The organism is Glycomyces tenuis DSM 44171 (genome assembly GCF_000427885.1).
Lineage (GTDB): Bacteria > Actinomycetota > Actinomycetes > Mycobacteriales > Micromonosporaceae > Glycomyces > Glycomyces tenuis.
Window position 1 is genome coordinate 232205 of record NZ_KE386602.1, and the last position, 55699, is coordinate 287903.

Below are 55699 nucleotides of genomic sequence, written 5' to 3' on the forward strand. Positions count from 1 at the left end.
ATGAGCCTCTACACGCTGCCCGAACTGCCGTACGACTACGGGGCGCTCGAGCCGCACATCAACGGTCACATCCTCGAACTCCACCACGACAAGCACCACGCCGCCTACGTCAAGGGCGCCAACGACACCACCGAGCGCATCGCCGAGGCCCGCGACAAGGGCGACTTCAGCCAGATCGTGGGCCTGGAGAAGACCCTCGCGTTCAACCTCTCCGGCCACGTCCTGCACTCGCTGTACTGGCAGAACATGAGCCCCGACGGCGGCGACCGCCCCGAGGGCGAGCTCGCCGAGGCCCTCGACGAGCACTTCGGCTCGTTCGAGGCCTTCCACGGCCAGCTCTCCTCGGCCACCACGCTCGTGCAGGGCTCGGGCTGGGGCGTGCTGTCGTGGGAGCCGGTGTCGCGGCGCCTCATCGTCGAGCAGGTCTACGACCACCACGGCAACGTCGCCGCAGGATCGGTGCCGCTGCTGGCGTTCGACGCCTGGGAGCACGCGTACTACCTCCAGTACAAGAACGTGCGGCCCGACTTCGTCAAGGCCATGTGGGACGTCGTCAACTGGGAAGACGTCGCGGCGCGCTACGCGGCCGCGAAGGCCGGGAACGCAGGGGTGTGATTCCGGCGGGGGGCGCCGCCCGCCGGCGGCGTCCCCGCTCTTCGGCATATATATCTATCAATTGACATTTGTGGATTCATTGTCGAGAATGTGTGAAACCGTTCGACGACGTGGAGTGTCCACATGCAGTCTTCCTCCCTCAGCCGCCGCCGGCTGCTCCAGGCCGCCGGGGCGGCGGCCCTCGCGGGCGCCGCCGTCGGCCTCGACGCCGCCCCGGCATCGGCGTCCCCGGCCGTCCAGTTCGCCAACCCGCTCATCCGGCAGCGAGCCGACCCGTTCATCACGCGCCACACCGACGAGTACTACTACTTCACCGCGAGCGTCCCCGCCTACGACCGCATCGTCATGCGGCGCTCGACGAGCCTCCAGGGCCTGGCCTCGGCGAGCGAGGCCACCGTGTGGAGCAAGCACTCCAGCGGGCCGATGAGCCACCACATCTGGGCGCCGGAGCTCCACCGCGTCGACGGCAGGTGGTACCTCTACTTCGCCGCGGGCCGCGCCGAGGACGTCTGGCGCATCCGCATGTACGTCCTGGAGAACTCCAGCGCGAACCCGATGAGCGGCACGTGGGTCGAACGGGGGCAGATCAGCACCCCGCGCGACTCCTTCTCCCTGGACGCGACCACGTTCACGCAGGGGTCCACGCGCTATCTGTGCTGGGCGCAGAGCGACCCCGAGCTCGGCAGCGGCACGAGCCTGTACCTCGCGGCGATGTCGAGCCCGTGGGCGATCACCGGGGAGCCGGTGCGGATCAGCATGCCCACCCATGCCTGGGAGCGCATCGGGCACAACGTGAACGAGGGCGCGGCCGTCATCCAGCGGAACGGCCGGTTCTTCATGACGTTCTCGGCCAGCGCCACCGACGCGAACTACGCGATGGGGCTGCTCACGGCCTCGCAGGACGCGGACCTGCTCGACCCGTCGTCGTGGACGAAGAACCCGCAGCCGGTGCTGCGCAGCGACGACCGGACGGGCCAGTACGGTCCTGGGCACAACTCCTTCACCGTCTCCGAGGACGGGCAGAGCGACATCCTCGTCTACCACGCCAGGCCCTACCGGGACATCGACGGCGATCCGCTGTACGACCCGAACCGGCACACCAGGCTCCAGAAGTTCTACTGGAGGGCCGACGGCACGCCGGACTTCGGGATCCCGGTGGCCGACGGGGCGAGCCCGCACCGCTTCGCCGCCTACGGCCGGCCGGGAGTGTTCCTGCACCACTACGACTTCCGGGTCCGGGCGGACGCGAGCCCGGCGATGCTGGCCGACTCGCAGTTCCGGATCGCGGCGGGCCTGGCCGGCTCGGGGACGGTCTCGCTGGAGTCGGCGAACTACCCCGGACACTACCTGCGACACAGGGATTACGAGTGCTGGGTGGAGAGCGACGACGGCTCGGCTCTGTTCGGACAGGACGCGAGCTTCCACCGGCGCGGCGGTCTGGCCGGGACGGGGGCGGAGTCGTTCGAGTCGGTCAACTTCCCGGGCCGGTACCTGCGCTGCCAGAACGGACTGGCGTACCTCCACGAGCCGGGCACGGCGCAGGACCGCGCCGACGCCACGTTCGTCCTGGAATAAGCCGCCGCGCCGGATCCCGCGGGATCCGGCGCGCGTCCGCGGCCGCGGCCCGCGCTCGACGCGACCCGCCGCGGCGGCTTCCGCGGAGCGAACGCGGCGAAGGCGAGACCGAGGTCTTCGCCAAGGCCCCGAGCGCCTGACGGGAGACGGCCCGCCGCCGCTCGGCGGCGGGCCCTCAGTCCATGTCGACGTGGTCGAGCAGCGCCACCATGCGGGAGAGCACGCGGATGCACGCGTCCACGTCGGCGTCGTCCAGCTCTCGGGCGATCTGCACGAAGATCGCGCGCTCGCGGTCCCTCACCGCGCCGATGACGCTCCGGCCCTCATCGGTGAGCCTGACGAGCGCCGAGCGCTTGTGCGCGGGGTTGGGGACGGTCTCCACGAGGCCGCCGGCGCCCGCCTCGTTGACCATGCGCTGCACGAACTGGCGGCTCAGCGACTGCGCGCGCCCCATCTGCGGCACGGTCATGGGCCCGTCGCCGTACAGCATGACGAGGACGGCCCGGACGCCCACCGAGAGCCCTTCCTGGGACGAGTCCTGCTCCACTTTGCGGTACGTCCGCCGGTAGAGGGGTCCGACCAGGTCGAACACTTCGGTGATGCGGTCGGCCTGAGCGGCGGGGTCACGATCGTTCATGCCCCAATGATGACACTTCAGTTGTCAATTCGCGTCGAGTATGACACCCTGGTTGTCATGGATGATCAGTTCTGGATTGACACCGGCGCCGGGCGGCCGCTCGTGTTCCTGCACGGCGGCATCCTCGACCACCGGATGTGGGACGACCAGATCCCGGTCTTCGCCGAGGACTACCGCGTCATCGCACCGGACGCCCGCGGCCACGGCCGCACCGCCAACGCGACCGGCCCCTACCGCCGCACCGACGACCTCGCGGCGCTGCTGCGCCATCTCGAGACCGGCCCGGCGATCCTCGTCGGCCTGTCCATGGGCGGGGCCACCGCGGTCGACACCGCCCTGGAGCACCCCGAGCTCGTCGCCGCCGTCGTCGTCAGCGGCGTCGGCACCAGCGAACCGTACTTCGAGGACCCGTGGTCGCGGGAGGCCTTCGCCGAGATGACCGCCGCGATGGCCGCGGGCGACCCGGAGGGCTCGATCGAGGCGCACATGCGGTTCGCCGCCGCCGGGCCGGACCGGACCGTCGACGACCTCGACCCCCAGGTGGTGCGCCGCCTGTACGACATGGCCAGAGGGACCTTCCGCAAGCACACCGCGGGCGAACCGGACTGGACGACGCCGGTGCCCGACACCTGGGCCCGCGCCGCCGGGATCGAGGTCCCGGTGCACGCCGTCAACGGCGGCGCCGACTCCCCCGACCACATCGGCATGGCCGAACGCCTCGTCGGCGTCGTCGGCACCGGCCGCGCGATCACCGTCGACGGCGCCGCCCACTACCCGAACATGGAGCGCCCCGAGGCATTCGACGAAGCGCTCCGGACGATCCTGGCCACGCTCTGAACTCCGGCCGCCGCTCGGTGCCGAGCGGCGGCCGGACGCGGTTCCGTCAGACCTGGGCGGTCGGCATGATCGTGACGCGGCTGAGGTTCACCCGCGGCGGCTGCGCCGCGAGGAACGCCACCGCTTCGGCCACATCGGAGGGCTCGAGCACCTCAATGGAGTTGAACGCGCCGTCGAGCCACTCGTTGGCCCCCGGGTCGGTGACGTGGCTCTTGAGCTCCGTACTGACCAGCCCCGGCTCGATCGCCGAGACGCGCACCCCCTGCGAGCCGAGGTCGGCGCGCAGGTTGTCCGACAGGTGCGTCGCATACGCCTTGGTGGCGCAGTAGACCGCGAACGAGGGGAAGACGCCGGTGGCGCCGATCGAGGAGGTGTTGACCAGGTCGGCGACGCCGCGGTCCTTCGCGGACGCGACGAGCTGCGGAGTGAAGGCGCCGATGGCGTTCATCAGGCCGGTGACGTTGAGGTCGATCATGCGCTGCCACTGCTCGGCGCGCCGCTCGGTGACCGGGGCGGGCAGCATGACGCCCGCGTTGTTGAACAGCAGGTCGGCGGGGCCGAACTCGGCGGCGACGCGCTCGGCGGCGGCCTCGACCGCCGCCGCGTCGGTGACGTCGACGGGCAGGGCGAGGGCGGTGCCGCCGTCCTTGGCGACGCGCGCGACGAGATCGTCGAGGCGGTCGGCGCGGCGCGCGAGCACCGCGACCTTCGCGCCGCGGGCGGCCAGGAGTTCGGCGGCGGCCTCGCCGAGGCCGCTGGAGGCTCCGGTGACGACGGCGATCCGGCCTTCGAGCGGCTTGGCGGTGGTGTCGGAGGACATCGTGTTTCCCTTCGATTCGGATGACTGCATCGATCAAAGCACCGCCGAGAGGCCGAAACCGCCGCTGAAAAGGCCCTGCGCCGACTGGTACCGCCAGGGCCACCCACGGCGCGCCGGGCCCGGCCGGGTGCGGCCACAATTGGGTCATGGACCGAAGTTCCGAGATCGCGGATTTCCTGCGCACCAGGCGCGCGCGAGTTACGCCCGGGCAGGCGGGCCTGGCCGACGATGGCCGGGTCCGGCGCGTGCCGGGCCTGCGCCGCGACGAGGTGGCGCGGCTGGCGAACATGAGCACCGAGTACTACACGCGGCTCGAGCAGGGCCGGGGCGGCAGCCCCTCACCCGAAGTGCTCGACGCCCTGGCCTCGGCCCTGCGGCTCGACGCCTCCGAACGCGCGCACCTGGTGGACCTGTGCGGGCGCAGGCCGGCCAAGCGCTCGCGGCCGGTGGCGCAGCGGGTGCGGCCGGGCCTGCTGCTCACCATCCAGACCCTCGACCACGTCCCGGCCTTCATCATCGGGCGCCGCCTGGACGTGCTGGCCGCCAACCGCCTGGCCCGCGAGGTGATCACCGACTTCGAGGCCGTGCCCGCCGCGGAACGCAACATGGCCCGCTACTACCTGCTGAACCCCGAAGCGCGCGAACGGGTCCTGGACTGGGAGCAGGCGGCGGCCGACACCGTCGCGGTGCTGCGGTTCCAGGCCGGGCGCCACCCCGGCGACCGCCAGCTCGCCGACCTGATCGGCGAGCTGACCGTCCACTGCCCGGAGTTCAGCGGCTGGTGGAACGACCACCAGGTGCTGCGCCGCACCCACGGCGTCAAGCGCTACCGCCATCCGGTCGTGGGGGACATGGAGTTCGCCTACGAGTCGTTCGAGGCGCCGGGCGATCCCGACCAGACCGTGTGCGTCTACAACGTCGAGCCCGGCTCGGCCAGCGCCGAGGCGCTGCGGCTGCTCGACAGCTGGACGAACCCGCGCGGCGCCGTCGAGGAGGAGCTGCGGCGCCCTTAGAGTGTCGGCCCCGGCCGGTACCTTGGCGGCCATGACCGAGCGGTACACGGTGAAGCAGTTCGGCGAGTCCGAGGGCGCCGAGGACTGGCGGGTGCTCGGCGACGGCGCGTGCGCCCACTTCCGGACCGGGTCCATCGCGGCGGGAGCGCGGCTTCTGGACGCGATCGCGGCGCTGGACGGCACGGGGCCCCGCCGCCCGGACGTCGACGTGCGGTTCGACGGCGTGACCGTCCGAATCATCACGATGACCGACGACCACTACGGCCTGACCGCGGAGGACCTCGACCTCGCCAGGCGGATCTCGGCGGCGGCGCGCGAGCTCGGCTTCGCCGCCGATCCGTCCGCGGTGCAGACCATCCAGGTCTCGATCGACGCCCTCGCCCACGCCGACGTGGTCCCGTTCTGGCGCGCCGTCCTCGGGTACGGCCGGCGCGGCCCGGACGACCTGGTCGATCCGGGCGGGCGCGGCGCGCCGTTCTGGTTCCAGCAGATGGACGAGCCTCGGCCGCAGCGCAACCGCGTCCACATCGACGTATGGGTCCCGCACGACCTGGCCGAGGCGCGCATCGCGGCCGCGATCGCGGCGGGCGGGCGCCTCTTGACCGACGAGCACGCTCCCGAGTGGTGGGTCCTGGCCGATCCGGAGGGCAACGAGGTGTGCGTGGCCACGACGCTGAGCCGCGACTGAACCGATTGCGGTTCAAGCGTGTTCGGCGATGACCGCCTCGATCACGCGGTGGTGGCCGGCGGCCTCCTCGCCTTCGGCGCCGAACCAGGCCAAGCAGATCATGGCCTTCCAGACCGCCCAGCCCCTGGCCCTCGCCCAGGCGGCGTCGTCGGCGCCCACGCCGCGGCGGAACGCCTCGCGGCTGGCGCCCTCGAACATCGTCCAGGCGATCACCAGGTCGCAGGAGGGGTCGCCGACGCCACTGGTGCCGAAGTCGATGACGGCGGAGAGCTTCCCGTCCCTGACCAGGAGGTTGCCGTGGGCGACGTCGCCGTGGAACCAGACCGGCGGCCCGTCCCAGGCGGTGTCGAGGGCGGTCTGCCAGACCGCTCGCGCACCGTCGGTGTCGATGCGGCCCTCGAGATCCAGCAGCGCCTTGCGGGCCTCATGGTCGTAGTGGCTCAGCGAGGCGCCCCGGTAGAAGCTGTGCTCGCCGCCTTCGGGGCCGCCGCTCGGGTCGATGCGCTGCATGGCCGTGACGAAATCGGCCACCTGCGAGGCGAAGGCGGGCAGGTCGTCGATGCGGTCGGCGCGGGCGGTCTCGCCGTCGATCCAGCGCCGGACCGCCCACGGGTGCGGGTATTCATCGCCGGGGGCGCCGAGGCCGAGGGGCACGGGCACCTCGACGGGCAGCTGCGGGGCGAGGACCGGCAGCCACCGGTGCTCCTTCTCCACCGCGAGCGCGTAACTCGCGGCGGTGGGCAGCCGCACCGTCATGCTCTCGCCGAGGCGGTAGGTGCGGTTGTCCCAGCCGTCGATCTCGACCGGCCGCACCGGCTCGCCCCGCCACTGCGGGAACTGCGCGGCGATCAGCCGCTCGACCAGGGCCGCGTCGATCCCGGCCCGGCCGTCGGCGTGCTTGTTGTCGTCCATCGGGACAGTCTGGCGGCGGCGGCGCTGGGAGGCAACGGTTTTTCGCGCGGCTCAGGCGTCGACGGTGCCCTCCCGCACGGTCAGGACGGTCTTGCCGCGGGCGCTGCCCGCGCGCGAGCGGTCCAGCGCGGCGGGGGCCTTCTCCAGCGGCGCCTTGAAGTCGATGCGGACCTTCAGCTCGCCGTCGACCACCGAGGCGGCCAGCGAGCCGAGGGTCTCGGGCGAGGCGTCGGCGTAGAGGTTGGCGCCGCGCAGGCCGCGCGCGGCGAGCGCCTCGACGTCGGCGGCGGTGTTGGAGCTGATGATGACGCCGCCGGGCCGCAGCAGCTCGGCGACGGCGTCTATCTGGGCCGGGCCGGACACGAGGTCGACGACGGCGTCGACGCCGTCGGGGTGGGCCTCGCGCACCTGGTCGACGGTGGGGGCCTCGGTGAAGTCGACGATCTCGGCCGCGCCCAGCTCCAGGAGGTAGGCGGCGGTGGCGGGGTCGGTGGTGGCGATGACGTGCGCGCCCCGCGCGGCGGCGAGCTGCACGGCCGCCTGCCCGACGCCGCCTGAGGCGCCGTTGACGAGGAGGACGTGGCCGTCGGCGGCTCCGCTCGCGGCTACGAAGTCGTGGGCGGCGGCCCCGGCGGTCGGCAGGGCCGCGGCGAGGTCGAACGGCAGCTGCCGCGGCAGGGAGGCGAGTTTGCCCTCGGCGGGGGCGAGCGCGAACTCGGCGTAGGAGCCGCGGCCGCGCTCGACGTCCATGAACTGGCCGAAGACGCGGTCGCCCTCGGCCAGGCCGGTCACGCCGGGGCCGGTCCGCTCGACGACGCCCGCGCCGTCGGAGCCGAGGACCAGCGGGAAGGCGTGCTCGACGGCGCCGCACATGACGCCGTCGACGACCTTCCAGTCGAAGGGGTTGACGCCGGCGGCCTCGATGCGGACGAGGACCTCGCCTGGCCCGGGTTCGGGGTCCGGCAGCTCGGCCAGTCGGGGTTCGGTGTTGAAGTCGTCGGCTATCACGGCTCGCACGGCGTGCTCCTTCGGTCGCGTATCGGGGGCGGTGCGATTGTCTCGCGGTTCCGGCCCGGAGGTGCCGGATTCCCCCGCTTCGGGACGCTACCGCTCCGCGCTCGGGGGGCGTCGGCGTCCTTCGTGGGCTTCGCGGGTCAGGAACGCCAGGCGGGCGCGCTTGTCGGGCAGCTCGATCTCGGGCCCGAAGGCGAAGCCGGTGCGGCGCAGGCGAGCGCGGGCCTGCGCGTTGCGCGCGTCGGGCTCGGCGACGATCCGCCGGTGCGCGGGGTCGGCGAACAGGTAGTCGGCCAGCACCGAGACGAGCCGGGCGGTGAACCCGGCCTGCGCGCCGCCGCGGTCGGGCCGGGCGACCAGGAGGTGCGTGCCGATGTCGCCGGGCCGGACCTCGTAGCACTCCCCCACCGGGTCGGCGGCGGGCTCGTAGGTCTGGAACAGGGCGATCGGCTCGCCGTCGCGCAGCACGAGGAAGGCGTGGTGGGTGGTCAGCGAGTCGAGGTACTCGTAGATCTTCAGGACGCGCTCGCGGCTCGCTTCCCCCATGCCCCAGAACCTGGCGCGCTCCTCGGTGACCCAGCCGTGGATCAGGTCGAGGTCGGCCTTCGGGTCGACCGGGACGATCCGGACGCGGCCGAAGCCGCCGGCGGTCTGCTCGTGGACGGCGGCGCGCCGCGCGGGGCCGGTCGCGTGCTCGGTCATGGGGGACTCCTCGGTCAGGTCGTTCCAGTCGGTGGTCACGGGGATGAGCTCGCCTGAGCGCCACAGCGGCAGCTGGTCGCGGGCGTGCGGGCGGCCGGGCCCGCCGGAGGCCCCGAAGGGGACGATCCAGCGGCTCCGGGAGCGGTCGGCGAGGTCCCAGACCCAGCGGGCGGCCGGTCCGCGCGCGAAGGCGTCGGTGAGGCCGGGGACGCTCGTCGTCGACAGGACGCAGTCGTGGTCGCCGCCGAAGCCCGGCCAGGACTCGCCGGGCGGCGAGAGCCAAGGGGTGAAGCGGTGGCGTTCGCCCCACGGGGCGAGGCCGCTTCCGGGGGCGGTCTCCTCGGCGGCGGCGCGGACCGCGTCGGTCAGGTCTTCGGCGGGGATCGGGCCGTCGTGGGAGAGGAGGTGTTCGAGGGCGAAGGTGATGCGGGGCCGCAGCGCGAGCCAGGGCGCGAACAGCTCGGGGTAGGGGGACGGCTCGGCCAGCGGGGCGAGCGCGGGGTGCTCGGCGAGGCGGCGGACGAGGGCCGCGCGCAGGGCGGCGTAGTCGGCGGCCTCGGCGCTGCCGGGGTCCATGCGGCGGTCCCAGGCCAGGAGCCGTTTGCGCAGGGCGGCGGCCGCCGAGCCGAGGCCGTCGAGTCCGGCGAGGGCGTCCAGGAGCGGCCCGGCGGAGGGCAGGAGCGCGTCGGTGTGGACGGCGCCCACGGTCTCGGCGGTCCAGGCGCGGGAGGCGGTGAGCAGATGGGCGATGCGCCGGGCCCGGTGCGGCGGGGCGAACTCGACGCCGAGCGGTGCGGCGAGGCCGCGCTGGTTGGCCATGACGGTGACGGCGCGGACGGCGCCGCGGGGCGGCTCGCGCCAGCCGCGCCAGGCGTGGCGGGCCTTCCAGGCGGGCACGGGCCGGATCATGTTCGCCTTGTCGCGCAGCGGGACGCGTCCGGCGACGCGGTGGAGGAGCCCGCCGGCGGTGTCGGCGGCGAGGACGACGTTGACCGGGGCGACCCACGCGTCCAGGGCGTCGTCCACGTCGTCGACGGTCCAGGCCCGCAGCAGTTTCGGCAGGGCGCCGAAGCCGAGGTCGCCGCCGGCTCCGGCGGGGCAGCGCAGGCTCAGGGCCCAGCCGTCGTCGAGTCCGCCCGCGACGACAGGTCCGCGCGCCGTCTCGATGACGTCCACGGTGACGGGCCCGTCGCCGTGGACCTCGATCGTCTCGGTCCGGGCCTCGGCCTGCTCCCAGTCGTCGGGGCCGAGCGCCTCGACGCCGCTGCGGCGGCGGCGCAGGCGTTCCCAGTAGAGGTCGGCGGTGTCCGCCATGGCGTTGGTGACGCCCCAGGCCACGCCTCCAGTGTGTCCGAAGTGGGCTATTCCGGGGACGCCGGGCACGGCCAGGCCGAGCACGTCGAACTCGTCGCAGGACAGGCGGATCTGCTGGTAGATGCTCGGTTCTTCGATGTAGCGGTGCGGGTCGCCCGCGATCAGGGGCGCGCCGGAGGCGGTGCGCTCGCCGGTGAGGAGCCAGCCGTTGCTGCCCGAGCGGTCCGGCCCGTCGGTGGCGAACAGCGCGATCGCCTCCTCGCCGAGATGGGTGGCGAGGCGCTCGCGCCACAGCTTCGCGGGGAATCCGGCGCCGAACAGCAGGTGCTCGGACAGCCAGATCGCCAGCGGCGCCCACGGTTCCCATGGCGGGCCTTCGGGAAGGGCGGCGTTGACGCCGTCGACGTAGGCGGCGACCCAGGCCGCGGTGCCCTGGTCGAGGGCGGCGAAGCAGCGCCGGGCGGTGTCGGCGACGCGGGCCTGGCGGGCGAAGCGGTCCCAGGGCAGGGCTTCGGGGCCGAAGGCGGCGGCGACGGTGCCCTCGGCGCGGCGGCGCGCGAGGGCGAGCTGGGAGGGCCGGTCGGCGGCGGCGCCTCGCCCCTGCGCGAACGCCAGGGCGCGGGCGGTCCGGGCCCGCAGGTGCGGGACGCCCCAGGCGTCCCTGTAGCTCGCGAACTCCATGCCCCGCCTTCTCTTAGTTAGGTTAGTCTAAGCTAAGTTGAAATTCTGTCATACGGCTCGTCTCCAGTGGAGGCCGCCGGGAGGAAGGAGACGCCGATGGGGCACGGTTGGGAGGGCGCGGTCCTCAAGCTGTTCCGCGCCAAGGACTTCACGTTCACCGTGACCGGCGCCGAGCGGCTCACCGAGCACTTCGCGCGGGTGCGGTTCACCGACGGCGGCATGCTGAAGGTCACCGGCGTCCACCCGACGATGTGGGTGCGCGTGTGGTTCGCGAACGCGGGCCGCCCGCACCAGCGCGGCTACACCCTCGTCGACCCCGATCCCGAGGCGGGCACCTTCAACCTGGACTTCGCGATGCACGACGGGCCCGCCTGCGAGTGGGCCCTCGCGGCCGAGGCGGGCGAGACGATCGAGGCGACGGTGCAGGGCAGCGCCTTCACCGCCCCCGATCCCCTGCCGCCCAGGATGTTCGTGTTCGGCGACGCCGCCTCCCTGCCCGCGATCAACTCGCTGCTGGCCGCGATGCCGGACGTGCCCGCGACGATCTGGTTCGAGACCGCCCACGACGACGACTCGCGGCTGCTCGTGCTCGACGCCGGGCTGCACCGGCTCAACCTCGTGCCCCGCAAGGAGGCCGGCGGCCACCTGGTCACGGAGGCGCGGACGGCCCTGCCCGGGCTCATCGGGGACCCGCGCGAGGCGTACGCGTGGGTCGCGTGCGACTTCAAGAGCACCCGCGGCCTGACCTCGCTGCTGCGCAAGGACCTCGGCGTGCCCAAGCACCGGGTGAACGCCATGGCCTACTGGCGTTAGCGCCTCCGGACGCGTTCGGCCAGGTCCGCGGCGGCCTCGGGCCAGCGCGGCCGGTCGAAGGCGAAGCCGGCCTCCAGGAGCCTGCCGGGCACCACGCGGCGGCTCTTGAGCAGCAGCTCGGTGTCCGAGCGCATCGCGAAGGCCCCCAGCTCGGCCATCCACTTCGTCGCGGGCAGCCCGAGCGGCACTCCCCAGGCGCGGCGCAGCTCGCGCATGAACTCGCGCTGCGGCAGCGGGTTCGGGGAGGCGAGGTTGACCGGCCCGGCGAGGTCCTCGCGCTCGATGAGGAAGGCGACGGCGCGGGCGAAGTCCTCGTCGTGGATCCACGAGACGTACTGGGCGCCGCCCGCGACCGGGCCGCCGAGGCCGAGCCGGGCCAGGCGCAGCAGCACGTCGAAGACGCCGCCGCGGTCGGGGCTCATCACCATCGCCGTCCGCAGGGCGAGCTTGCGGGTCTCCGGCGTGGCGGCGCGCTCCTGCGCCCGCTCCCAATACCGGGCGATGTGGACGCTGAAGGCCCAGTAGTCCGGCACGCCCGCCTCATTCCCGCCGATGAGGCCTGTGGCCTCGTCGTTCGCTTCGTCGAAGCGGTGCGCGTAGACGGTGGCGGTGCTCATCTGGAGCCACACGCGCGGCGGCTTCGCCGCGGCCGCGATCGCCTCGCCGACGAGGCGGGCCGAGCGGACGCGGGAGGCGAGCATCGCCCGCAGGTTCACGAGGTCGTAGCGGCAGCTGACGCTGCGTCCGGCGAGGTTGACGACGGCGTCGCTGCCGTCGATCGCCTCCGCCCAGGGGCCGAGCGTCTCACCGTCCCAGTGGATCTCGTGGGTTCTGGTGGGGCGGCGGGTCAGGACCGCCACCTCGTGGCCGGCCGCGGTCAGGGCCCGGCGCAGGACCGCGCCGACCTGCCCGGTGCCTCCGGGGATCACGATCCTCATCGGGCCTCCTCGACGTCCGGGCAAGCCTAGCCGCACCTCTGGAGCGGCGGAAGGGTTGTTAAGGTCGGCGGCATGGCCATGCATTCCGACATCCGCGTCCGCTCATGAGCACCGGGCCTTGGGAGGACGGCACGCCCGGCCTCATGCGACTCCCCTCCGGGCGGCTGGTGCGCGGCAGGGGCGTCCACCGCCCCCTCCCCGAGGGGCAGGAGCCGACCTACGGCCTCTACCTGCTCGGCAAGCACCCGCCCGAGGTCGCGTGGGAGTCGAAGTGGCTGCGCTGGCCGGACTTCGCCCTGCCGCGCGACCGGCCCGCCGCCGCCGCGGCGCTCCGCGAGGCGTGGGAGCGGGCGGCGACCGAGCGCGTCGAGATCGCCTGCGGCGGCGGCAACGGCCGCACCGGCACCGCCATGGCCTGCCTCGCCGTCATCGACGGCGTGCCGAACGCCGAGGCCGTGGCCTACGTCAGGGAGCACTACCGCCCGCGGGCGGTCGAGACGCCTTGGCAGCGCCGCTACATCGCCCGGTTCCACTGACCGCCGCCGGTCCCCCGAACGGGTGCCTGGACCACACCTGAGCGTGCCCGCGGCGTAACATCATGTGCATACCGGCTGATCGCGGCGGCGCGCGAACCTGATGGAGGACGGCCATGAACGAGGGACCACTGGAGATCACGCGCTGGTGCGGCACCATGCCGATGCACCACCGCCTGCTCGATGCGCAGCCCGGCTACGCCGAGGCCCGCACCGGCATCGAGAACGAGGCCTTCGCCTGGCGCCGCCCCCGCCGCGAAGCGCCGGTCACCATCCCCGTCGTCGTCCACGTCGTCTGGCACCAGGAGGCCGACAACGTCGCCGACGAGCAGATCCACAGCCAGATCGAGGTGCTGAACGCCGACTTCCGGATGCGGGGCGCGGGCGTCGACACCGTCCCCGAGCCGTTCCAGGCGCTCGTGGCCGACGCCCGGCTCGAATTCGCCCTCGCCGACACCGGCCCCGACGGCGCCCCGACCACCGGCATCACCCGCACGCGGACCGACACGGCCGTGTTCGACGCCGACGACACCGTCAAGCACGCGGCCTCCGGCGGCGCCGACGCCTGGCCCGCCGACCGCTACCTGAACATCTGGGTGTGTCCCCTCGGCGGCGGCCTGCTGGGCTACGCCCAGTTCCCCGGCGGCGCGCCCGAGACCGACGGCGTCGTCGTCAACCACCGCGGCTTCGGCACCACCGGCACCGCCACCGCGCCGTTCGACGGCGGCCGGACCACCGTCCACGAGATCGGCCACTGGCTCAACCTGCGCCACATCTGGGGCGACGACGGCGAGGGCTGCTCGGGCGACGACTTCGTCGCCGACACCCCGAACCAGGGCGGGCCCAACCGCGGCCGGCCCGAATTCCCGAACATCAGCTGCGACAACGCCCCCCACGGGGACCTGTTCATGAACTTCATGGACTACAGCGACGACGCCGTCACCGTCATGTTCACGCAGGGGCAGACCGAGCGGATGGACGCCTGCCTCGCCGGTCCGCGCGGCTCCTTCCTCGCCGCGCCGGACGAACCCGTCGAACCCGATGACGCGGAGCCCGTCGCGGCCTAGTATTCGAGCAGTACACGGATTCGCGGCGGTCGGCGCCGCGGCCGACAGCCGACCATCCGCGAGGCAGTCATGAGCGAGCCACCCGAGGAACTGTTCCGCCGCTGGGTGCACATCGAGGAAGAGGACGCGGGCGAAGTGCGCGTCTACGTGCCCTTCGAGGACCCGGCGGCGCTCGGGCGGGGCCGCGACAGCATCGAGTTCCAGCCGGACGGCTCGGTGACCCGTTACGAGTTCAGCGCCACCGACGCGCCGGTCGCCGTCGAGGGCCGGTGGCGGTGCCCGCGGGCGGGCGAGATCCGCACCTCCGGGCCATCCGGCGAGCTGGAGCTCTCCTACCGCATCGTCTCGGTCGACGCCGAACGACTCCGCATGCGCCCCATGGACGACTGACAGGCGCCGGGCCGCGCGCCACCGGCGGTGGCCTGGGGTGTGCGGTGGACTTGTACGCTGCAACGTGGACGCGAAGCCCCGTATCCGCACCCGAGAGGACCGCGTCCCGACCCCTGTTAGTCCACATTAGAGGAGACGCGATGCGGGCCTGGAAGGACCGGACGCCGCTGCTGCGCGGGCGCCTGCACGGCCGACTGCTCATCGTCCTCGGCGTCGTCGCCGCCCTCGCGGTGGCGGTCGCGGTCTGGCAGTTCTCCACGGCCCTCGGCGGCGGCGAGGGCCAGGGCGCCTCCGACGACTGGGCGGGCCCCGCCGCGGACCACGACGGCGCCTCCGTCGCCCCTCTCGAAGAGGACTCCTCGGCGGCCGCCCCCACCTCGGCGAGCACGAGCCCGACGGTCGAGGCCACCTCCGAGACGCCCGAGGAGACGCCGAGCGAGGAGACCGACGAGGAGCCGAGCGAGGAGGACGACACCGGACCGGCCGGGCCGAGCTGCACCGCCGCGCTCAGGCTCGCGGACGAGTGGTCGGACTCGATCTCGGTCGAGGTCACGGTCGTCAACACCGGCGAGGAGGCCGTCGGCGGCTGGGAGATCGTCCTCGACATCGACGGCGTCGAGGTCACCAGCACGTGGGGCATGAGCCGGATCGAGGGCGACCGCTACGGCAACGGCCTGTTCAACGGCGCGCTCGACCCCGGCGAGGACGCCGGGCCGAGCTTCCGGGCCGACACCGAGGGCGAGCCCGAGCTGCCCGGCACGGTGCCCTGCACGGCCGTCCCTTAAGAGCGCCGCGGTTCGAGGAAGGACAGGTGGTCCTTGGTGATCGTCGTGGTGACCAGCAGCTCGGTGATCAGGTTGTGGTTGAGCGCGTTGCCGACCGGTGGCGGGATCTCCTTCTCGACCAGGCCGCGGACGTGCGGGCTCAGCCGGTGGCGCACCTCGGAGACCCGGCGGGCGGCCTTGCGCCAGTTCCAGCCCGCCGCGGGCTGGAGCTCGTGCAGCTCCTGGGCGACCTCCTCCCACGTCAGCGGCTGCGGGTGGGTCTCCCCGCGCAGGTAGCGCTGGCCGAGAGCGACGAGCACCAGGCGCTCGTCGGGGCTGAGCGGCCACACCGGCCGCCCGAGCGTCTCCAGCTCGCAGACCCTCCCGCCGGAGCCCGGCGGCGGCCCTGCAGCGACGCGCACCTCCAGCAGGTGCTCCTGCCCGGGTGCGACGATGAACAGCGGCGTGTACTTCGAGGCCAGCTCGACGTGGTCGCCGCCGAGCACCAGCCCCGATTCGGGCATCCGGATCGGCAGTCTGCCGACGTTGTGCACCTCCCAGCGCGAGCGGCGGCGCCTGATGTAGCCGTGCCTGCGGCTGACGTGCAGGTCGTCCGGGCCGACGCACACGTGGACCTCGGGGTCGTTGCGCCCGAACACGACCGTGAAGTCGCTGTCGGGCGAGACGCTCATGCCGCCGTTCGCGCCCATGACGAACAGCGTGCCGGGCTGGACCGGCGGCAGCTCGCGGGTGAGACTGCCGGACTCCTTCGGAAGGAGGACGACCTTGTCGGCCCTCCTGGTGCGCAACTGTGGCATGGCTACTCCCAACGTTCTGGCCGGTCCGACGCTAACCCGGCCGGCGCGAGAGGGGTCCCGCCCGGTCAGCCGGAGCCCTCGACCTCGCTGGTGCTGGAGGTGCCGATGGTGAGGAACTCGCCGGTGCCGACCTGGAAGCCGTCGATCGATATGAGCATGTCGATCTCGCCGGGCGGGTACTCGAACTCGAGGTGGTACGTCGACTCCTCGGGCAGCGGCGGGATCTCGACGGTCTCCTCCCATGGCAGCTCCACGTCCTCCAGCGTCGTCGGCTCGCCGTTGACCGTGTAGGTCAGCGAGATGAGCGGGCCGTCCCCGGTGAACTGGAACGTCAGCAGGCGCGACGGCCGCTCCTGGGCGGCGGCGACCGCCGAGCGCTCGAGGGGGAGCGCCCTGCCGTTCGACCGCTCGGCTTCGGAGCCGAGCGGGACGAGGGCGGCGGCCCCGCCGCCGAGCACCGCCGCGGCCCCGAAGCCGAGCAGCACCCGCCGCCGGCTCGCCTTCGGCTCGGCGGGCGGGAGCTCGGCGGAGGCGGCGATCGCCGCCTCCAGCTCATCGCTCGTCCACGGCTCGTCCGCCTCGGCGAGCTGCTCGATCAGCTCCGGCACGGTCGGGCGATCGGACGGGTCGGGGGCCATGCAGCGGGCCGCCAGCTCCCGCAGCCCCTCGTCGGCGAAGTCGTCCGGCCACGACGAGTCCTCGGTCGACGGCTCGCCGGTGCAGGCGAAGGCCAGGGTCGCGCCGAACGCGTAGACGTCGCCCGCGGGCCCGAGCCGCGCGCCCTCGGCCTGCTCGGGCGACATGAACCCCCTGGTCCCGGCGGGGGCCGGAGCGGCGGTGCGCCCATCGTCGCCGAGTTCACGGGCGGTCCCGAAGTCCACGAGGCGGACGCCGTCGTCGGTGAGGAGCACGTTCCCCGGTTTGACGTCGAGGTGGACGATCCCGGCCTCGTGGACCGAGCGGAGCGCGTGCGCGAGGCCGGCGGCGATCGACCGCGCCTGGGCGGCGGGCATGGTCCCGAACCGCCGGACCGCGTCCCTGACCGAGACCGAGGGCAGGAACTCCGTCGCGATCCAGGGCGTCTCGTCCTCGGGGGCCGCCTCGATGAACGGCGCGCCGTAGCCGTCTCCGGCCTTCGCGGCCGCGTCGGCCTCGCGGCGGAGGCGCTCGCGCGCCTGCGGATCCGAGGCGTGCTCGGCGTGCATGACCTTGACGGCCGCCCTGCGTCCGCCCTTGGACAGGCCCAGGTAGACGGTCGCCATGCCGCCCGCGCCGATGCGCGCCTGGAGCCGGAAGGTCCCGATCGAGCGGGGGTCGTCGTGCTGGAGGGGCTGCATGTCTACCTTTCAGTGGCGGGTTCGAGGGCGTGGACGCGGCCGTCGCTCGTGCCGACGAACACCAGGCCGTCGAGCGGCACCGGCGGGGCGGTGAAGGTCTCGCCCGCGTCCCAGGTCCACAGTGTTGACCCGTCGGCGAGGTCGAGCGCGTACGCGGTCCGGTCGGTGCCGCAGACGTAGAGCGCGCCGTCCGCCGGCCGCAGCAGGTTCGTGGTCCCGTACGGATCGCCTTCGCCCCCGCCGCTCTGGACCGCCCAGAGCTCCTCGCCGGTGTCGGCCCGGAGCGCCAGCGTGTCGCCGCCGCCCGCCTGGGCGTAGAGCACCCCGTCGCCGTAGAGGAACCGGTGGCCGAACGAGCCGGTGGGCCTGGTCCAGACCGCGGCGCCGTCCTCGGTGCGGACGGCGTGGACGACGCCTTCGGCGTCGCAGGCGACGACCATGCCGTCGCCAAGCGACGGTGATGACGCGGTGTCCATCTCGTAGGTCCAGGCGGTGTCGCCGGTGCGCGGGTCGAGTCCTTCCAGGACGGCGTGCGCGGCGACGACGATGTCGTCGTTCGCCACGAGCCCGTTCTCGGGGTTCACCTCCGCGTACCAGACCTGCCCGCCGCCGTCGGCCCGCAGCGCCGCGACGGCCTCGCTGCCGACGCACAGGAGCTCGCCGCAGGCGAAGGGGCCCTGCCACGGGAGGAATTCGGTGCTTCGGGACCATTCGACGCCGCCTGAGGCGGCGTCGAGGGCGGTCAGCGCCCAGGGGTAGATCGATTCGTCGACCGTGTACAGGCGCCCGTCGGCCACCGCCGCGCGGACGACGGCCTCGCGTTCCCATGCGACCGCTCCGGTGGCGGGGTCGAGCGCCTGGAGCCGGTCGTCCGCGACGGCGACGATGAGGCCGCCCGCGGCGGTCACGGTGGGTCCGAAGACGCCGACCTGCACGCTCCATCTCGGCACGGCCTCGGGCGGCGGGGCGCTCGGCGAGGGCTCGCCCGTGGCCGCCGGGGAGGCGCTGCCCTCGGGGGGTTCGGCGGTCTGCGGCTCGGCGGCGCCGTCCGGCCACAGCGCCCAGGCGGCGCCCGCGGCGAGGAGTCCCGCCGCGGACAGGCCGCCGGCGACGACGGCGCGGCGGCCGATCCTCCTGGGCGGGGCGGGTGCGGGGCCGAAGTCCGAGGGGGCGTCGAGCGTGCCCATGGCGGCCTTCGGCGACGGCGGGGCGGCCTCGGTCGGCGTCCGCGAGGGGATCGGCTCGGCCTCGCGGCGGGCGATGCCGACCGCGACGGGCTCGGGCAGCCAGTCGGTGCCGTGCAAGGGCACCGGGTCGCCGCCGAGCCGCTCCAGGAGCTTCTCGGCGGTGGGACGGCGGGCCGGGTCCGGTTCGAGGCAGGCGGCCGCGATCCGGGCGAGGGCGCGGTCGGGGAGGGCGCGGGCGGGGTCGGTCCCGGGCTCGGGGCGGCCGGAGTCGAAGCCGGGGCGGCCGGTGGCCGCGTAGTGCAGGACCACGCCGAGCGAGAACAGGTCGCCGGAGGGCCGCACGCGCCGGCCCGCGGCCTGCTCGGGCGACATGTACACGGGGGTGCCGATCGCCGTCCCCGGCTGGGTGATCCCGGTGGCGTCCTCGGGCCGCACGATGCCGAAGTCGATGACCTTCGGGCCTCCGGCGGTCAGCATCACGTTGGCGGGCTTGAGGTCGCGGTGCACCAGTCCGGCGCGGTGGATGGCCGCGAGCGCCTCGGCCAGGCCGGTCGCGAGCGCGCGCAGCGCCTCGGGCGGCAGGGGCCCGCAGGCCTCGACGGCCTCCTTCAGCGTCATGCCGGGCACGTACGCGGCGGCCAGCCACGGTTCGGGGGCGTCGGGTCCGGCGTCGAGCACTGCGGCGGTGAAGGCGCCGCTCACCTCGCGGGCGGCCTCGACTTCGCGCCGGAACCGGTCGCGGAACTCGGCGTCCTTGGCGAGGCCGGCCTTGACGACCTTGACGGCGACCTTCCGTCCGCCGGGGGCGAGGGCGAGGTAGACGGTGCCCATGCCGCCGGCGCCGAGGCGGGCGAGGAGCGCGTAGGGGCCCACGCGCTCGGGGTCGTCGTCGCTCAGCGGCTCCACGGCGTGTCCTTCCCGCGGCTCGGGCGCCGCGGCGGTCGCCGAGCGGTCACCGGTCTCGCGGACCGCTTAGAACGATAACCGTTCCGCACCGGGTCGCCGCCCGAAGGGCGGTGGGCTTCAGGCGATCTCGACGACGGGGTTGTGGTGGACGGGAAAGTTCACCGAGTTGGCGATGAAGCAGGTCTTGTTGGCCTCGAGGTGCAGCTCGACAGCCTGGTCCATACTGGACTCGGCGGTGATGGTCACCTTGGGGTTCAGGACGACCTCGACGAAGCGGCCGCTGCTGCCCGGGGCCATGGCCAGACGGCCGGTCGCCAGGTCCTCGTAGGAGGTCACCACGACGCGGTGGGTGGCGCACAGCGCCAGGTAGGTGAGCATGTGGCATTCGGCGAGGGCGGACACGAGGAGGTCTTCGGGGTTCCACCGCTCGGGGCGGCCGCGGAAGGCCGGGTCGGCGCTGCCCTCCAGCGCGGGCTTGCCCTGGACGAGGACCTCGTGGTCCCGCTCGTAGTCGCGGTAGTTCGACGTGCCAGAGCCGGTGTTCCCGGTCCACCGGACGGTGACTTCGTAGTGGTGCTCGCCGCGCATCGGTCGCTCCTTCGGTCAGCAGAGGGCGTCGACAGCCTAACCGGAGGGGTTCGACGCGGTTGTCACGGTCCGCCGAGACGTGCTTGATCTGCGCTGATGGAGTACCCGGCGCGGCGCCGAGACCAACGTCGACAGTCGATGCGTTCGAGCACAGGGGACACGGCGGGCGCCGCCGGTCACGTACCGTCGGTCCGCGGGCCGGTCGGCTCGGTGCCGCGCCTCTGACGGTACGCGCGCCAGAGCCGCTTCGCCACCGCGATGCCCACGGTGACCGCCACGCTCTTGATCAGCCGTCCCATCATGATTTCCTCCCATGCCCCGCGGGCGTCCCGCGGCGTGCGCTGGGGCATTCCCCGCCCTTCGCGGCGTTAAACCCGCAGGGCAGGCTCTAAGGGCCGCTGAGCGCGTCGAGCTCGTCCCAGGGCACGCGCAGGCGGACGGTGCCGGGGGCGGCGATGTCCAGCTCGGACAGCGGCGCGTAGCGGGTGTCGCGGTGCAGCCAGATCGCGAAGCGTCGCAGCAGCGCCGGGCCGACCTCGTCGCGGCGCTCGTAGCCGAACAGCCGGACGCGGGTGCGGCCCACCACCATCCCTTCGACCACGAGCGCCCGGCGCTCGGGCGCCGGCCTGGCGCGGACGTCGAGCACCATGCCGACGCGCCTCCCGCTCGGGTCGAGGACCTCGGCGTTGAACAGTTCAGCTCCCCGCACGGCCCGCTCCCGGGATCCGTTCGACGAAGGCCCTGAACCGGCGCTCGGTGGGGCTGGCCGCCGCCTCCCCGGCCTCCGCGGTCACCTCGACGTCGGATTTCACGTCCACGACGTCGTCGAGGTCGATGCGGCGCGGGGAGTCGGGGCCGCCGGTCAGGCGCATCCCGAGGCGCAGCAGCCATCGCGTCGGCTGCGGCACCCGCTCGCACAGGGCCGAGGTGCCCACCAGCAGCGCGGTGACCTCCAGGGCGCCATCGGGCCGGCGGGTCAGCTCCACATCGTCGACCTTGCCGACGGGCTCGGCCTCCGGTGCGGTGATCTGCCGGTCGAGCAGCTGCGTGCCCAGGTCGATCCGGTCGCGTCCGTGCCATTCGATCCAGTTCATGCGCCCATCCCCGTCGTGATCATCAGCGGGATCGCCGCGATCGCGGCGACCAGCACCACCACCATCATCACCAGGCCGACGGCGTTGCTGAACCTGCCGTTGACGTGGTCGCCGAGGTACTGCCGGTCGTTGGCGACGATCAGGACCGGCAGGTACGTCAGCGGCAGCGCCACCGCCGCGCCGACCAGCGCGACCTCGGTGACCATGACCGGGTCCACGCCGGTCTGGACGATGAGGAGCGCGATGAGGACCGAGCCGGCCACCACGGCGTGGAACCGCGCCGCGCGCTTGGGAGGAAGCCGTTTGCCCCACGGCCATCCGAAGTACTGCGACAGCATGTAGCCGCAGGACATCGCGGTCTCGAAGGCGGCGCCGACCAGCACGGCGAAGAAACCGAACAGGACCACGATCATGCCCGCCATGCCGAAGGCGAGGCCCACTGGCAGGACGACCTGGCCGAGGCTCTGCGCGTCCATGCCGAGGGGCAGCATGACGACCGCGGCGGCGGCCGCGATGCTCAGCGCGAGCAGGCCGCCCACGGGGAAGCCGATGAGCGCGGTGGCGCGCTGCATGCGCAGGTCCTTCGCGGACCACCGCTCCTCGACGCCGCCCGAGGACAGGAAGAACACCTCGTAGGGCGTCATCGCGGCCGCGAACAGGGTGATGGCGTAGTAGAAGTACGTCGGGACCGGTTCGCCGGCCGGCGGGGTGATGCCGGCGGCCTGCCCGGCCAGGGCCGACCAGTCGGGGTCGAGCCACCAGATGGAGACGGCGAACACCGCGACGGCGAGCCCGGCGAGACCGAGGACCTGTTCGATCTTCTCGAACTTGACGCGCCACATGACGATCCACAGCCCGATCGCGACCGGCGCCACCCAGACCACGTGCGGAACGCCGCTTGCCAGTTCGATGACCACGGCGACGCCGCCGATCTGCGCGGCCAGGGTCAGGATCGTGACCAGGAGCGAGGCGATGAGGTTGAGCAGGGCCGCACGCGGGCCGAGCCGCTCGCGGACCAGGTCGTAGACGGGGCGGCCGGCGACGGCCACGATCCTGCCCGACATCTCGGCGTAGGCGCAGATGCCGATCACGCCGAGGAGGACGACCCACGCCAGGCCGAGGCCGTAGCGGGCGCCGATGGCGGCGTTGGTGACGATGTCGCCCATGTCGAGGAAGCCGCCGACGGCCGCCAGGATGCCGAGGCTGAGCCCGAGGTACTTCTTCACAGCAGCTCGCTCCGCCCTTCGAGCGCGGTGGCGAGCTCTTCGGCGCTCCGCTTCGCGCTGCGCAGGGCGAAGCGGTCGCCGTCCTCCACCGCGCTCTGCGTCAGGCCGATCAGGGTCGTCGCTTCGACGAGCAGCGTCATGAGCCCGCCGTGGTCGCCGGGGAGTCTCGCCAGGTCTTCACGGGCGGTGACCAGTTCCGAGCGGGCCTCGTCGAGGACGACGGTGAGGGTGACGGCGGGGGCGGGAGGGTCCTCGAGTCCGGCCTCGGCGACGAGGAGGGCCGTCTGGACCTGGGTGTGGGCGGTGGCGGTGATCCGGTCTTCGGCGGTGCCGGTGGAGGCGGCCCAGCTGGAGCAGGCCGCCGGGCTCAGGGCCAGGACGGCGGCGAGCGCCGCGGCGAAGCGGCGGATCATCGCCCGCGCCTGGGCCCCCATGCCGCGCACCCCCGTCCGTCCGACCGCTGTCGAAGCCGCGTACCCGGTGGACGGGAACTCAACCATCGAACACCATCAGTAGTCGAACAGTAACAAATGGACACTGCCGGGGGCGGCGGGTCGGAAACGGCGCCGCCTGGATCCGGGCGGTGGGTACCGTGGGCCGATGGACACACTCGATGAGCTGCTGGAGATGGAGCACGCCGGGTGGCGGTCGCTGTGCGAGGGCACCGGTGGGGCGTTCTACGGCTCGGTCATGACCGAGGACGCCGTGATGGTCCTCGCGCACGGTTTCGTCCTGGGCAGGGCCGCGGTGGCGGCCTCTCTGGACGAGGCTCCGCCCTGGAGCGGTTACGAGATCACCGAGGAGCGCGTCGTCGCGGTCGGCGAGGGCGCCACGGCGCTGGTCTACCGGGCCCGGGCGTGGCGGGAGGGCGGCGAGGCGGCGTTCGTCGCGCTGATGTCCTCGGTGTACGTCGAGACGCCGGAGGGCCGGAGGCTCGCGCTCTATCAGCAGACGCCGGTGCCGCACTCGGAGTGAGGGGCCCGCCGTTCAGCCGCGGCGGCCGCTGTCGGGCCAGACGACCGTGACGGGCAGGCCGCGGTCCTTGGCGGCCTCGACGACGTCGGCCGTGCCGCCGGCCACCTGTGCGGGGCCGCCGTCCCAGACGGCGAGGACGTGGTCGGCGGTCTCGAGCATGGCCAGCGCGGCGGCCATGCGGGCCTCCGGAGTGGACTCGCGGTGGTCGAGCTCGCGGACGCCTGAGGCCAGGGCCAGGAGCCGGTCGTATTCGAGGATGTTGCCCTCGTCGAGGCTCTTGCGGTAGTCGGCGGCGGGCACGATGACCTCGATGGCGCCGCCGAGGTCCAGCACCGCTCTGGCGAAGGTCTGGTCGACGCCGTCGTCGAGGCAGGTGATGCCGACCGTCGACTCGCCGTCCTCGAATTCGGCCAGCAGCATGCGCAAGGCGGTGTCGACGTCGACCATGGTGGCGCCGTGGACATCGCGGTGTCCGGTGATGGCGATTCGCATCGGCCGCGCCTCCCTTCGGTTCGGGCGGTCTTCCGCCCCGATCCTCGCAGGTCCTCCGGGGCCCCGGGCCGTTTTCGGCGGATCCGCGCGACGGCGTTTTGAAGTTTCTCTTCAACATATTGATTTCTTATGAAGACTTCTGCCAGGATGATCGAAGGGGTCGTACCCGCCCGACGGGTCCACACTCCACCCACGCTCAACCCCGGCACAGGCGGGAGTCCGCACCATGAAGGCGAACCTCAAGTCGACGTCCAAGCGGCTCCGGGCCATCGGCCTCGCCGCCGCCCTCAGCACCGCGCTCAGCGCGGCCCTCATCGCCGCGACCACCACCCAGGTCGCCGCCCAGCCCGACCACGCCGAGCCCCCGGGCGCGAACCACGCCGGCTGGTGGGAGGACCTCCTCCAGCGCTGGTTCGTGAAGCACCACCTGCGGGGCATGAGCCTCGAGGAGAAGGTCGGCCAGCTCTTCGTCACCTACGCCTACGGCGAGACCGCCGACACGACCGACCCCGACGACGTCGCCGCGAACCAGGAGGCCCACGGCGTCGACAACGCCGACGAGCTGCTCGAGCGGTACCCGCTCGGCGGCGTCATCTACTTCGCGTGGTCGAACAACGTGAACGACCCGCAGCAGATCGCCGGGCTCTCCAACGGGCTCCAGGAGGCCGCCGCCGAGACCGGCACCCCGCTGCTCATCTCCACCGACCAGGAGCACGGCCTCGTCACCCGCATCGGCCCGCCCGCGACCCAGCTGCCGGGCGCGATGGCCCTGGGCGCCACCCACGACGCCGACGACGCCCGCACCGCCGCCGAGATCAGCGGCGCCGAACTCGAGGCCATGGGCATCGACCAGAACTTCGCGCCAGTCGCCGACGTCAACGTCGACCCCGCCAACCCCGTCATCGGGGTCCGCTCCTTCTCCTCCGACCCGCAGCACGCCGCCGACATGGTGGCCGCCCAAGTGGACGGCTACCAGTCCTCGGGCGAGCTGGCCTCGGCCGTCAAGCACTTCCCCGGCCACGGCGACACCAGCGACGACAGCCACGCGGAGCTGCCGCGGATCGACCACACCTACGAGGAATGGACCGAACTGGACGCGCCGCCGTTCCAGGCCGCCATCGACGAGGACGTCGACACCGTCATGACCGCCCACATCCAGTTCCCCGCCCTCGACCCGTCCCTCAAGCCCGCGACGCTGTCCGAGCCGATCCTCACCGGACTGCTGCGCGAGGAGCTCGGCTTCGACGGCGTCGTCATCACCGACTCGCTGTCGATGGACGGCGTCCGCGAAGGCTACGGCGACGACCGCGTCCCGGTCATGGCGCTGCTCGCCGGCGCCGACATGCTGCTCATGCCGCCGGACATCGACCTCGCCTACAACGCGGTCCTGGACGCCGTCGAGTCCGGCGAGCTCTCCGAGCGGCGCATCGACGAGTCCGTCGAGCGCATCCTCGGCCTGAAGTACGAGCTCGGCCTGTTCGAGGACCCCTACGTCGACCCCGAGCGGGTCGACGAACTCGTCGGCACGCCCGAGCACCTCGAGGCCGCGCAGGCCGTCCAGGACCGGACCACCACGCTGATCGCCAACGACGGCGCCCTGCCGCTCGCCGAGCCGAGCGGCGACGCCCTCGTCACCGGCTGGGGCCAGAGCACCACCGCCACCGTCGCCGAGCAGTTCACCGAGCACGGCTGGACCGCCGAGAACGTCACCACCGGCGCCTCGCCGACCGAGGCGGACATCGCCGCCGCCGTCGCGGCGGCCGAGGGCAAGGACCTCGTCGTGGTCACCACCAACGGGGTCGCCACCGCACCGGCCCAGGCGGAGCTCGTCGCGGCCCTGCACGACACCGGCACGCCGGTCGTGACGATCGCGGTCCGCAACCCGTACGACGTCGCCCACTACCTCGACGACACGGCCGCCAACCTGGCGACCTACTCCTACAACGCCGGCGCCCTGCGATCGGCCGTGAGCACGATCTTCGGCGAGGTCCAGCCGCAGGGCAGGCTCCCCGTCGACATCCCGACCGCCGACGACCCCGAGGCGACGCTGTTCGCCTTCGGACACGGCCTGACCTACTGACCCGCCGCCCCGGCCCTCAGCCCGATGCCGCTCTCCGAGGGGGGCCGGGGCGGCTCCTCGACCGCAAGGGGACACCATGAGCACACGCCACATCGACCGACGGACACTGTTCGGCGGCACCGCCGCCGTCGTGGGCGGGGCCGCCCTGCCCGCGCTCGCCGCCTCCGGCGCCCACGCGGGGCGCGGCGGGCGCGTCAAGACCGGGATCGAGGTCCTCGCCGAGGCGGGCTTCGCCGAACTCGCCGGGCAGGCCGTCGGCGTCATCTCCAACCCGACCGGGATCCTGCCCGACCTGAGCCACATGGTCGACCTCATGCACTTCAGCGGCGAGGTCGACATCGTCGCCGTCTTCGGCCCCGAGCACGGCTTCCGCGGCACCTCGCAGGCCGGCGAGGGCGAGGACTACTTCCTCGACCCCAAGACCGGCATCCCGGTCTACAACGCCTACAACGACAAGGACCGCATGGCCGAGCTCCTCGCCGAGGCCGGCGTGGAGACCCTCGTCTTCGACATCCAGGACGTCGGCTCGCGGTTCTACACCTACATCTGGACGATGTACCTGGCCTTGGAGGCCGCCGCCGGGCTCGGCGTCAGGTTCGTCGTCCTCGACCGGCCCAACCCGGTCTCGGGCGCCGAGGCCTCCGGGCCGGTCCTGCACCCCGAGCACGCGACCTTCGTGGGCCTCAAGCCGATCGCGCAGCGCCACGGCATGACCGTCGGGGAGCTGGCGCGGCTGTTCAACGCCGAGTTCGTGCCGGAGGCGGCCGGGGCGGCGGCCGATCTGACCGTCGTCGAGATGGACGGCTGGAACGGCCGCATGCACTTCGAGGACACCGGGCTGCCGTGGGTGGCGCCCTCGCCGAACATGCCGACGCCGGGCACCGCCGCCGTCTACCCGGGCACCTGCCTGTTCGAGGCCACCGCGCTCTCGGAGGGCCGCGGCACCACGCAGCCGTTCCAGCTGCTCGGCGCGCCCGAGATCGACCACGGCTGGGCCGAGGCCCTGAACGGGGCGGAGCTGCCGGGCGCCCGCTTCCGCGAGGCCTACTTCAAGCCGACGTTCTCCAAATGGGCCGGCGAGGTCTGCGGCGGCGTCGAGCTCCAGGTGACCGACCGGAGAGCGTTCGACCCGATCAGGACCGGCCTGGCGATGATCATCGAGCAGCGCCGCCGCTTCGGCCAGTACGGGTGGCGCGAGCAGGACGGCCCCGACTCGTACTGGCTCGACAAGCTCAGCGGCAACCGGGAGGTGCGGCTCGCCGTCGAGGAGGGCGCGGACGTGGACGAGGTGGCCGAGGTCTGGGCCGAGGATCTCGCCGCGTTCGCCGACGTGCGCGAGGAGCACCTGATATACCGGCGAAGGGGCCGGTGAGGAGACGTCATGAACCGTCGAATGATCATCAGCGGCGCGGCCGGCTCGGCGTTCGCCGCGCTCGCGGGAGGCGCGCGGGCGGCGGCCGAGGAGCGGCCGGGCGGCGGCGAGGCCACCGGGCCGCCCGCGGCGGGCCCCGGGGACGTGGACTTCCCTCGGCGGCCGCACCGGCTGCGCACCGGCGATCCGTCCGAAGCGGGCCTGGTCGCCGAGCACGTCGACCGGATCGTCCCCGAGGTCTCGGCGTTCATGGAGGGACCCGAGCCGTCGTTCCCCGGCTTCACCGTGCTGGCGGCCCGCGACGGCGTCGTCGTCGCGCACGCGGCCGCGGGCCACCGGGTGCGCTACGCGAGCTGGGACGAGGAGACCGAGACGGCGGTCGAGCTGCCCGCCGAGCAGTGGGAGCCGGCCACGGTCGACACGATCTACGACATGGCCTCGATCTCGAAGCTGTTCACCGCCACCGTCACCGGCCGCATGATCGACGAGGGGCGGATCGACCCGGCCGCGCCCGTCGTCGAGTACCTCCCGGAGTTCGACGGCCTCGACGCGGCGAAGCGCCCGATCACCGTGGGGCAGCTGCTGTCCCACACCTCCGGGATGATCGCGTTCGTCAACCTGTACGCGCTGCCCGACGACGCCGCCCGGATGGCGAAGATCTACGCCCATCCCTTGCAGCGCGAGCCCGGCAGCGGCTACGAGTACTCCGACCTCAACCTGATCGTCCTGGCCGAGGTCCTCGAGCGCGTCACCGGCGGCGCCCTGGACGAGCTCGTCGCCGAGTTCGTCACCGGGCCGCTGGGCATGGCCGACACCGGCTACAACCCGCCGCCGGAAACCGTCGGCCGCGTCGCGGCCACCGAGTATCAGCCGTGGACCGGCCGGGGCATGATCCGCGGCTCCGTCCACGACGAGAACGCCTGGTCCTTCGGCGGCGTCGCCGGGCACGCCGGCGTCTTCTCCACCGCCTGGGACCTGGCCGTGTTCGGGCAGATGGTCCTGAACGGCGGCAGGTACGGCGAGGCGGCCGTCCTCAGCGAGGAGACGACGCGGCTGATCTTCACGAACATGAACCCGGGGCTCGGCGCGGGCGCCGCGCGGGGCCTGGGCTGGCAGATCGGCCAGCGCTTCTACATGGACGCGATGTCCTCGCCGGTCACGGTGGGCCACACCGGCTACACCGGCACCTCGATCGTGCTCGACCCGCTCACCGGCTCGCTGCTGGTGCTGCTGAGCAACCGCGTCCACCCGACGCGGAACCGGGGCGCCGTCAGCACCTACCGCAGGGCCGCCGCCCGCCCGATGGCCCGGGCCGTGCCCGTCGAGCCGCGCACCGGCCGCGAGGCCTGGTACGCGGGCCAGGCGGACGGGACGACGGCGACGCTCACGGTGCCGCTGCGGAGCCCGATCGACGGCGGCTCGGCGGAGTTCGCGCTCTGGTACGACACCGAGTCGACCGACGTCGGGGCGCTGGAGGCGAGCGGCGACGGCGAGACGTGGGAGCCGGTCGGCCTGGAGCTGTGCGCGGGCGAGCACCGGTGGTCGACCGACGGGGCCTTCTCCGGCTTCTCGGGGCGGCGGTGGATCGACGCGCGGGCCGAGCTGCCCGACGGGACCGCTCAGCTGCGGTGGTCGTACGCCTCCGACCCGTCCTATCAGGGGCGCGGCGTCTACGTCGACAAGATCCGCGTCAAGCGGGGCTGGTCGACCGTGTTCAACGGCTCACGCCCGCACGACAGGGAGCGCATCGACGCGGCAGGATGGAGCCCGAGCCGGAACTGAGCGAGAGGACGGGCCATGATCGGAGTCACCGGCGCCACCGGCGGCGTGGGTTCGGGAGTGGTGCGGCATCTGCTGGCCGCCCCCGAACGCCCCGAGGTGGCGGCGCTCGCCCGCAGGCCCGAAGCGGTCCCGGCCTCGGAGCGCCTGTCGGCGCGCCGGGCCGACTACGACGACGCCGCGTCCTTGCGCGAGGCATTCGAGGGCCTGCGCACGCTCGTGTTCGTCTCCAGCGACGGCACGGCCGAGACGATGACCCGCCACCACCGGAACGTGGTGGCCGCGGCCGCCGAGGCGGGCGTCGAGCACGTGGTCTACAGCGGCATCCTGGACGCCGAGGCGGACTCGCGGTTCTACTACTCCCCCGGCCACCGGGAGACCGAGCGGCTTCTGGCCGCCTCCGGCATCGCGCACTGCCTGGCGCGGACGTCGATCTTCGCCGACTTCTTCACGGAGACGTGGCTGGAAGCGGCGCTGAAGAGCGGCGTGCTGGCCCTGCCGACCGGGGACGGGTCCATGTCGCTGGTCAGCCGCGGCGACGTGTCCCGCGGCCTGGCCGCCGCCGCACTGCGGGGCACCGAGGGCGTCGTGGACTTGACCGGGCCGGAGGCGTTGACGGCGGCCGAGGTCTGCGCGGTCGCCGAGGCGGCGACCGGCAGGCCGGTGCGCCACGACGACCTCGACGAGGACGACCACCGGGAGCGGCTCGCCGCCGAATCCGAACCGGCGTGGCTGATCGAGGCGTACAGCAGCATGTTCCGCTCGGTGCGGGAGGGCCGCTTCGCGGCGGTCTCGCGGGACTGCGCCGACTTGACCGGCGAGCGGGGGCAGACCTTCGCCGAGTTCCTGAGCGGGCGCTGAAGCACGGAGCGGTCCCGGCGGCTCCGCCTCCGGGACCGCTCCGTGCTCCTGTCAGGCGGGCTTGTCGACCTGGCCGATGCGGATGTGGTTGCCGAAGGGGTCGCGCAGCGCGCAGTCGATGCCGTAGGGCTGCTCGGTGGGCTCCTCGGTGAACTCCACGCCCCTGGAGCGGAGTTCCTCGTAGGTGGCCCGGCAGTCGTCGGTGGTGAGGATCGCGGCCACGCCCATGGCGCCCTTGGTGACCAGGTCGCGGATCTGGGCGGCGGTGGCCTCGTCGTGCGAGGGCGGGCCGGGCACCTCGAGGAGGATGCGCCGATCGGGCTGGCCGGGCAGGCTCACGGTGAGCCAGCGCATGAAGCCGAGGTCGGCGTCCTCGACGACCTCGAAGCCGAGCTTGCCGACGTAGAAGTCCAGGGCCTCGTCCTGGTCGAGGACGTACACGTTGTGAATGCTGATTCCTGTGAACATGCGATAAGCCTATGGGGCCGCGGGCGGCCCGGGCTTATCCGAAACTGCTCGGTCTGGTCCAGGTCTTGACGAAGCACACGGGCACGTGGAGCGGCTCGGACTCGGCGCGGAAGCGGGTCGGGGGGCGCCCGATGATCGCCGAGAAGGTGCGGCTGAACGTGCCGAAACTGTCGAAGCCGACGGCGAGCGCTATCTCGGTGACGGTGCGGTCGCTGTTGCGCAGCATCGCGCAGGCGCGCTCGATGCGGCGGCGCTGGAGGTAGCGGTGGGGCGTCTCGCCGAAGGTCTCGCGGAAGGAGCGGCTGAAGTGCGCCGGGGACATGAGCGCGATCCGGGCGAGGCCGGGCACGTTCAAAGGCTCAGCGTAGTCGCGGTCCATCGCGTCCCGCGCCCGCAGCAACCGCCGGTTCTGGTCCTCGGTGGCCGCTCGCCGCTCGATGTCGTTCATCGCCTCCATCTTCCCCCACCGCAGTCCGGCCGGGCGCGGGCCGTCCTGGTGTCGAATTCGGCGAAGCGGCCCCGCCGGGCGCGGGCGCCGGGAGAATCGGCGGCGTCGGGCCGAGGAGGCCGGTCGAACCGAGGAGGATCGATGGAACAGGCATCAGGAGCGGGCCGCTTCGCGGGCAGGACCGTCATCGTCACCGGCGCCGGATCGGGGATCGGCAGGTCCACCGCGCTGCGGCTGATCGCCGAGGGCGCCGGCGTCGTCGCCGCCGACGTCATCCCCGACCGGCTCGACGAGCTGGCCGACCAGGCGGCCCACGAGCTCGGGGACTCGGCGCTGCGCACCGTCGCCGGGGACATCGCCCAGCGGGAGACGGTCGGCAGGATCGTCGACGCCGCCGAGGGCCGGATCGACGGCCTCGCGAACGTCGCGGGCGTCATGGACGGCTTCCTGCCGCCCGCCGAGGTGGACGACGGCACGTGGGATCGCGTCATGGGCATCAACCTGACCGGCCCGATGCGGCTGACCCGCGCCGTCCTGCCGGCCATGCTGGAGGCCGGGGGCGGCGCCATCGTCAACGTCGCCTCGGAGGCCTCGCTGCGGGCCTCCGCCTCCGGAGCGGCCTACACGACCTCCAAGCACGCCATCGTCGGGTACACCAAGAGCGTCGCGTTCTACTACGGGCCGCAGGGCGTCCGCGCCAACGCGGTGGCGCCGGGGCCGGTGGCGACCAACATCGAGGGCGCGATGCGCTCGGAGTTCGCCGCTCAGCGCGCCGGGGCGGTCATGCAGGCGACGATGCCGCCGCCCGCGCCGCCCGAGCGGCTGGCCGCGGCCGTCCTCTGGCTGCTCAGCGACGACTCGCTCAACGTCAACGGGGTCGTGCTCCCCAGCGACGGCGGCTGGTCGGCGGTCTAGGGAGCGCCTTCGCGGTCCGCCCGGGAGCCCGCGGGCGGCATGGAACCGGGCCGGAGCGGGTACAGGCTCGGCAAGCAGACGCAAGAGGCGGTGATGCAGATGCCGACCGGCACTGTCAAATGGTTCGACCCCGACAAGGGATACGGCTTCATCGAGACCGACGCCGAAGGGGGCGACCTGTTCGTGCACTTCAGTCAGATCCTCGACTCCGGCGGCTTCCGCACCCTCGAGGAGGGGCAGCGGGTGCGCTTCGAGGTGACCGACAGCCCGAAGGGGAAGCAGGCGTCCGAGGTCGAACCGGAGTGACCCGCCGCTTCGCGGGGAGCGCTGTTCGCGAAGCGGCGGGCCGGTGACACCGGGCCAGGCCTGTCCTAGGCCGACGAGCAGGCCACTTGGGGCGAGGCTCCGGAGCCGCTGGCGACGAAGCCGAAGACCTCGCGGCTCTGGCCCGCCGCGACGCTGCCGTTCCAGCCGACGTCGGCGGCCGTCACCGTCGATCCCGACTGCGACCAGTCGGCGTTCCACGCCGAGTCGATCGACTGCCCGCCGGGCCAGTCCCAGTTGAGGCTCCAGCCGTCGAGGTCGCTGCCGGCGGTGACGGTGACGTTGCCCTGCCAGCCCGAGCCCCATTCGTTGACCACCTCGATCGAGGCCGTGCACTCGCCCTCGGGCGGGTCGGTGGGGTCGTCCGGCGGATCGGTCGGGTCCCCGCCGGAGTCGCACGCGGGGTTGGTGTGGGTGAGCAGGCCGAGGCGCCAGGGCCACTGGGAGTACTCGCCGGAGGCGTTCGGGTCCATGCCCTGGTAGAGGTACCGCATGTCGCACGGGTCGATGGTCATCGTCTGGTCGACCTGGTCGCGGATGAGTTCGCCGTGGCTGATGTCGCGCGTCCAGGCGCCGCCGGGGAAGGTGACGTTGTTGGAGCGGGCGAACGGGTTCGACTCGGTGTCGGCCAGCGGCGTCCACTCGTTGAAGTTCGCGTCCAGCCGGTCGGAGGTCCACGAGCGGAAGTACCGCTTGCCGTCCGAGCCGATGGCCTCGACGATGAGCAGGTACTGGCCGGTGTCGCCGACCTTGTAGACGTTGGTGGCCTCGAACAGGTCGTTGCTGGAGGACTGCATGAACAGCTCGACGTCGCCGAAACCGTTCGGGAACTCCGCCACGGTCGTCTGGGCGCGGTAGAACTGCTGCTTGTCGTTGTTGAAGAACAGGTAGCAGTTCACCTCGTCGCAGGTGACCCAGTAGTCGACGATGTAGGACGAGTTCGCGTCCGCGGGGCCGTGCGAGTCCATGAAGTTCTGCGGCGCGGTGGCCGACTCGGGCGAACCGGGGTCGTCCAGCAGCGAGAACGAGGGCAGGCCGGTCTGGTAGACCAGGTACCACTCGTCTCGCGGTTCGAAGTAGAACACCTGCGGCGCGGCCCGGTAGCCGCCGCCGACCGCGGTGGTCGTCAGGTGCGTCTGCGGCACCGAGTTCGCCTGCGACCAGTCGGTGAAGCCGCCGAAGTAGGTCAGCGACCAGCCGCCGCCGGTGTCGGCGGTGGTGGCGTACACGTGGTACTCGCCTTCGTACTCGATCACCGACGGGTCCTTGATCGACACCAGGGTCCGGCCCGGCGCCGTCTGCTGCGGCGCGACGAGTTCGCCGGAGGACTCCCAGGTGAAGCTGTCGGGGAGGGCGTCGGCCTGTGCCGGGGAGGCCGACGGGTCCGCCGCGGCGGTGACCGCCGTGGCGGCCAGTGCCGCCACCGCCGCCACCGCGACGGCCAAGGTCTTCGACCTCGCTCGGAGCGTTGTGGACATGACAAGCCTTTCGCTTGGGGGACGCTGCGGTCGCCTTGCCGATCGCAGCCTTGGGGCGCGGCGAAACTTTCGGTGACGACTCCGAAATTTCCAGACCGCATGGACAGCGTAACGCTTTGATTCGATGAATGTAAATGCCTAGATTAAGGAAATGTTCTCGGTAACTGGGCGGAGCACCGGGGAGCCGAAAGGCGCTCGGCGCCCCGGCTCGAGGAACGGGATTCGAGCACGCCGACGGCGCCGAACGGCGCCTTCGGCGTCCGGTCGGCTCTCGGTCGGCGTCGCGGCTCGGGCTCAGCGCCCGGTGAGGACGAGGATCTTGCTCGCGTCGAGCCCTCCGGCGGCGAGCTCGGCGAAGGCCTTCGGGCCCGCGTCGAACGCGACGCGGTCGTCGATGAGGTGCTCCAGGCCCGCGGGCAGGGTGGCGACCCACTCGGCGGTCCGGCGGAACTCCTCGGAGGGGTAGCAGAAGCTGCCGATGACGCTGCGCTCGTCGGTGCTGATCGCGTACGCCGAGAGGGAGACGTCGGGAGCGCCCATGCCGACCAGGACGACGCGGGCGGCGCGCTCGGAGGCGGCGAAGGCCCCGGCGAGGCTGCCGCTGCTGCCGACCGCGTCGATGACCACTGTGGCCGGGCCGCCGAGGGCTTCGCCCACGAGTTCGGCGAGGTCGCCGCGCGAGGGGTCGACGGCGGCGAAGCCGAGGGCCGTCACCAGGTCCCGGCGACCGGCGCTCAGCTCGCTGACCGCGACCCGTGCGGCGCCGAGGCGGCGGGCGGCCAGGGCGCAGGCCTGCCCGATCGGGCCGCCGCCGACGACCAGGACACGGTCCTCGGGGGCCGTGCGGCCGCGCACGGCGGCGTGGTAGCCGACGGCGAGCGGCTCCACCAGGGCGCCGTACTCGATCGGCACCTCGGGCGGCAGCGGGACGACGTTGCGGGCGGGCACGGTCATGTACTCGGCGAACGCGGAGCTCAAAGCGGGGTCGACGCCGATGACGCGGCGGCGCGCGCAGTGCTGTTCGCTGCCCGCCCCGCACTGGGGGCACGCGCCGCAGCCGATGACGGGGTTGACCGTGGCGGGGGCGCCGACGGTCAGGTCCTCGCCGACGGCCTCGCCGAGCGCGGCGATGCGGCCGACGGTCTCGTGGCCCATGATCTGGCCGGGGTGGCGCCTGCCGTTCTCGCCGGTGTAGCCGTGCAGGTCGGAGCCGCAGATGCCGGTCGCGACGATCTCGAGCAGCACTTCGCCCGCGGCCGGGACGGGGTCGGGCGCCTCCTCGACGCGCAGGTCGTCGGGTCCGTGGAAGACGAGGGCTCTCATCGTGTGCTCCATTGCGGTTCGGGTGCCAGGCGAGCGAGTCGAGGCTAGTCAGCTCCGACTCGGGTGTCAAGGCGTCGGGCCGCCCGGGCGCGGGGGCGGACGCGCGATGGGATCGCCCCGTTGGGGATTCGTTTTCGAACACGCTTGCGTTAGGCTGGTCGCAGCTTTCCCGGCACCGCCCTTGACCGCCTTGCAATCGTTTGCGTAATTTTATGGAAGATCATCGATCCAAGCGAACCGACAGAGGACTCCTCCAGTGGCCGTGACCATCAAAGACGTCGCCAAAGAAGCGCGGGTGCACATGTCGACCGTCTCCCGCGCCTTCTCCATGCCGCACCGGCTGCGGCCCGAGACCCGCACGCGGGTCCTGGAGGCGGCGCGCCGCCTGGGCTACCGGCCCAGCCGGGTGGCGCGGGCGCTCACCACCGGCCGCACCCACAACATCGGTTTCATCGTCGCCGACATCGCCAACCCGTTCTTCCCGCCGATGATCAAGGCCGCCGAGCACGCCGCCCGCGCCCGCGACTACCACCTGTTCATCGCCGACGCCTCGGAGGACCCGGCGATCGAGACCGAGCTGGTGGACGCGCTCGCCAAGCAGGTGGACGGGGTGGTCCTGTGCGGGCCGCGCATCGCCAACGCCAAGATCGAGCGGCTCAGCGAGAACATTCCGATCGCGCTGGTCAACCGCAAGATCAGCGGCATCCCCTCGGTCACGATGGACGTCGTCCACGGCGCCGAGACGGCCATCGCCCACCTGCTGGAGCTGGGGCACCGGAAACTGGCCTACGTGTCCGGTCCGCGCCAGTCCTGGACGAACGGCCAGATCAGCCGCACGGTGACCGCCGCGTCCGAGGGCCGGGCGAGCGTCACGGTCCTGGGCCCGAACACGCCGAACGAGAACGCCGGGCTCGCCGTGGCCGAGCAGATCGCCGACTCGGGCGTCACGGCGGTGCTGGCCTACAACGACCTGCTGGCGATCGGCCTGATGGAGGGCCTCCACAATCTGGGCGTGGACGTGCCGGGGGACGTCAGCGTCATCGGCGTCGACGACACGGTGCTCGCCCGCCTGGCGCGCCCGCGCCTGACCACGATCGTGGTGCCCACGGCGGACGCGGGCACCGCGGCGGTGGACTTGCTGCTCCAGTACACCGCGGGCGACGACGAGCTCGCCGCGCGCACTGCGGGCCAGGTCTCGCTCCCGACGCAGCTGGTCGTCCGCGACTCCACCGCTCCCCCGCCGGGCGCGGCGAGCGCATGATCTGATCCGGTTCGACGGGCCGGGCGCGTTCCCGCGCCCGGCCCGTCATCGCATCGCTCGGGGCTTCAGCAGCCGATGCGCTCGGTGCCGAAGGCGACGTCGTCGTACCAGAGGGTGTCGGAGTCGGAGCCGTAGCTCTCCCAGCCGAGCCGGAGGTCCACCAGGGACGGGTTCCAGCCGGCCTTGTTCAGCCACTGCCCGTCGATGTCGTGCGTCGGCACGCCGTCGACGACCAGGCCTTCGACGAGGGCGCCGTCGACCCAGGTGCTCAGGTCGCCGCCGGAGATCTGGAACTCCACGCACGTCCAGGTGTCGACCGGCAGGGGCTCGCTCATCGAGACGCCGTTGGGGCTCTGCTCGGGCAGCGTCGCGTCGTCGGACTCGCGGTTCCACTGGAGCGCGCCGTTCTGGCCGCCCAGGCGCAGGTCGGCGCCGCCGTCGTTCGCGTCCTCCATGGCGACCATGGTGGTGTGGGTGGCGGGCTGAGCGGTGGTGTGCCGCACGTAGAAGCGGAACCACTCGGTGCCTGCGGGGAGCTCGCGTCCGACGAAGACGTGGTTGCAGTACGTCGCGCCGCCGTCGACGCGGACCGACTTCTCGCCGCTGTGGACGACGGACTCGTCCACCGTGGCGGTCCCGGTGCCGGTGCAGTCGGGGGCGCCGACGGTCCAGTCGCCGCCGGGGGTGGTCCCGGTCTGGTCCTCGAAGCCGTCGCAGACGGCTCCGGCGGGGCACTCGCCCTGGTCCGGCGGGTCGGTCGGGTCGTCGGGATCGGTGGTCGGATCGTCCGGCGTGGTGGGATCGTCGGGATCGGTGGTCGGGTCGTCGGGCTCGGTGGTCTGGTCGGCCTCGCCGCAGACGGTCCCGTTGAGGCTGAAGGACTCGGGCTGAGCGGCGGCGCCGCCGACGACCAGGCCGAACAGCTCGCGGGTCTGCCCGGCCGCGACGGTGGCGTTCCAGCCGACGTCGGAGCCGGTGAACGCGGCGCCCGACTGGCTCCAGTCGACGTTCCAGGCGCTCTGCACGGCGGCTCCGGCGGGCAGGTCGAACTCCAGCGTCCAACCGTCGACGGCCTCCGTTCCCGTCGTGAGCGACACGGTCGCCTGGTGACCGGTCCCCCAGTCGCTGACGACGGTGTACTCCACCGCGTCGCAGGCGGCGGCCTGTGCCGGGCTCGCCGCCACCACCGCGAGCGTCGCGGCGGCCAGCGCCCCCGACGCGGCGGCGACGGCCCCGATCAAGCGGGACCGCCTTCGAGTTCGCATGACGTCCATGCGAGGACCTCCTTCGGCCCGGTGCGCGGCGCACTCACGATCGCGGACACAGGCCAAGACATTGATTACGACATTGATTGCCTTGAATATTATGGCCCATGTCGAGGCTCAATGGAAGCGCGCCCACGAATCGATTCGCCCGAAACGTCCCGGCCCGGGGCGGCGAGCCGCCGGGCCGGGACGGCCCTCAGCCCTCGGCCTCCACGCCCTTGCCTTCCAGGAAGAGGGCGTTGCATTCGCGCTGGAGTTCCTCCTCGGCCCACATCGCGTGCTGCGGCGCGGCGTTGGAGCACACGATCGAGCCCCAGGCGCCGACCTCGCGGGAGAGCGCCATCGCGTCGCGGCAGATCTGCGCGCCGACCGGCCCCTCCTCGAAGCGGCAGTCGCGCGGCGTGTAGCCCACCCAGCCCTCGCCGAAGACCAGCGGGACGCCGAGGCGCTTCGCGTGGTCGGCGGCCGTGCCGATCCACTCGCGCAGCTGCTGGGCCATCGCGATCCGGTGGGCGCCGTAGCGCTCGTAGAGCCAGCGGTCCACCTTCTCGGGGTCGCACCAGTCGTGGACGTAGATCTCGCCGTGGCCCACGATCGAGGCGTGCCGCTTCCACTCCTCGTCGGCCGGGGGCGCCCACTCGGTGAAGAGGGGCGCACCGGGCCTGAGCAGCTCGGCGTCGGCGCGTTCCTGCGGGAAGTCGGCCGCCTCGCCGCGCAGGGCGAACTCCCGGACCAGGTCGTCCAGGACGCCGTAGACGTAGGGGTGGACCACGAGCGCGCTCGCGTTGCGGGGCAGGCCTCGCAGCGCCGTCACCGGCACGCCCGCGTAGTTCGGCGCGCACAGGACCTCGGGGTGGCGCGCGGCGAAGGCGTCGATGCCCGCCTCCAGGCGCTCGCGCAGCTCCACGACCGGGTCCTCCTCGCCGGGCAGCCCGGCGGTGAGGTGCCCGGCCTGGACCTCGTTGTGGAGCTCGACGAGGGCCACGGTGCGGGCGAGGCCGTGCTCGGCGAGGAAGTCCACGAGATCGGCCGCGGCCTCGCCGAGGACGGTGAGCCGCTCGTCCGGGTCGATCGCGTGCAGGGCGTCGTACCAGGCGCGGTCGGCGGCGAAGGCCGGGCTCTGCTGGTACTCCCAGGAGGAGACGACGACGGCCACGCCGTGGCGGTCGGCGGCGCGGAAGAACTCCAGGAGGTGGGCCTTCGCGTCGATCACCGTGGGCTCGCGGACGTCGTACCAGCGCACACGCGAGGCGTAGCCGTCGCCGATCGGCTCGAGCCGCAGCGCGGACGTGTCCAGGCCGGAGCGGAACAGCAGGAACGGCATGGCGCAGATGCGCACGGCGTTGTAGCCGAGCTCGCGGGCCCGCGCGAAGGCGGCGTCGAGGTCCTCGAACGGTTCGCCGGGTCCGGTGCGGACGTACCAGGAGAAGTCCCAGAGGGTGATCGCGAGCCTCTCCGGCAGGTGGTCGGGAATCGTGCTGGCGCTCAAAGCGCTCCTTCCGGTGGTGGTCATGATTTCACCGCCCCGGCGGTCAGGCCGGAGACGAGCTGCTTGCGCAGCAGGATGAACACGGCGATCGCGGGGATCGCCGCGAGGATCGACCCGGCCATGACCAGGTCGTACTGGCGGCCTTCGGCGCCGAACAGGGCCTGGAGGCCCAGCGGGACGGTGTAGTACTCGGGTTCGGAGACGATGACCAGCGGCCACAGCAGGTTGTTGTAGGTGGTCAGGAAGCTCCACACGCCGAGCGCGCCGATGGCCGGGCGCAGCAGGGGCAGCACGATGCTCCAGAAGATGCGGAACTCCGAGCAGCCGTCGATGCGGGCGGCGCTGAGCAGCTCGTCGGGGATGGCCTGCTCGGTGTACTGGCGCATCATGAAGATCCCGAACGCGGGGGCCACCCACGGGACGATCAGGGCGAACAGCGGATGCGCGAGGCCGAGCTTGGCGACCAGGATGAACAGCGGCACGAGGATGACCGCGAGCGGGATCGCCAGCGAGGAGAACATGACGTCGAACAGCAGCCGTTTGCCGCGGAACTCGTACTTGGCGAAGCCGAAGCCCGCCAGGGAGCAGAAGAACACCACGGCGACGGTGCTCAGCAGCGCCACGACGGTGCTCATGAGCATCCACCGCCAGAACGGCTGCTCGGCGAGCAGGTTCGCGAAGTTCTCGAACGTGACCGGGTCCGGCCACAGCCTCGGCGGGAACGCGAAGATCTCGCTGCGCTCCTTGAACGACGAGGACAGCGCCCACGCCAGGGGCGCGAAGTAGACCAGGGCGAGCAGGACGAGGGTCGCGTACAGGGCGATCCGTCCGGCGCCGGAGGGGCGCCTCCGGTCTCGGGCGGCGGCCTCGGGCGTGTCGGTGGCGGCGTTCATCGGGTCCTCCCTACGCCGAAGGCGCTGATGCTGAGTCGGCCCAGCGCGAAGACGATGAGGAACATGACGACGCCCGCGGCCGCGGCGTAGCCGAGCTCGAAGCGCTGGAAGCCGGCCCGGTAGATGAACATCGACACCGACATCGTGGACTCGCCGGGGCCGCCCTGGGTGAGCAGGAACGGCTCCTCGAAGATCTGCGCGGTGTTGACCAGCATGGTCACGGCGATGAAGGCGGTGACGGGCCCCAGCTGCGGCAGGGTGACCGAGAAGAAGCGGCGGACGGGGCCGGCGCCGTCGACCTCGGCGGCCTCGTGCAGCTCGCGCGGGATGTTCTGGAGCCCCGCGAGGAAGAACATCGTCAGGAAGCCGGTCCAGCGCCACAGCACGAGGACGACGACGACGATCCGCGCCCACAGCGGGTCGGTGAGCCAGGAGATGCCGCCGAAGCCGAACAGCGCCTCCAGGACGGCGTTGAACAGGCCGTACTCGCCGTCGAAGATCAGCCCGAAGATCAGGGCGATGATGATCGGCGACAGGACGACCGGCATGAAGTAGACGAGGCGGAAGAAGTCCCGCAGCTTGAGGCCGCGCGCGTTCAGCGCCTGCGCGATGAGCAGCGAGGCCGGCAGGACGACGGCGAGCGCGAAGACGGTGTAGAACGCCGTGTTGAGCAGCGAGGTCCCGAAGCTGGGGTCCTGGAACAGCCGCGCGTAGTTGTCGAAGCCGATGAAGTCGGGCGTGCCGAGCCCGGCCCATTCGGTCAGGCTCAAGTAGAAGCCCGCGCCGATGGGCACGAGCATGAAGACGGTGAACAGCAGGAAGAACGGGGAGATGAAGGCGTAGGGCGCCCATTGCCGCTGCCCGCTGCTCCGGCGTCCGGTCCGGGTGGTGGTCGTGGTGGCGCTCATTGCTCGGGCACCTGCCTTTCGTAGGCGCTCACGCCTTCGGTGAGGGCCTCCTCGGCGCCGATCTCTCCTTTGAGGGCGCGCAGGATCGGTCCGCCGATGGTGTCGCGCAGGACGACGAGCCCGGCGCCCTGGTAGTAGACCGGCAGTTCCTCGGCGGCCACGGAGTAGACCTCGAAGATCCGCTGGTCGCCGAGGTAGGGGTCGGTGATGTTCTGGAACTCGGGGGTCTCGTAGAGGTCGGCGAGGGTCGGGAGGTAGGCGCCCGCGTGGTAGCGCGCGAGCTGCCCTTCGGGGGTGAGGTAGCAGCGCTCGAGGAAGTCGAGCGCGGCGTCGGTCAGGACCTGGTCCTTGACGACGCCGAACGCGGTGCCGCCCATGGTCGAGGAGACGGAGCCGCCGCCGGCGAAGCGGGGGATGTTCCTCGCCCGCCACAGGCCGGCCTGGTCGGGGACGTTCGCCTCGAGCCCGTAGACCTTGTACCAGTTCGGCATGACCGTGGCGGTGAGGCCGCCGCCCTTGAGCGCGGCGGCGGTGGCGCTGCCGTACGGGTCGGCCAGGGACAGGAACGCGCCGGTGCTGACGCCCTCGGCCATGAGCTCGAGGACCTCGACGGCCTCGTCGGAGAGGAGCGTGAGATTGCCGTCGGCGTCGTAGAGGCCCCCGCCGCGCTGGAGCAGCATCTGGGTGAAGCCCTGGACGATGGCGGTGTTGTCGCCGTCGGAGACCATGCCGATGGCCTGGCCGGTGTCGGCGGCGACCTGGGCGCCGATGTCGAGCAGCTCCTCCCAGGTCTCGACGTCCTCGGGGATGCCGAGCTCCTCGAACAGGTCGGCGCGGTAGTACATCACCGAGACCGAGTTGTCCGATTCGAGGGCGTAGACCTTGCCGTCGATGGTGTAGGGCTGGGTCTTGAGCAGCCGATCGCCGAACGGCTCGGTCAGGGGCGTGAGGTCGTGCAGGAGGTTCTCGGCGATGTCCGAGCCCATCATGCGCGGGAACTGGCCGATCTCGAGCCCGGCGAGGTCGGGCAGGGGCCGCTGTGCGACGGCCTGGCTGACCAGGCGGGCGATGACGTCGGGCGGCGCGAGCGAGGTGACCTCGACCGAGTAGGTCCAATTGCTGCCGCCGACGAGCGCCTCGTCGCTCGCGGCGTCGGTGAAGAACGTCGCGTAGCCGGGGTCGTGCGTCCACAGCGACAGGGCGGCGTGGCCGGATTCGAGCGGCGGGCCCTGCGTGGGCGAGGAGCAGGCGGCCAGCGCGCCGAGCCCGCTCGCGCCCGCACCCGCCGCTCCCATGAGTCGGAGCAGGTGTCTGCGGTTCAGTTCCATGAAGGGGCCTCCTTGGAGCGCAGCCGGATCTTGCCGACGCGCACGAGTGTCACCGACTCGACCGCGACGCCGTCGGCGACACTCCGCACGGCCGGGTCGACCCAGACGCCGGTCTCGGCCCGCCACGGCAGCAGTTCGAGCCGCACGGCGTGCTCGGCGAGCGCGTCGCGGTGGGGCGTCAGGTCGACGTCCCAAACCCGACCATGCCAGAAGTGGTCGGATATGAACAGATCGCCGATGCGGGCGCGTCCGGTGTCGCCGGTCCAGGCGACGCGCAGCAGCGCGCGGTCGGATCCGTCGAAGGCGGGGACGTGGACGTCGACGACCTCGGCGGCGGTGTAGTCCTCGGGCGCGCTGAGGCGGTCCATGGGGCCGCCGCGTCTCGGTTCGGGCGCTGGGCCGCTCTTCGCGCGCGTCTCGGCGAGCAGCGGGATCGGGCCGGCGCCGTGGGCGGTGAGCGTCCAGACGCGCCAGGGGCCGTCGTCGCGGACCTGGTCGAGATCGGCGCCGTCGACCGCGAAGGCCTCGGGCGCGGGCAGGACCGCGACGGCGAGCCGCGCGGACTCGGGGTACGCGACGAGGGCGCCGTCTTCGGCGTGGACGGGGGCGTCGGCGAGGACGAGTCGTTCGCGCCCGGCCAGGTCGAGCCTGTAGAGGCGGTTCGCGCTCACCTCGTCGAGGACGAGGAGCCGCACGCCGGGCAGGCGCACGAGGCAGTCGGGGCCGGGCGGTCCGGGGAGGTCGACGGCGGTGCCGTCGCCGAGGACGATCTCGACGGGGATCTCGTCGCTCGCGGCGAGGACCACGATGTCGCCTTCGCCCGAGTCGTTCTCGCCACCAGCGACGCGGGTGAGCAGCTGCGCGGTGGCGCTGCGGAGTTCGAGGTCCGGGGTGAGCGGGTAGCGCAGCGGCCACACCAGCGACACTCCGGCGGGGAGGTCGACCGCTTCGCGCGGGACGGTGACCGGGCCGTCGTCGAGTTCGACGGTGAAGCGGACGCCGGGCTGCGCGTCGAGGGGGCGTTTCGGGGGCTGGTAGGTGGTGGCGAACAGGTATCCGCTGTGCCCGTCGGAGCGCACCGCCCACCGCAGTTCGCCGGGGTCCGCGCTGCCGCCGCCGATGCGGGCGGGCATGGCGGCGAGCCGGTGGCCGTCCTCGGCGAGCCACAGGTGCTGGCGGCGCAGCAGGTGGTGGTGGGGCCGGATCTGGCCGTGCTCGCCGATGGGTGCGCCGAAGTCGTAGCTCAGGGCCGGGACGTCGTTGGGGTAGCCGGTGGCGTGGGACTCCTGCTCGGTGCCGCGGGCGCCGGTGCGCTGGGTGCCGCCCGAGTACATGTAGTAGCCCTGCCAGACCGAGCCGGATCCGATCTTGGCCAGGGCCATCGCGGCGACGTCCTCGGGGGTGACCAGGGGGCGGCGGTGGTAGGCGACGTGCATGCCGCCGCCGAGCTCGCAGGTGGCGAACGGGAGGGTCTCCTCCGGCGGCGGGGCGGCCGGGGCGTCGTCGGCGCCGTCCTGGTGGACCCCGTCGAGGGCCTCGCGCAGGTCGGCGCCGACCGAGAGGTCGTCGCGGACCGCGCTGTAGCGGAAGTGGATCGGCGCGAACGCGGGCCATTCGGTCTCGGCCTCCTCCCAGAAGCCGTCGGTGTAGGCGCCGTAGACCGGCAGGAGCGTCTCGGGCACCTGGGCGCCGCCCCAGCCGGTGGCCGTCCAGATCGGCACGCGCAGGCCGAGCTCCTCGGCGGTCCGGCGCAGGGTGGCGAGGTGCTCGGGCCGGTCGTAGAGCTCGTTGTCGACCTGCGCGGCGACGATCGGCCCGCCGTCGGCGTGGGTGAGGCCCGAGAGCCGCGCGATCGTCTCGGCGTAGAACGGGCGCACCAGTTCGAGGTAGGCGGGGTCGTCGGTCCGCGTCGGCACGCCGCGTTCGACGAGCCAGTCGGGGAAGCCGCCGTGGCGGGCCTCGCCGTGCGCCCACGGGCCGAGGCGGACGACGACGTCGAGGCCGTGCCGGGCGGCGAGTTCGACGAAGGCGCGCACGTCGAGGTTCCCGTCCCAGCGGAAGCGGCCCGGCTCGGGCTCGTGCGCGCTCCAGAACACGTAGGTGGCGACCGTGTCGAGGCCGCCCGCGCGGGCGTGTCCGAGGGTCTCGTTCCAGCGTTCGCGCGGGAGGCGCGAGTAGTGGATCTCGCCGCTGACCGGGAACCAGGGCCTGCCGTCGCGTTCGATCCACCGGCCGGTGACTTCGATGCGGTCGGGCGCGCCGGGCGCCTCGCCGAGGGGCAGGTGGTCTCGGATCGGCGGTTCCGGTGCGGGGCAGCGCAGCGTGCGCCCCGGCGGGTCTGCGGCGGTCGATGTCTCGTCGTGCATTTCTCTCCTTTGAGAAGTGGTCGGTCGACGCTCGTCCGGTCAGTCGTCCAGGTTCGCCACCTGGGATCGAAGGACGCGGACCCTGTCGTCGTGCGCGGCCTGGACGTCCTGGTGGAACAGCAGCATCTCCGGCAGCGAGGTGGCGAAGTAGTCCACTCGGGCGGTGACCTCGGCCTGCTCGGCGGCGTATCGGGCGAGTCCGTCCCGCAGGCGCCGGGCCTCCTCGGTCCTGCCGAGGCGGCGCAGCGCGGTCACCGAGGCCGCGGTCCGCTCGGAGAACGCGTGGATCCGCATCGCCTGGAAGTCGCCCTCTTGGGCGGCGGCGGTCTCCCATGCCTTCGCGGCGCCGGCCGGGTCGCCCGCGGCGTCGAGGGCGTCGCCGAGCGCCAGGTGCAGGTCCGCGGTGTTGGCGAGCGGGTGGCGGGCCTCGCCGAGGCTCGCGATCGGTTCGAGCGCGGCGGTGGCGTGCTCGACGGCGCGCCTCGCGTCGCCCGCCGCGAGCGAAGCGCGGGCCAGGGACAGGTGGGCTTCCTCCCAGGCGGCGAGGACGCGGCCTTCGCCGCCTTCCCAGGGCTGGAAGGCGCGGCCGGTGAGGATCTCGACCGCTTCGGCGGCGCGGCCCGCGGCGGTGAGCAGCTCGGCGAGCTGCACCGAGAGGTCGTCGCGGGTCTCGACGAGGTCGCGGCGCTGCTGGAGGGCGGCGAGCCGCTCGGCGGGCTCGGCGCCTCGGCGGGCGTCGAGCTGGTCGGCCTCGAACAGCAGCCGCGCGTCGTCGGGCGCGGCCTCGCGGGCGCGCCGGTAGTACTCGGCGGCGGCCTCGGGGTCGCCTTGGACGTTGTGCGCGGCGACGCCGAGGTTGCGGAGCACGACGGGGTCCTCGTCGGCCGCGGCGGCGGTCCGCCAGGCGTCCACGGCCTCCTCGCGGCGTCCGGCGGCGTAGAGCCAGTGCCCGGCGAGGGCGGCCAGGACCGGGTCCTCGGGCCAGTGGCGGCGCAGGCGTTCGAGCATGTCGTTGTCGGCGGCCGAGGGGAAGCACCAGGTCCGGTCGAGGGCGCGGGCGCGGTCGAGCGCCCATGCGGCGGCGGCCCGGTCGCCGCGCCGCAGTTCGAGGTCGGCGCGGTGGAGCCACGCGAGCGGCGCGATGTTGGTGCGGCCGCGGACCAGCGGCATGCGGGAGGCCTGTTCGAGCAGTTCGGCGGCGGCCTCGTCGTCGTGGACGGAGAGGTGTTCGCGGGCGACGTCCAGGACGATCGTCGCGTCGTCGGTGGTCTCGTGCTCGCCCAGGCGCGAGGACAGGTGGCGCGCCCACGCGTCGAGGGGGTTGTCGCGGAGCGTGCCCGCCACCAGGGCGGCGGCGCGGTCGGTCTCGCCGCGTCGCATGGCGGCGACGGTGGCGAGGTTGCGGGCCTGGGTGTGGTTCGGGGAGCGGTGCAGCAGCGCGTCGAGGTCTTCGGCGGCCTGGGCGGTGCGTCCGGCGGCCAGGTCGAGGCGGGCGGAGGCGACCGTGGCGGCATCGCACCAGGTCCGGTCCCACATGGCGGTGCCGAGCGCGGCGCGGGCCTCGGCGGTGCGCCCCTGCCTGGCGAGGACCAGGCCGAGCCGGTAGTGGGCTTCGCCGTCGCGGGGGTTGGGGTTGCGGGCGGTGAGGCGGGCGACGGCGGCGCGCAGGTGCTTCTCCGCCGCTTCGAGGCGGCCGTCGTGCTGGCGGCGGGCGGCGAGCGCGGTGTTGCAGCGGGCGTCGCCGGGGTCGCGGCGCAGCGCCTCTTCCCAGTACGGTTCGGGCGAGCGCGTGGCGTGGCGGTATTGGGCCAGGTGGAGGCCGGTGAGGTAGAGCTCGTCGACCGAGTCGATGTCGGCGGGCGCGGGCGGTTCGGTCGCGGGCCGGGCGAGTTCGGCGTCCGCGCCGTCGCCGTCGGGGCGCGGGCGCCAGGCGATGAGCGTCTCGCCTTCGTGCTCCACGGCCAGTTCGCAGTCGCTCGGCTCGGGGGCCGCGTCGAGCGCGGTCTCGTGGACGTACGGCGCGCCGGGCGCGAGGTCGACGGTGGCCTCGTGCAGGATCCGCTCGCCCGATCGCAGCACGACGCGGGCGCCGGGCCGCGGGGCGGTGACGGCGGCGGCGATGCGGACGCGGGCGCCGTCGCCGCCGGGCTGGAGGTCGAGGCGGACGGCGGCCTCGCGGGTGGCCTGGTGGACCGGGCCGGTCTGCTGGATCGGGTACCAGTACTGGGAGAAGGTCTTGGTCTCGCCGGGTTTGAGGTAGGCGAAGTCGGGCTGGTTGTCGGTGAACACCCCGGCCATGAGCTCGACGTAGGGGCCGCCGGTGTCGGTCAGGTGCGCGTCCCAGGCCCAGCCGAAGGGCGCGTTGCCCCAGGTCCACTGCTTCTTGCCGGGGGCGATGCGGTGGTCGGCCCAGTGGACGAAGCCGGCGCGGGCGCCGTGGTCGTAGCCGCCGAAGAAGTCGTCCTCGGTGCCCAGGCACATGTACGAGGTGGGCACCGGGATGTTGCGGTACCAGTCGAGGCGGTCGCCGTCCGGGCGCTCGGGGGTGCGCCGCGCGGGGTAGTCGACGCCGTAGTAGCGGCCTGCGGCGGCCGGGAAGGCGGTGGTGGCGCGCTTGGCGTGGTCGGCGACCATGCGCACGTCGGTGGGGAAGAAGGACTGGTAGTCGTCGTTCGCCTCGGCGGCCACGTTGGCCCACCACAGGAAGGTCTGGACCTCGTCGGAGCGGTTGACCAGGTGGCCGCGCAGCTCGATGAGCGCGCTGCCGGGGCGCAGGCGTATGCCGTGCATGCCCTGCATGCGCGCGAAGGGGTCGTGGTCGGAGCACCAGACCGTCGCCGATCCGTCCTCATCGTGCTCGATGAGGGCCTCGGTCGGCAGGTGCGTGGCGGGCCGGTGGTGCTGGGGCCAGTTGAACTCGACGCCGCCGGAGACCCACGGCCCGAGCAGGCCGACCAGGGCCGGTTTGACGACCTCGTTGCGGTAGAAGAAGTCGTAGCCCGAGGTCTTGTCGTGGCCGATGTGGATGCGCCCGCCCAGTTCGGGCAGGACCATCAGCCGCACGTACTCGTTCTCCAGGTGCACCGCGTCCCACTCCCGCGGGGCCTTCTCCTCGGCGACCTCGTCGATGAACGGCAGCGGGTAGACCGCGCCCGAGGAGCCCTGGTAGACGCGCTGGTCGAGGTAGGCCGGGTAGCGGTCGGGCTCGCCGGGCTCGTAGGAGTCGATGGCGACGCTCTCGCGCCAGGCCCGCACGGGCCGGTCGGCGATCGCCTCGGGAGCTGACGGTAGGACGATTCTCGACTCTTCGCTGGACATGCAGTAGACCATATGGCCGCTTGACGTCGGATGTCGATGGTCGTTTCAATGGAATGCATGGATGAATCGCTTGCCGCGCTCGATCCGCAGGCTTTGCGCGAAGGCTTCGCGGGGCAGCGGATGCTGGTGGTGCCTCGCGGGGTCGTCGGCCGGGCGCTGCGCCACCCCGTGACCGGGAAGCTCATGGTGACCGACGCCGGGTGCTTTCCGCACGCGGCGCGCCACGGCCGCGTCCGCTCCAGTGGGGCGGGGCAGCACATCCTGCTGGTGTGCACCGACGGCGCCGGGTGGTGCCGCACCGACGAGGGCCAGTTCACCGTCGCGCCGGGCGACGCGGTCGTCCTCCCCGCCGAGCGGCCGCACACCTACGGCGCCTCGAAGTCCGATCCGTGGACGCTGTGGTGGTTCCACTTCGCGGGGGCGGACGCGGCCGACCTGGTCCGGGCCGCGCACGCCGCCGCGGGCGGGCTCGTCACGCACCTGCGGGATCCGGCGCCGGTCGCGAGCCTGATCTCCCAGATCATCGACGCGCTCGACTCGGGCATCACCGCCACGGGCTTCATCCGGGCCTCGGGGGCCGCGTGGCACGCGCTCAGCCAGGTGATCGCGACCGGGCGGCGGCAGCCGGGCCCGAGCGCTGGTCCCTTCGAGCGGGCCGTGGAGCACCTGCGGGCGACCGCGCCGCGGCACACCTCGGTCACCGCCCTGGCCTCCATGGTCGGGCTCAGCACGTCCCAGTTGAGCGCGCTGTTCCGCGCTCGCCTGGGCGTCTCGCCGCTGAAGTACCAGATCGAGCTGCGGATGGCCCGGGCCAGGGAGCTGCTCGACGGGACGAGGCTGCCCGTCGCCGCCGTCGCGCGGGCCGCCGGCTACGAGGACCCGATGTACTTCTCGCGGCAGTTCTCGCGCCTCCACGGCATGGCACCGACGGCTTACCGGCGCCGGGCGCCCCACGAATGAGGAATGCGTTCGCAAGCTGGGGAGGCGAGCGGGACCGGCACGGATAGACTTTCGCGATGACCTCCGCCGATGAAGCCGCCTCGCTCGGCGGCGCTCTGGACGACGCCGCCTCGGACGACGCGCGGGGCGAGCCGCTGACCATCGCGCAGATCGCCCGGCGGGCGGGCGTCTCGATCGCCACCGTGTCCAAGGTGGTCAACGGGCGGCTCGACGTCGCGCCCGAGACCAGGGGCGTGGTCGAGGAGCTGATCCGCCGCCACGGCTACCGGCGCCAGAAGCGTCCCTCGAAGCCCGCGCCGCTCATCGAGGTCGTCTTCCACGAGCTGCGCGGCCTGTACGGCATCGAGATCCTCAACGGCGTCGCCCGCGTGGCCCGCGAGCACCGCCTGGCGCCGGTGGTCTCCGAGCTCGAGGGCCGCCACACGCCGGGGCGCGGCTGGGTCGAGGACGTGCTGGCCCGCCGGCCGACCGGCGTCATCTCGGTCTTCTCCCGGCTCGACGAGGAGCAGAGCGCCCGGCTGCGCAGCAGGGGCATCCCGCTGGTCCTGCTCGACCCCACCGGCGAACCCGAGCACCAGGCCCCCTCGGTGGGCGCCGCGAACTGGAACGGCGGCCTGACCGCCACCCGCCATCTCCTCGATCTCGGGCACCGGCGCATCGCCGTGATCACCGGGCCCGAGCACATGCTCTCCAGCCGCGCCAGGCTCGACGGGCACCGCGCGGCCATGGACATGGCGGGCGTGCCCGTCGACCCGGCGCTGGTGTGCGTCGGGGACTTCCAGATCGAGGACGGGCGGCGCTTCACGCACCAGCTGCTGCGCCTGGAGCGGCGGCCCACGGCGATCTTCGCCTGCAACGACGGCGAGGCGATCGGGGTGTACCAGGCCGCGGCCGAGGCCGGGCTGCGCATCCCCGAGGACCTGAGCGTCGTCGGCTTCGACGACCTGCCGATGACCGAGTGGGCGATTCCGCCGCTCACGACCATCCGGCAGCCACTCCACGACATGGCGGCCGCCGCGGCGAGCATGATCGTCACGCTGGCGGCGGGCGAGCCGCTCCCGAGGCATCGCGTCGAGCTCGCCACCGAGCTCATCGCGCGGGGCAGCACCGCGCCGGCGAATCAGGGCTGAGCGGTTGACAAAGTTTACCGACACAACTTAGTCTTGGTTCGCCGTGCGGCCGACGCCGACGGCGTTCCGGCCACCACGAAGAACGGTTCCACTGTGCAAGGTTCGCGCGTCTCCTCGGCCGAGCGGCCGATCGTCCCCGGCTTCCACCCCGACCCCACGATCTGCCGCGTCGGCGAGGACTACTACCTCGCGCACTCGAGCTTCGAGTACTTCCCCGGCGCGCCGATCCACCACAGCCGCGACCTGGTCTCCTGGACGCAGATCGGGAACATCCTGGACCGGCGCGAGCAGTTCCGCCGCGGCGACGGGCGGCCCTCGGGCGGGATCTACGGCTCGACGCTGCGCTTCCACGACGGCCGGTTCTGGTTCGTGACCACGAACGTCGGCGACGCCGGGTCCGGCCAGACCATCGTCACCGCCGAGGACCCGGCCGGCGCGTGGAGCGAGCCGGTGTTCGTCCGCGAGGCCGTCGGCATCGACCCGGACCTGTGCTGGGACGCCGACGGCGAGTGCTACCTGACGTGGAAGGGCACGGTGCGGGACGGGGAGGGCGAGGGGATCCTCCAGGGCCGCCTCGACACCGCGACCGGGAAGTTCAAGGGCGAGCCGTACCCGGTGTGGCAGGGCATCGGGCTCGCCGCCGCCGAGGCCCCGCACCTGTACCGCGTCGGCGAGCGCTGGTACCTGATGCTGGCCGAGGGCGGCACCGAACGGGGCCACACCGTCACGATCGCCCGCGGCGACAGCCCGCGGGGGCCGTTCGAGCCGTGCCCGGCCAATCCGGTGTTCACGCACCGCAGCACCGCGCACCCCGTGCAGAACACGGGCCACGCCGACCTGGTGCGGACCGTCGACGGCGACTGGGCGGCCGTCTACCTCGCGGTGCGCCCCGGCGGCTTCACGCCCCAGTTCCACGTCCTGGGCCGCGAGACCTTCCTGGCGGGCGTCGACTGGGTCGAGGGGTGGCCGGTGTTCGACGAGGCCCGCTTCGAGGTGCCGCCGAGCGACACGGCGTTCGACGACGACTTCGCCTCACCGGCCCCGGGCCTCCGGTGGGTCGTCCCCGGCGGCGAGCCCGAGGCCGTCGCCGCCCGCCATCCGGACGGGGGCCTGACGCTGCGGGACGCGCCGGACGGCTCGCCGGGGCTGCTGTGCGCCCGCGTCCGCGACCTGGCCTGGAGCGCCGAGGCGGCCTGCTCCGGCGCGGGGCGCCTGCGGCTGCTGATCGACGACCGCCACTGGTACGAGCTGGTCTTCGAGGGCGGCCGGGTCCGCGCCGTGGCCCGGATCGGGCCCGTCGCGCACGAGCTCGGCTCGGCCCCGTGCCCCGGCGGGACGGCGGTGCTGCGGATCGAGACCGCCGAACCCGAGACTGAGGGCGTCTCCCCCACCCGGATCGGGCCCGACGACATCGTGCTGTCCTTCGACGGCGGCGCGGGCTTCGGCGAGCTGGGTCGGCTCGACGGCCGCTACCTCTCGACGGAGGTCGCCACCGGCTTCACCGGCCGCATGCTCGCCATCGGGTCGGCTGGCGAGGGCTCGCGGGTGCTGCGGGCGGTCTACGAGCCCCGGTGAGCGGCGCTCGGGCGTGGTTGAATGAACGGCCCGAGCACCGTCTGGGAGGCCCGCATGCACCGTCCGCCGTCGGTATTGGACGCTCCGTCGAACCTGGGCCTGCGCCCGCCCGCGCCGGGGGTGGCCCCGGGCTGCTACAAGCTCGCCGGGGCCCTGCGGGACCACCGGCTCCTGCCTCGGATCGGCGCCGAGGACGCCGGGTGCGCCACCCCGCCGCGATACGACCGCGGCGACTGGGAACCGGGCCGAGGGGTGTTCAACGCCGAGGGCCTGGCCGCGTACAGCACGCGCCTGGCCGGGCGGGTCGGCGCCCTGCTCGACGCCGGGCGGTTCCCGGTCGTGCTCGGCGGGGACTGCGGCATCCTGCTCGGGGCGGCGCTGGGGCTGCGGCGGCGGGACCGCTACGGCCTCGCCTTCCTCGACGGGCACTCGGACTTCCGCCACCCGGACAACTCGGCGGCGGTCGGCGCGGCGGCGGGCGAGGACCTGGCGCTGGCGACCGGCCGCGGCCAGGCGGACCTGACCGACCTGGAGGGGCGGCGTCCGTACTTCCTGGACGAGGACGTGGCGGTGATCGGCATCCGCGACGACGACGAGTACACCGGCGAGCTCGACGCGCTCGGCATGGCGGTGTGGGCGGTGGGCGGGCTCCGGTCCGAGGGGCCGGAGGGCTGCGCGGCGTCGGCGCTGGCGCACCTGGACCGGCCGGAGCTCGACGGGTTCTGGCTCCATCTCGACGCCGACGTCCTGGACGCCGCCGTCATGCCCGCCGTCGACTCCCCGAATCCGGGCGGCCTCTCCCACGCCGAGCTGGGCTCGCTGCTCGGCGCCCTGCTCGCCTCCGAGCGGTGCGTCGGCATGGAGGTGACGGTCTTCGACCCGGACCTGGACCCCGACGGCCGCCTCGCGGGCGAGCTCACCGACACGCTGGTGGCCGCGTTCGCCCGGCGCTTATCCCCTGCGCCGCAAGGCGGCGGCTCGTGCGCCGCGCGCCGCGCCGTCGGCTTCCCGGACCCGGCGCCGCGCGAGGGGCGGCCGCCGCGCGGCCGCCCCCGGTGTCCGGTTCGACGGTCGCGCCTACACGTCGACCTCGACCCAGCCGTCGAGGCACATCAGGGCCACGTACCCGACGGTGTCGCCGATGTAGACCTCCACCCAGTGGAAGCCGTCCCCGCACGGCTCCCCGTAGGTGCCGCCGGGGGTCGAGTCGCAGGACGAGGAGTACCACTCGCCCGGCTCCATGTAGTCGAAGTGATCGGAATCGGTGGTGGGCTCCACTCGGATCCGCACTTCCGTGCGGTCCGTGTAGACCGCGCAGTTCTCCTGCTCGGCGTCGTCGGCCGGGCCGACGTCGACCTCGGACTCCGAGATCGAGCCCTCGGGCCGCATCTGCTCCTCGATGTTCTCGGCCGAGGCCTGGCTGGAGGCGGCGAAGGTCAGCGCCAGGGCGGCGCCGAGGGCCGCGAGCAAGCCGAACACCCTTGTTCGTCTCATGGTTCACTCCTTGTTCGGTGAATGTGCGGCGGAATTTCCGCACCGGACATGTTTCCAGGATCGGCGGATCGCAGAAGCGGAATCGTGGATGATTCGGGTTTCGCATGGGCCTCTCCCTTGACATGAAAGTGGCCCCTCGATAGCCTTCGATGTGTTAAATCGTTTCAATGAAGCCTGGACGTTCGCGCGAGCTTCCACATCGGATCCCGGCGCGTTCTCGTCCACCTCGCACGGTGACAAGGAACTCCTCAATGAGTCCCCACAAGAAGTTCAAACGAATAGCCGCGGTCTCACTGGCGGCCGTCGTCGCTGGTAGCGGTTCCATGGGCGCCCAGACGGCACAGGCGCAGCCCCGATCCGACACCGCCGATCAAGGCGGCGGAGTCCAGCTCGAGCACCTCGACCGAGGACTGGTCGCGAGCACCACCGATGACGGGATCTTCCTCAGCTGGCGTCTGCTTGCTGATGAAGTGTCCGGTTATAACGATTCAGGTCTGACCGGCACGGACTTCAACGTCTACAGGGACGGTGCGCTGCTCGCCACCGTCACCGACAGCACCAACTATCTGGACGCGGAGGGCGACGGCGACTCCGAGTACCGGGTCGTCGCGGTCGTCGACGGCGAGGAGGTCGACTTCTCCGATTCGGTGAGCCCGTGGTCGGAGTCCTATCTCGACATCCCCATGCAGAAGCCCGGCGACGGCGTCACGCCCGCCGGTGAGTCCTACACCTACGAGATCAACGACGTCAGCGTCGGCGACCTNNNCGGNGACGGNNANTACGAGTACNTCGTCAAGTGGNACCCNNNNAACNCNAAGGACNNCTCGCANNTNGGCTACACCGGCNCGNTNTACCTCGACGCCTACACCCAGGAGGGCGAGCGGCTGTGGCGCATCGACATGGGCGTCAACATCCGCGCGGGGGCGCACTACACGCAGTTCAGCGTGTTCGACTTCGACGGTGACGGCGTCGCCGAGGTCATGGCCAAGACCGCCCCCGGCACGAAGACCACGTCGGACGTGGAGGGCGAGGAGCGGTATGTCACCCTGCCCGAGGACGACGTCGAGGCCGGAGTGACCCATGAGGACGACTACCGCCTCAGTGCCGAGGGCTACTACGACCACCTGGTCGAGGTGTTCGCGGGCTGGAGCGAGCATCCCGAGGTCGTGAACGGCGACTGGCCCGCCACCGTCGAGGCCGCGCTCGGCGCCGAGGACCGGTTCGACTTCGAGTACCCGCTGTCCCGAGAGGACGCCGAGACGCTCGTCGACCACTTCATCGACGTCTACGCCCCCTCGCGCTCGGAGAGGAACGACCTGCGGAACTTCGAGGGCTTCGTCCTCTCGGGTCCGGAGTACCTGACCGTCTTCGACGGCGCCACCGGCCTGGAGGCCGAGACCGTCGACTATCCCGTGCCGCGCGGCGACGACGGCCTCCTCTGGGGCGACTACGCCATGTCCCGCATCGAGCCGGGCAACCGCGTCGACCGCTTCCTGTCGAACGTGGCCTACCTCGACGGCGAGCACGCCTCGGCGATCTTCGCCCGCGGCTACTACACGCGGGCCACCGTGGCGGCCTACGACTGGGACGGCGAGCACCTGACGCAGCGCTGGCTGGCCGATTCGGGCCATGCGCCGATGTCCAACCCGTTCAACGACGGACCGCACGGCGTCGAAGGGCCGGATCCCGAGTGGGGCACGCTCACCACGCAGGGCAACCACTCCATGGGCGCGGCCGACGTCGACGGCGACGGCAGACAGGAGGTCGTCTACGGCTCGGCCACGCTCGACGACGACGGGTCGCTGCTGTACTCCTCGTACGACACGATGCCCGAAGGCTCGGCCGATCCGGGCGCGACCGCCAAGCTCGGCCACGGCGACTCCCACCACCTCGGCGACCTCGACCCCGACCGCGCGGGCCTGGAGATCTTCTCGGCCTTCGAGGGCGGCCAGTGGGCTCCGTACGGCTACGCCATGCGCGACGCCGCCACCGGCGAGGTCCTGTGGGGCGGCTACACCGGTGAGGACACCGCCCGCAGCATGGCGGGCGACATCGACCCCGACGTCCGGGGCTTCGAGACGTGGGCCGCGGGCCCCGACCAGGAGGAGGAGGGAGTCGGCGAGGAGGGCCTGTTCACCGTGACGGGCGAGCCGATCGACGCCGACGGCCAGCCGGGCACGAACATGAGCATCCGCTGGGCCGCCGACCTGACCACGCAGACCGTCCAGGGGCTGGCCACCGACACGCTCGAGACGCCGACCATCGAGGACTGGCAGGACGGCACCGTCCTGGAGGCCACGGGGACGCTGACCAACAACTGGAACAAGGGCAATCCGAGCCTGGTCGCCGACGTCTTCGGCGACTGGCGCGAAGAGCTCCTGCTCCGCACCGAGGACTCCACCGCGCTGCGGGTCTACCTGTCCACCGAGGTCACCGAGCACAAGCTCTACACCCTCATGCAGGACCCGCAGTACCGCGTGGGTGTGGCCACGCAGCAGACGACCTACAACATGCCGCAGTACACGAGCTTCTACCTGGGCTCGGACATGGACTTCGCCGAAGTCCCCCTCCCCGACTTCCACACCCCCGGCGCCCTGGACGAGCTGCGGGACGCCTTCGAGGCCTACGCCGGCGAGCTGCGCTGGTCGGACCGGGTGATCCTGTCGCTCAAACTCTCGGCCGCCGAATGGCAGCTCGAACGCGGCAAGACCGCCCAGGCGATCACCTC

General features: G+C 72.8%; 50 protein-coding genes. 23 read left to right on the forward strand and 27 right to left on the reverse strand.

The features are described from left to right. Complete coding sequence (locus YWW_RS0127145; RefSeq protein ID WP_026932535.1) at positions 1-615, forward strand: superoxide dismutase; 615 nt, start codon at positions 1-3, stop codon at positions 613-615. A gap of 123 nt (positions 616-738) precedes the next feature. Next, positions 739-2190: a family 43 glycosylhydrolase gene (locus YWW_RS0127150; protein WP_035698598.1), complete on the forward strand. Its 1452-nt coding sequence runs from the start codon at positions 739-741 to the stop codon at positions 2188-2190. Positions 2191-2365: 175 nt separating this feature from the next. On the opposite strand, the gene YWW_RS0127155 is transcribed toward YWW_RS0127150, so the two are convergent. Continuing rightward, complete coding sequence (locus YWW_RS0127155) at positions 2366-2827, reverse strand: MarR family winged helix-turn-helix transcriptional regulator (protein ID WP_026932537.1); 462 nt, start codon at positions 2825-2827, stop codon at positions 2366-2368. A gap of 57 nt (positions 2828-2884) precedes the next feature. Here YWW_RS0127155 and YWW_RS0127160 point away from each other — a divergent pair, with 57 nt between their 5' ends. Then, the gene (locus tag YWW_RS0127160) at positions 2885-3664 is read left to right on the forward strand and encodes an alpha/beta fold hydrolase (protein WP_026932538.1); all 780 of its coding nucleotides are present in this window, start codon (positions 2885-2887) and stop codon (positions 3662-3664) included. Positions 3665-3710: 46 nt separating this feature from the next. Here the strand turns inward: YWW_RS0127160 and YWW_RS0127165 are convergent, their stop codons facing one another. After that, positions 3711-4484, reverse strand: coding sequence for an SDR family oxidoreductase (locus YWW_RS0127165; RefSeq protein WP_026932539.1), 774 nt, complete (start codon positions 4482-4484; stop codon positions 3711-3713). Between the two features lie 146 nt (positions 4485-4630). Between YWW_RS0127165 and YWW_RS0127170 the strand changes: the two genes are divergently transcribed. Together YWW_RS0127170 and YWW_RS0127175 are read left to right on the forward strand one after the other, a co-directional pair. Further along, on the forward strand, positions 4631-5497 hold the full coding sequence (locus YWW_RS0127170) for a helix-turn-helix transcriptional regulator (RefSeq protein ID WP_026932540.1): 867 nt from the start codon (positions 4631-4633) through the stop codon (positions 5495-5497). 31 nt (positions 5498-5528) lie between these two features. Next, on the forward strand, positions 5529-6185 hold the full coding sequence (locus YWW_RS0127175; RefSeq protein ID WP_026932541.1) for a VOC family protein: 657 nt from the start codon (positions 5529-5531) through the stop codon (positions 6183-6185). A gap of 12 nt (positions 6186-6197) precedes the next feature. On the opposite strand, the gene YWW_RS0127180 is transcribed toward YWW_RS0127175, so the two are convergent. From YWW_RS0127180 to YWW_RS33485, 3 genes are all read right to left on the reverse strand, one after another. Continuing rightward, a complete protein-coding gene (locus tag YWW_RS0127180) occupies positions 6198-7097 on the reverse strand; it encodes an aminoglycoside phosphotransferase family protein (RefSeq protein WP_026932542.1) in 900 nt (299 codons plus the stop codon). Positions 7098-7148: 51 nt separating this feature from the next. Then, complete coding sequence (locus YWW_RS0127185; protein WP_035698595.1) at positions 7149-8114, reverse strand: NADP-dependent oxidoreductase; 966 nt, start codon at positions 8112-8114, stop codon at positions 7149-7151. 87 nt (positions 8115-8201) lie between these two features. Then, entirely contained in the window at positions 8202-10808 is a 2607-nt protein-coding gene (locus YWW_RS33485) for a GNAT family N-acetyltransferase (protein ID WP_051326386.1), read from the reverse strand. Between the two features lie 96 nt (positions 10809-10904). Here YWW_RS33485 and YWW_RS0127195 point away from each other — a divergent pair, with 96 nt between their 5' ends. Next, on the forward strand, positions 10905-11621 hold the full coding sequence (locus tag YWW_RS0127195; RefSeq protein WP_026932544.1) for a siderophore-interacting protein: 717 nt from the start codon (positions 10905-10907) through the stop codon (positions 11619-11621). Here YWW_RS0127195 and YWW_RS0127200 read toward each other — a convergent pair. Further along, the gene (locus YWW_RS0127200) at positions 11618-12559 is read right to left on the reverse strand and encodes an epimerase (RefSeq protein WP_026932545.1); all 942 of its coding nucleotides are present in this window, start codon (positions 12557-12559) and stop codon (positions 11618-11620) included. The genes YWW_RS0127195 and YWW_RS0127200 overlap by 4 nt on opposite strands. Before the next feature lie 104 nt (positions 12560-12663). Between YWW_RS0127200 and YWW_RS0127205 the strand changes: the two genes are divergently transcribed. From YWW_RS0127205 to YWW_RS0127220, 4 genes are all read left to right on the forward strand, one after another. After that, positions 12664-13095, forward strand: a complete 432-nt coding sequence (locus tag YWW_RS0127205; RefSeq protein ID WP_026932546.1) for a protein-tyrosine phosphatase family protein — start codon at positions 12664-12666, stop codon at positions 13093-13095. Positions 13096-13208: 113 nt separating this feature from the next. Further along, positions 13209-14159, forward strand: coding sequence for a zinc metalloprotease (locus tag YWW_RS37915; RefSeq protein WP_051326387.1), 951 nt, complete (start codon positions 13209-13211; stop codon positions 14157-14159). Positions 14160-14228: 69 nt separating this feature from the next. Continuing rightward, positions 14229-14549 (forward strand): hypothetical protein, encoded by a 321-nt coding sequence (locus YWW_RS34645; RefSeq protein WP_026932547.1) that lies wholly within the window; start codon positions 14229-14231, stop codon positions 14547-14549. Positions 14550-14689: 140 nt separating this feature from the next. Further along, positions 14690-15334 carry a cellulose binding domain-containing protein gene (locus tag YWW_RS0127220; protein WP_026932548.1) on the forward strand — a complete coding sequence of 215 codons (645 nt, stop codon included), beginning with the start codon at positions 14690-14692 and terminating at the stop codon, positions 15332-15334. Here YWW_RS0127220 and YWW_RS0127225 read toward each other — a convergent pair. The 9 genes from YWW_RS0127225 to YWW_RS0127265 all read right to left on the reverse strand — a co-directional run bounded on the left by YWW_RS0127225 (position 15331) and on the right by YWW_RS0127265 (position 22969). After that, positions 15331-16131: a hypothetical protein gene (locus tag YWW_RS0127225; protein ID WP_026932549.1), complete on the reverse strand. Its 801-nt coding sequence runs from the start codon at positions 16129-16131 to the stop codon at positions 15331-15333. The two genes, YWW_RS0127220 and YWW_RS0127225, sit on opposite strands and share 4 nt — an antisense overlap. 65 nt (positions 16132-16196) lie before the next feature. Continuing rightward, the gene (locus tag YWW_RS33495; RefSeq protein WP_051326388.1) at positions 16197-17468 is read right to left on the reverse strand and encodes a serine/threonine-protein kinase; all 1272 of its coding nucleotides are present in this window, start codon (positions 17466-17468) and stop codon (positions 16197-16199) included. 2 nt (positions 17469-17470) lie between these two features. Next, entirely contained in the window at positions 17471-19561 is a 2091-nt protein-coding gene (locus YWW_RS0127235; RefSeq protein WP_026932550.1) for a protein kinase domain-containing protein, read from the reverse strand. Positions 19562-19678: 117 nt separating this feature from the next. Further along, on the reverse strand, positions 19679-20149 hold the full coding sequence (locus YWW_RS0127240) for an OsmC family protein (protein WP_026932551.1): 471 nt from the start codon (positions 20147-20149) through the stop codon (positions 19679-19681). A 176-nt stretch (positions 20150-20325) separates the two neighbouring features. Further along, on the reverse strand, positions 20326-20448 hold the full coding sequence (locus tag YWW_RS37920) for a hypothetical protein (protein ID WP_281171030.1): 123 nt from the start codon (positions 20446-20448) through the stop codon (positions 20326-20328). Positions 20449-20537: 89 nt separating this feature from the next. Continuing rightward, a complete protein-coding gene (locus YWW_RS0127250) occupies positions 20538-20858 on the reverse strand; it encodes a hypothetical protein (RefSeq protein WP_026932552.1) in 321 nt (106 codons plus the stop codon). Continuing rightward, positions 20845-21243, reverse strand: coding sequence for a hypothetical protein (locus tag YWW_RS0127255; protein WP_026932553.1), 399 nt, complete (start codon positions 21241-21243; stop codon positions 20845-20847). The genes YWW_RS0127250 and YWW_RS0127255 overlap by 14 nt, the downstream gene beginning before the upstream one ends. Then, a complete protein-coding gene (locus YWW_RS0127260; protein WP_026932554.1) occupies positions 21240-22469 on the reverse strand; it encodes an NRAMP family divalent metal transporter in 1230 nt (409 codons plus the stop codon). Before YWW_RS0127260 ends, YWW_RS0127255 begins: the two co-directional genes overlap by 4 nt. Next, positions 22466-22969: a hypothetical protein gene (locus YWW_RS0127265; protein WP_155830432.1), complete on the reverse strand. Its 504-nt coding sequence runs from the start codon at positions 22967-22969 to the stop codon at positions 22466-22468. Before YWW_RS0127265 ends, YWW_RS0127260 begins: the two co-directional genes overlap by 4 nt. A gap of 100 nt (positions 22970-23069) precedes the next feature. Here YWW_RS0127265 and YWW_RS0127270 point away from each other — a divergent pair, with 100 nt between their 5' ends. After that, positions 23070-23444 carry a DUF4440 domain-containing protein gene (locus YWW_RS0127270; protein ID WP_026932556.1) on the forward strand — a complete coding sequence of 125 codons (375 nt, stop codon included), beginning with the start codon at positions 23070-23072 and terminating at the stop codon, positions 23442-23444. Positions 23445-23456: 12 nt separating this feature from the next. Here YWW_RS0127270 and YWW_RS0127275 read toward each other — a convergent pair whose 3' ends face one another. Continuing rightward, on the reverse strand, positions 23457-23936 hold the full coding sequence (locus YWW_RS0127275) for a hypothetical protein (protein ID WP_035702520.1): 480 nt from the start codon (positions 23934-23936) through the stop codon (positions 23457-23459). Between the two features lie 226 nt (positions 23937-24162). Between YWW_RS0127275 and YWW_RS0127280 the strand changes: the two genes are divergently transcribed. The 4 genes from YWW_RS0127280 (at position 24163) to YWW_RS33505 (ending at position 30028) form a co-directional block, all read left to right on the forward strand. Next, entirely contained in the window at positions 24163-26016 is a 1854-nt protein-coding gene (locus YWW_RS0127280) for a glycoside hydrolase family 3 protein (RefSeq protein WP_051326389.1), read from the forward strand. 76 nt (positions 26017-26092) lie between these two features. Continuing rightward, entirely contained in the window at positions 26093-27388 is a 1296-nt protein-coding gene (locus YWW_RS0127285; protein ID WP_026932559.1) for an exo-beta-N-acetylmuramidase NamZ family protein, read from the forward strand. A 9-nt stretch (positions 27389-27397) separates the two neighbouring features. After that, on the forward strand, positions 27398-29170 hold the full coding sequence (locus YWW_RS33500) for a serine hydrolase domain-containing protein (RefSeq protein ID WP_081687821.1): 1773 nt from the start codon (positions 27398-27400) through the stop codon (positions 29168-29170). Between the two features lie 15 nt (positions 29171-29185). Beyond that, positions 29186-30028: an NAD(P)H-binding protein gene (locus YWW_RS33505; RefSeq protein ID WP_051326391.1), complete on the forward strand. Its 843-nt coding sequence runs from the start codon at positions 29186-29188 to the stop codon at positions 30026-30028. 51 nt (positions 30029-30079) lie between these two features. On the opposite strand, the gene YWW_RS0127300 is transcribed toward YWW_RS33505, so the two are convergent. Beyond that, a complete protein-coding gene (locus tag YWW_RS0127300; protein WP_026932560.1) occupies positions 30080-30496 on the reverse strand; it encodes a VOC family protein in 417 nt (138 codons plus the stop codon). Between the two features lie 34 nt (positions 30497-30530). After that, positions 30531-30944, reverse strand: coding sequence for a helix-turn-helix domain-containing protein (locus YWW_RS0127305; RefSeq protein WP_026932561.1), 414 nt, complete (start codon positions 30942-30944; stop codon positions 30531-30533). 141 nt (positions 30945-31085) lie between these two features. On the opposite strand from YWW_RS0127305, the gene YWW_RS0127310 reads away from it, so the two are divergent. Both YWW_RS0127310 and YWW_RS0127315 read left to right on the forward strand, forming a co-directional pair. Further along, positions 31086-31859: an SDR family NAD(P)-dependent oxidoreductase gene (locus tag YWW_RS0127310; protein WP_026932562.1), complete on the forward strand. Its 774-nt coding sequence runs from the start codon at positions 31086-31088 to the stop codon at positions 31857-31859. A 99-nt stretch (positions 31860-31958) separates the two neighbouring features. Continuing rightward, positions 31959-32165, forward strand: a complete 207-nt coding sequence (locus YWW_RS0127315; RefSeq protein ID WP_026932563.1) for a cold-shock protein — start codon at positions 31959-31961, stop codon at positions 32163-32165. 65 nt (positions 32166-32230) lie between these two features. Here YWW_RS0127315 and YWW_RS33510 read toward each other — a convergent pair whose 3' ends face one another. After that, positions 32231-33661: a non-reducing end alpha-L-arabinofuranosidase family hydrolase gene (locus tag YWW_RS33510; protein ID WP_081687822.1), complete on the reverse strand. Its 1431-nt coding sequence runs from the start codon at positions 33659-33661 to the stop codon at positions 32231-32233. A gap of 294 nt (positions 33662-33955) precedes the next feature. Beyond that, complete coding sequence (locus tag YWW_RS0127325) at positions 33956-34984, reverse strand: zinc-dependent alcohol dehydrogenase (protein ID WP_026932564.1); 1029 nt, start codon at positions 34982-34984, stop codon at positions 33956-33958. 256 nt (positions 34985-35240) lie between these two features. Between YWW_RS0127325 and YWW_RS0127330 the strand changes: the two genes are divergently transcribed. Beyond that, the gene (locus YWW_RS0127330) at positions 35241-36245 is read left to right on the forward strand and encodes a LacI family DNA-binding transcriptional regulator (RefSeq protein ID WP_026932565.1); all 1005 of its coding nucleotides are present in this window, start codon (positions 35241-35243) and stop codon (positions 36243-36245) included. A 65-nt stretch (positions 36246-36310) separates the two neighbouring features. On the opposite strand, the gene YWW_RS37925 is transcribed toward YWW_RS0127330, so the two are convergent. From YWW_RS37925 to YWW_RS33520, 7 genes are all read right to left on the reverse strand, one after another. Then, positions 36311-37519, reverse strand: a complete 1209-nt coding sequence (locus tag YWW_RS37925) for a cellulose binding domain-containing protein (protein ID WP_026932566.1) — start codon at positions 37517-37519, stop codon at positions 36311-36313. 187 nt (positions 37520-37706) lie between these two features. Beyond that, the gene (locus YWW_RS0127340; RefSeq protein WP_051326392.1) at positions 37707-39023 is read right to left on the reverse strand and encodes a cellulase-like family protein; all 1317 of its coding nucleotides are present in this window, start codon (positions 39021-39023) and stop codon (positions 37707-37709) included. Next, on the reverse strand, positions 39020-39892 hold the full coding sequence (locus YWW_RS0127345; protein WP_026932568.1) for a carbohydrate ABC transporter permease: 873 nt from the start codon (positions 39890-39892) through the stop codon (positions 39020-39022). The genes YWW_RS0127340 and YWW_RS0127345 overlap by 4 nt, the downstream gene beginning before the upstream one ends. Then, entirely contained in the window at positions 39889-40800 is a 912-nt protein-coding gene (locus YWW_RS33515; RefSeq protein ID WP_035702630.1) for a carbohydrate ABC transporter permease, read from the reverse strand. The genes YWW_RS0127345 and YWW_RS33515 overlap by 4 nt, the downstream gene beginning before the upstream one ends. Further along, a complete protein-coding gene (locus tag YWW_RS0127355; RefSeq protein WP_211228722.1) occupies positions 40797-42128 on the reverse strand; it encodes an ABC transporter substrate-binding protein in 1332 nt (443 codons plus the stop codon). Before YWW_RS0127355 ends, YWW_RS33515 begins: the two co-directional genes overlap by 4 nt. Further along, on the reverse strand, positions 42119-44494 hold the full coding sequence (locus YWW_RS0127360; protein ID WP_051326393.1) for a beta-galactosidase: 2376 nt from the start codon (positions 44492-44494) through the stop codon (positions 42119-42121). The genes YWW_RS0127355 and YWW_RS0127360 overlap by 10 nt, the downstream gene beginning before the upstream one ends. A gap of 39 nt (positions 44495-44533) precedes the next feature. Further along, positions 44534-47812: a DUF5107 domain-containing protein gene (locus tag YWW_RS33520; protein ID WP_035705214.1), complete on the reverse strand. Its 3279-nt coding sequence runs from the start codon at positions 47810-47812 to the stop codon at positions 44534-44536. 57 nt (positions 47813-47869) lie between these two features. On the opposite strand from YWW_RS33520, the gene YWW_RS0127370 reads away from it, so the two are divergent. From YWW_RS0127370 to YWW_RS33535, 5 genes are all read left to right on the forward strand, one after another. Continuing rightward, complete coding sequence (locus tag YWW_RS0127370; RefSeq protein WP_026932571.1) at positions 47870-48772, forward strand: helix-turn-helix domain-containing protein; 903 nt, start codon at positions 47870-47872, stop codon at positions 48770-48772. Between the two features lie 56 nt (positions 48773-48828). Continuing rightward, the gene (locus YWW_RS33525) at positions 48829-49902 is read left to right on the forward strand and encodes a LacI family DNA-binding transcriptional regulator (RefSeq protein WP_081687823.1); all 1074 of its coding nucleotides are present in this window, start codon (positions 48829-48831) and stop codon (positions 49900-49902) included. A gap of 93 nt (positions 49903-49995) precedes the next feature. After that, a complete protein-coding gene (locus YWW_RS33530) occupies positions 49996-51477 on the forward strand; it encodes a glycoside hydrolase family 43 protein (protein ID WP_035705163.1) in 1482 nt (493 codons plus the stop codon). Positions 51478-51498: 21 nt separating this feature from the next. After that, positions 51499-52992, forward strand: coding sequence for an arginase family protein (locus YWW_RS36375; RefSeq protein WP_081883614.1), 1494 nt, complete (start codon positions 51499-51501; stop codon positions 52990-52992). A gap of 230 nt (positions 52993-53222) precedes the next feature. Further along, positions 53223-55699, forward strand: a 2477-nt coding sequence (locus tag YWW_RS33535) for a rhamnogalacturonan lyase (protein WP_051326404.1), incomplete at its 3' end; no start/stop codon positions are given.

Bases quoted from the DNA above. Each gene is read 5' to 3' on its own strand.
- YWW_RS0127280 (WP_051326389.1), top strand. From the start codon at position 24,163: ATGAAGGCGAACCTCAAGTCGACGTCCAAGCGGCTCCGGGCCATCGGC.
- YWW_RS0127240 (WP_026932551.1), bottom strand. From the start codon at position 20,149: ATGCGCGGCGAGCACCACTACGAAGTCACCGTCCGGTGGACCGGGAAC.
- YWW_RS37915 (WP_051326387.1), top strand. From the start codon at position 13,209: ATGAACGAGGGACCACTGGAGATCACGCGCTGGTGCGGCACCATGCCG.
- YWW_RS0127285 (WP_026932559.1), top strand. From the start codon at position 26,093: ATGAGCACACGCCACATCGACCGACGGACACTGTTCGGCGGCACCGCC.
- YWW_RS33485 (WP_051326386.1), bottom strand. From the start codon at position 10,808: ATGGAGTTCGCGAGCTACAGGGACGCCTGGGGCGTCCCGCACCTGCGG.
- YWW_RS0127155 (WP_026932537.1), bottom strand. From the start codon at position 2,827: ATGAACGATCGTGACCCCGCCGCTCAGGCCGACCGCATCACCGAAGTG.
- YWW_RS0127165 (WP_026932539.1), bottom strand. From the start codon at position 4,484: ATGTCCTCCGACACCACCGCCAAGCCGCTCGAAGGCCGGATCGCCGTC.
- YWW_RS0127270 (WP_026932556.1), top strand. From the start codon at position 23,070: ATGGACACACTCGATGAGCTGCTGGAGATGGAGCACGCCGGGTGGCGG.
- YWW_RS0127195 (WP_026932544.1), top strand. From the start codon at position 10,905: ATGGGGCACGGTTGGGAGGGCGCGGTCCTCAAGCTGTTCCGCGCCAAG.
- YWW_RS0127315 (WP_026932563.1), top strand. From the start codon at position 31,959: ATGCCGACCGGCACTGTCAAATGGTTCGACCCCGACAAGGGATACGGC.
- YWW_RS0127340 (WP_051326392.1), bottom strand. From the start codon at position 39,023: ATGACCACCACCGGAAGGAGCGCTTTGAGCGCCAGCACGATTCCCGAC.
- YWW_RS0127305 (WP_026932561.1), bottom strand. From the start codon at position 30,944: ATGAACGACATCGAGCGGCGAGCGGCCACCGAGGACCAGAACCGGCGG.
- YWW_RS0127205 (WP_026932546.1), top strand. From the start codon at position 12,664: ATGAGCACCGGGCCTTGGGAGGACGGCACGCCCGGCCTCATGCGACTC.
- YWW_RS0127300 (WP_026932560.1), bottom strand. From the start codon at position 30,496: ATGTTCACAGGAATCAGCATTCACAACGTGTACGTCCTCGACCAGGAC.
- YWW_RS0127220 (WP_026932548.1), top strand. From the start codon at position 14,690: ATGCGGGCCTGGAAGGACCGGACGCCGCTGCTGCGCGGGCGCCTGCAC.
- YWW_RS0127255 (WP_026932553.1), bottom strand. From the start codon at position 21,243: ATGAACTGGATCGAATGGCACGGACGCGACCGGATCGACCTGGGCACG.
- YWW_RS0127145 (WP_026932535.1), top strand. From the start codon at position 1: ATGAGCCTCTACACGCTGCCCGAACTGCCGTACGACTACGGGGCGCTC.
- YWW_RS33510 (WP_081687822.1), bottom strand. From the start codon at position 33,661: ATGTCCACAACGCTCCGAGCGAGGTCGAAGACCTTGGCCGTCGCGGTG.
- YWW_RS0127355 (WP_211228722.1), bottom strand. From the start codon at position 42,128: ATGGAACTGAACCGCAGACACCTGCTCCGACTCATGGGAGCGGCGGGT.
- YWW_RS0127150 (WP_035698598.1), top strand. From the start codon at position 739: ATGCAGTCTTCCTCCCTCAGCCGCCGCCGGCTGCTCCAGGCCGCCGGG.
- YWW_RS34645 (WP_026932547.1), top strand. From the start codon at position 14,229: ATGAGCGAGCCACCCGAGGAACTGTTCCGCCGCTGGGTGCACATCGAG.
- YWW_RS33505 (WP_051326391.1), top strand. From the start codon at position 29,186: ATGATCGGAGTCACCGGCGCCACCGGCGGCGTGGGTTCGGGAGTGGTG.
- YWW_RS0127200 (WP_026932545.1), bottom strand. From the start codon at position 12,559: ATGAGGATCGTGATCCCCGGAGGCACCGGGCAGGTCGGCGCGGTCCTG.
- YWW_RS0127345 (WP_026932568.1), bottom strand. From the start codon at position 39,892: ATGAACGCCGCCACCGACACGCCCGAGGCCGCCGCCCGAGACCGGAGG.
- YWW_RS0127225 (WP_026932549.1), bottom strand. From the start codon at position 16,131: ATGCCACAGTTGCGCACCAGGAGGGCCGACAAGGTCGTCCTCCTTCCG.
- YWW_RS0127265 (WP_155830432.1), bottom strand. From the start codon at position 22,969: ATGGTTGAGTTCCCGTCCACCGGGTACGCGGCTTCGACAGCGGTCGGA.
- YWW_RS0127370 (WP_026932571.1), top strand. From the start codon at position 47,870: ATGGATGAATCGCTTGCCGCGCTCGATCCGCAGGCTTTGCGCGAAGGC.
- YWW_RS0127310 (WP_026932562.1), top strand. From the start codon at position 31,086: ATGGAACAGGCATCAGGAGCGGGCCGCTTCGCGGGCAGGACCGTCATC.
- YWW_RS33500 (WP_081687821.1), top strand. From the start codon at position 27,398: ATGAACCGTCGAATGATCATCAGCGGCGCGGCCGGCTCGGCGTTCGCC.
- YWW_RS0127175 (WP_026932541.1), top strand. From the start codon at position 5,529: ATGACCGAGCGGTACACGGTGAAGCAGTTCGGCGAGTCCGAGGGCGCC.
- YWW_RS33525 (WP_081687823.1), top strand. From the start codon at position 48,829: ATGACCTCCGCCGATGAAGCCGCCTCGCTCGGCGGCGCTCTGGACGAC.
- YWW_RS0127160 (WP_026932538.1), top strand. From the start codon at position 2,885: ATGGATGATCAGTTCTGGATTGACACCGGCGCCGGGCGGCCGCTCGTG.
- YWW_RS0127180 (WP_026932542.1), bottom strand. From the start codon at position 7,097: ATGGACGACAACAAGCACGCCGACGGCCGGGCCGGGATCGACGCGGCC.
- YWW_RS0127360 (WP_051326393.1), bottom strand. From the start codon at position 44,494: ATGCACGACGAGACATCGACCGCCGCAGACCCGCCGGGGCGCACGCTG.
- YWW_RS37920 (WP_281171030.1), bottom strand. From the start codon at position 20,448: ATGGGACGGCTGATCAAGAGCGTGGCGGTCACCGTGGGCATCGCGGTG.
- YWW_RS37925 (WP_026932566.1), bottom strand. From the start codon at position 37,519: ATGGACGTCATGCGAACTCGAAGGCGGTCCCGCTTGATCGGGGCCGTC.
- YWW_RS33495 (WP_051326388.1), bottom strand. From the start codon at position 17,468: ATGCAGCCCCTCCAGCACGACGACCCCCGCTCGATCGGGACCTTCCGG.
- YWW_RS36375 (WP_081883614.1), top strand. From the start codon at position 51,499: ATGAACGGCCCGAGCACCGTCTGGGAGGCCCGCATGCACCGTCCGCCG.
- YWW_RS0127325 (WP_026932564.1), bottom strand. From the start codon at position 34,984: ATGAGAGCCCTCGTCTTCCACGGACCCGACGACCTGCGCGTCGAGGAG.
- YWW_RS0127170 (WP_026932540.1), top strand. From the start codon at position 4,631: ATGGACCGAAGTTCCGAGATCGCGGATTTCCTGCGCACCAGGCGCGCG.
- YWW_RS0127275 (WP_035702520.1), bottom strand. From the start codon at position 23,936: ATGCGAATCGCCATCACCGGACACCGCGATGTCCACGGCGCCACCATG.
- YWW_RS33520 (WP_035705214.1), bottom strand. From the start codon at position 47,812: ATGTCCAGCGAAGAGTCGAGAATCGTCCTACCGTCAGCTCCCGAGGCG.
- YWW_RS33515 (WP_035702630.1), bottom strand. From the start codon at position 40,800: ATGAGCGCCACCACGACCACCACCCGGACCGGACGCCGGAGCAGCGGG.